Here is a 57,671-nt window from a genome sequence, read left to right on the forward strand (position 1 = left end):
AATCCCAAACATTCATGTTCATGACGAAGGTATCACCCACGGCTAATGACTTGAGCGACAAGCCGGATTCACCAACAAACGCATCATTAGTGTTTACCAACATTGAAGCGACGGAGAGGTAGTCTTCTTGGTTAGGATCGACACGGATTGAAACAGTGTCGCTTTCACCTGAAAGAATCAAACCATTGCCAGAAATGCCTTGATAAACATTGGCATCACTGTCGCTTAGTGCCAGCAATTGAGCATTGCTGCCACCTTCCGCTAAGTATTCAAGATCGACAGAAGCACTTTGCCCGATTTCAAACAGATTGAAGCTGTTATTGTGAGTCAACACTGCGAGTGGCGACATTGGTTGATTGGGGGTGAGGTTCGTAACACTCACATCATAGCGATAGTAATCGTCGTCATCGTCCGGACAACCTGCTAACACAGCTACTGATGCAGCGATAAACAAAATTCTAGCTTTCATATATCCCCCTTACTTCACAACAATAGTGATGGTTGCAACAGGGTTTAACCAACGATGGCTGCTGCTATCGAGGTCACTGATTCCGCCCGCAACATCACTATCACCAATGTTACCCGGATGAATATGAACTTTGGCGTTAGACACCGCGGTTTCGACTCCCGCACCACCAGCACCAAAGGTGATGAATGGAGGGTTAGGCATACTGCCTGCCAGTTCATCATTTGCTTCAGTACCCGCGTCATAACCGTTGAGCGTCGCTTTGTAGGTGCCAGCTTGGGTTGGGATCTTCCAGCTGTCTAAACCCACAAAACCATCATTAGTCGGTAATAGCATTGCGCCTAGCGACAGGTAAGCTAAGTTGCCAGTATCAATATCAAATGTCGTTGCAACACCTGGATCAAGAATACCTGTCGCAGGGTCCTCTACCACTACACCACCCGCATTAGCAATTAAGCTAGATAGGCCTGAAATAGCGCCGCCTTCTGCCATAGCTTCTAATTCCGCAGAAGCGGCTTCACCCGTTCGAAACATGTATAAGCTTGAATCGTGGGCTGCTGCCAAGATAGGCGTAAAGTAGATCCCTTTCGTTGCGTTGGTGACAGTTACCTCAAGCTCTGCAGCCTGAACCTGAGCCGTTCCGAAGGCCAACAGAGCCGAGCTGATCACCAAGCTGATTTGAGTACGTTTGTTCATTTTGATTCCATCCTTTATCGAGTCCTATCGTTGCCAGAAAAACGAATAACAACGATATACTCGTTACATCTTCCAGCCACGAACTGTGGTGTTGTTGACTCTAAGAATGGCGATCAAATCTATCAGCAACTTCCTTGAATTCTCATAAAAGTCTCACAAATTTATTATTACCCAGAAAATTAGGCATAAGAAGCTGATATTTAAATAGAACTCTCATTCTAGAAGAGAGAGGTATAGAAGAATTCATGGATGAATAATAGCGCTAACCAAACGTAAAAAGGCCCAATCGATATATCGACTGGGCCTTTCATCTGATGGGCAAAGTTATCTCAGGAAAGCTCTATTCGCCTTCAACTGAGCTAACACCACCTACTTAGAATGCGTAGTTTGCGTCAACAAGTTCGCTTACTTCAACTTTGCTTACTTCTGTGCGAGCTTCAAGCCATTGTGCAACTTGCAGTTGCTCAGCTTCTGTCACTGAACGGTAGCGCTCAATAGAACATAAGAAACCTTCGAATAGCTCTAAACCACCGCCACCAAAGCACAGGCCGATGTTGTCGATAAAATCGATAAATTCATCGATGAACACATCGTATTGGTCAAAATCAGCAATCGAAGTCGTGCAGCTTACTTCAAAACCTAGAATAGCGAATTCACCTAGGTATAACTTCTTGCGTAGGCGGCGATTTTTGTTTTCGATTTTATCTAATTTCATAACTGTCTCTCTTTTCGTTTGATAAAGCATTTATACACAGTTCCTTGCTGATCCCCAAGAGTTTTGTATTACACGAAACGCTTAATGGCAAAAGTCGTGTTACAGAAACAAAAACTTAATCAAAACCATAACAATCCGTCACTTAACTGCTTCACGATTAGTCACACATTGACCCAGGTTATTAACTTATTCGCTGATAGCCGGGTTACTCATGAACAACTAATAATAAATACAGCCAACAGGAAGCAGTAACAATGAGCAAGGAAACATTTAATAGCACTCGTTTCAACAAGAGCAAAAACAAACCCTTCGAAGAAGTCCTAGACGCTAACCTATCAAGAAGAAATGTATTGAAAGGCGGTTTAGGCATCAGTGCTATGACGGCCTTTGGTGCATTTGGGCTTTCTGGGTGCAACTCTTCTAGCCCAAACACTTCTGTAGGTAATGGTTCTGGCGTCTCAAATGCAGTACTGAATTTCGATTCGATCCCAGGCTCACTTACCGACGCAGTTTCCGTTCCACAAGGGTATGTTGCACAAGTTTTAGTTCCATGGGGAACGCCTCTAAACGCGCAAGGCAGTTCATGGAAGGACGACGGAAGTAATACAAGTACAGATCAACTCAACGCGCTTGGTATGCACCACGACGGCATGCACTTTTTCTCGTTAAACGACAGCGATACTGATGGCTTGCTGTGTATTAACCATGAGTATATAGACACCTCAGCACTGCACCCAAGTGGCCCAACAATTGTGGGTGGTGTTCGTACTATCACCGATGAAGTTCGTAAAGAAATTAACGCTCATGGTGTATCTGTCGTTCGAATTCAACTTGAAGACAATATGTGGAAGCTGGTCGATACTGATCCACTAAACCGCCGTTATACTGGTGCAACCGTAATGGATCTCTCAGGTCCTGTTGCGAACACGGAACTGACAGTAACGCGTTTCTCACAAGATGGCAGCCAAGCACGCGGTACATTAAACAATTGCGGTAACGGCTTTACTCCTTGGGGCACTTATCTAACGTGTGAAGAAAACTGGCCGGGGTACTTTGTGAATACTGGCGTTCGTACTGAAGAACAAGACCGTATTGGCATCGATGATAAAAATACACGTTACTTATGGGAAACTTTGGCAGGTAATGCAGAAGAACGTTTGGATGAATTTACTCGCTTTAACGTAGAGCCTACGGGCACAAGCTCAATCGACGATTACCGCAACGAAGCAAATGGTCACGGTTATATTGTTGAAATTGACCCATATACGCAAAATTCTCGTGCCAAAAAGCGTACTGCCCTAGGTCGTTTCCGTCATGAAGGTTGTACGTTTGGTCAGCTTAAAGCGGGGCAACCAGTAGTATTCTACTCTGGTCACGATTCTCGCTTTGAGTACTTATATAAGTTTGAATCAACAGCTAACTGGAACCCAGCAGATGCAAATCCGTCAAACCGCTTGGCAACCGGTGATAAATACATGGATGAAGGTACGCTGTACGTGGCTCGCTTCAACGAAGACAGCACTGGTACTTGGCTGCCGCTAACGTTAAAGAGTACAACTGCTTCTGGGGGTACGCTGGCGGACAACTTTAACTCGTTAGCAGAAATTATCCTAAACACGGCAGGTGCAGCCGACCTTGTTGGAGCCACTCCAATGGATCGTCCGGAGTGGTGTACAGTAGACCCATACACTGGTTCTGTATATCTAACGCTAACCAACAACACTTCTCGCACAGATGAAACAAACGCAGCAAACCCACGTTTGAACAACAAATTTGGTCATGTGATTCGCTGGGATGAGGGGGAAGACGCAACAGACTTTACTTGGGATATCTTTGTGTTCGGTTCGCCAGCCAATGGTGATGCGGACACGAACCGATCAAGCTTAACAGACATGAACCAATTCGCGAGCCCAGACGGTTTGGCGTTTGATGCTCGTGGCATCTTGTGGATTCAAACCGATAACGGTGCAGATGAAGTGACCGGCTACACCAATGATCAAATGCTAGCAGTAGTTCCATCAAAGCTAACGGATGAAAATGGCACTCAAGAAGTCATTAGTGCCGAGAACCAAGCACAACTCAAGCGCTTCTTTGTTGGTCCTAACGGTTGTGAAGTAACAGGCTTTACCATCAGCCCAGACTACAAGTCATTGTTTGTAAACATTCAGCACCCAGGCAACTGGCCATACAGCGCAGACGCAGCAGAAGAGACTCCGTCAGGAATTTCAGTTCGCCCAAGAGCATCTACGGTTGTGATTCGTCGTGAAGACGGCGGTGAAATCGCGGTTTAATACGACAATCTAGCTAAGATCAGCAACCTTACTGTTATCTAGTTTCTGTTCGCTAGCTAAGTAAAATTAAAAAGAGCGATAAGGCTAAATGCCCTATCGCTCTTTTTATATTCTATCCATTCTTTGATTCAACAAAGTACCTGCGGCTTCGTAAACGGCTCTTCACCCCAACGTACCTTCCGTCACCCTCGAGAAGGAGGAATGACTGAGTCGAGGAGCTGTACCCGTTATCGCTAACCAGAATTAACTCACGAACAACCACACACCAACGCCCATCATCAGCGTACCTGCGATACGGTTCATCAACTTGACGTTGTCGGCTTTACCCAACATATGTTTTAGGCTCTTACCACCTGTCGCGTACAAGGTCATGCAGACAAATTCAGAAACCAGAATAATAGACACTAGAATGAACAACTGAGGCGCTAAATCGACATTGCTATTAATGAAAGGAGGCAGTAATGAAATCATGAACGCCCAACCTTTCGGGTTAGCGATTGCCGTCACGAAACCTTGCACCACCAAATCCCAATCATTACTGACTTTGGTTGTTTGATTATCAGTACTGATCGCCAACTTGCCTCTTGAACGCCACATCTGAACACCCAAATAGAACAAGTAGCTTGCACCCACAAACTTAAAGACCGTAAATAGCCACGGGTAGTTAAGCATAATAGAAGCAATACCTAATACCGCGGCAATAGAAACTACAGCGACACCGGCCAGTTCACCAATCATCATCCATAATGTGCGCTTATACCCCACACTCATTCCTAGTGTCAAAGCCAAGGTCATACACATACCAGGCGTGATTGAAACAAAGAAGAACGTGGGAATAAAAGCCCAAAGTAGTGCGCTATCCATCTCATTACCTTACTGGCTTAGTGTTATCTGATAACTGAAGTTACCCAAAATTTAAGTACTGTCTGAGAGCGCTGATTATTGAATCAACACACATTAGAGTTCGCTGCTGAATTAGGTTTATTTATACCAAGAGCTTTTATAAACAGAACAGTGTTAAAACAAAAAGAGCCACATCACCGTGGCTCTTTTCAATCACCAACCGTAATTACTTACGACGGTTTTTAATTCGCTTCATCATAGTCAAACGACGTTCAGCGCTTGCTTGATCTTGAGGCTCTTCGCTCGCGTTGTTCCTGCGACCCTGACGGTTTTTGTAAGCCGATTTTGTGTTCAACTTCTCGATGTAAGCATCACGTTTCTTCGGTTCATAACCTGGTTGTTCGACACGGCGAATACGTTGTTGAATCAGTGTTTCAACTTGAACAACAGTCAACTCTTCTTCGCGGTTAACGAAAGAAATCGCATGACCTTGTTTACCAGCACGACCTGTACGGCCAATACGGTGAACGTAATCTTCCGCTAGGAAAGGCATGTCGTAGTTAATTACATGTGGTAAGTCTTCGATATCAAGACCACGGGCTGCAACGTCGGTTGCTACCATCACACGTGCTCTGCCTTCTTTGAAGTCATCCAAAGCACGACGACGAGCGCTTTGTGCTTTATCACCGTGACAAAGTACCGCTTTAATGCCGTCTAATTTAAGCTCTTTAACAACGTCATTCGCTGTTTCTTTGTAGTTCACGAACACAAGCACTTGGCGCCAGTTTTTACGGCCAATCAGCTCAGAAAGCAGTTCTGTTTTACGCTCTTGATCCACAGGGTAAACCACGTGACCAACAGTAGAAGCCGTTGAGTTTTCGCGCTCAACACTAATACGTTTTGGTTTACGTAGAATATCAACAGACAGTTGGTTTAACTGAGTAGAAGTCGTTGCCGAGAACATCATGATTTGCGGCGATGTTTCTACATCCAACATGATCTTACGAACGGCATTGATAAAGCCCATATCAAGGATACGGTCAGCTTCATCGAATACTAGGAATTCTAGGTTTGCGATAGATACGTTACCCGCTTCTAAGTGTTCTTCCAAACGGCCAGGTGTTGCAACCAAAATATCCACACCCAGTTCTAATTGACGAACTTGTGAAGACATTTTGTTACCACCGTAAACCGCTGAAACGCTTAGTTCAGTGTATTTAACGTAGTCTTTAATGTTTTGAGCGATCTGCGCAGCGAGCTCTCGAGTTGGAGCAAGAATAAGGCCGCGAGCCGTTCCTCTAGACGCCTTTTTACCGCTGTTCAAAAGGTGCTGAATAACAGGCAATGAAAATGCCGCTGTTTTACCCGTACCGGTTTGAGCAGTAGCAAAAATATCATGGCCTTTACGAGCCATTGGAATCGCCTTTTGTTGAATTGGAGTGAGTTTTTCATAACCACACTCAGTCAACGCTTTGACTAATTCAGGAGCAAAACCTTGAGAGGAAAATGACATTGTTACGGGTTCCTTAAGCAGACAGCCTACATTCTTATTTCAGCCGAGCACTATAAAGTAATTAGAGTGATTTATCTCACATTTATCGTGATATAACGCAAACTTTCTCATTTAATCTGGTGTTTACCCCACCTTCAACGAAGTAAACACCGAGATCATCAGTTCAAACAGTTAAAATGGCGCTATTTGATGCCACACAGCTTGAGTAGAATCTGCTCGAGATCGTCCCAAGGCATTAACTGCGAGTCGATCACTTCCAGTCTTGATTCAAAACCATCAAGGGAAATTTCATTCACTGACACCACTTGATTCGCCACGTTAAACGCATAGCAACCTTGGTCAGTATTCACCACGGCTTTTACACGCTCAGCCGTAAGATCCGACAGCATTGAAAACAGCGCATCAAAGTCGAACTTATGCTCTGCGCCGAATAGCCAACCGCAACTGAAATAGCCCTGACCTTTATTCTCTTTACGGATGAACGCTTCACCGGGAGGAAGTTGGAATTGAGGCTCTTGTTCAGCGTGATCGTGATGATGCGATTCAATATGAGAAGAAGCACTACCGTATACTCTTTCAATGTCCAACACTTCCAATGGCACTTCACCATCGTGAATTAGCTTATGGAAGACTTTTGCTGGAGTTTGATCCGTCACCCAATCATTGAACACATCGATGTCTTCAGAATGAACAAGGTCAACCTTAGTACCAAGAATCACATCTGCACTGTCCAGTTGATCATTGAAATTCTGATTCGACGTGTACTTTTCATTGGATAGGTTTCGTGGGTCAACCAAGCCAAGCGTCGCTTTTAAATCAACATAAGGTGTGTATTGCTCTGAAGTGAGTGTCGCAATAACCTGTTTAGGGTGACCAAGCCCAGTTGGCTCAATCAATAAACGGTCCGGCTTTTGGCGCAGTAAGGCATTAATACCTACCGACATAGGCACACCTGCAGTACAACACATGCAGCCACCCGGTACTTCTTTAATTAAAGCACCTTGGTCTGTCATTAATGCGCCATCAATGCCGATTTCGCCAAATTCATTAACCAGGACAGCCCAGTTTTCATTCTCAGGTTTATTTTTGAGCAGGTTCAAAATAGCTGTCGTTTTGCCAACACCCAAGAAACCCGTAATTATGTTTGTAGGAACTTTTTTGGTCATATCAGTTCTCCTTTTTAAGGGAGTATATACACAATCACGGAGAAATTGACCCCAATCGCTTGTTTATACGGAGAATGATTTAAGCCAGAAGTTGTATGAGTGTCACTAGAAAGGGGGGGAACGAAGAAAAATGAATGCTCCAGACGAACTAAAGGCGTACTTACTCAGTACGCCTCACCCTCGTTACTCAATCGTGAGTTCGCGAATCAGGAAGCCTTAAATATCGACCTGAACATTTAACGAGGAACTAAAACTTTGTTTCTGAATCCATCCAAATTGTGTGTAAAACCTCACGTCTCCTTGCGGTTTGTTATGTTGCTTTACGATTTAACTATGGTTCATTTTTAGGGATATTCAAGGTGCCATCTGAGAATCGATCAAAATTGTGACGGGGATTCCACTATTGCCCATATATTCCATTTATGTAACACGTACATTCCATAAATGAAATTCAACTTTTCATCTTTGCTGCTATAGGATATGCAGAGGACGCGTATAATTTATGACAACCCCGCCTTAACCCATTCAGGAGCCTTATCTCAATGACCAGAAGAGAGAAAATTAAGCAATCCTTATTAGCCAAAATGCCAAGGGATGCTATTAATCAATTTCTCTCAAGAGATAAGACACCCGCTTCCGTTCTCTTTCTTTCTTGTATCGTTGGCGTACTTGCTGGGGTTGTTGGCACCTATTTCGAAGTAGCCGTTCATTTCATTTCAGAAACTCGTACCGATTGGCTAAAAGATGAAATTACCAATTTTGTTCCTCTTTGGTTAGCCGCTTTCATTATCAGTGCTGCATTTGCCTTTATTGGGTATTTCCTTGTACATCGCTTTGCGCCAGAAGCCGCAGGTTCAGGTATTCCTGAAATTGAAGGGGCGATGGACGGTATGCGCCCTGTTCGATGGTGGAGAGTGCTACCAGTAAAGTTCTTTGGCGGTATGGGTGCGTTGGGCTCAGGTATGGTGCTAGGCCGTGAAGGGCCGACCGTTCAAATGGGCGGCAGTATCGGTCGTATGGTCACAGATATTTTTCGAGTTAAAGATGATGATACTCGACACTCACTGTTAGCTTCAGGTGCCGCTGGTGGTTTAGCCGCCGCATTCAATGCACCACTGGCTGGCATCATGTTTGTAGTCGAGGAGATGAGACCACAGTTTCGCTACTCCCTGATTTCAATCAAAGCCGTGATCATCTCTGCTATTTCAGCCAATATTGTTTTTCGCTCAATCAATGGCCAATCTGCTGTTATCACCATGCCCCAATATCAACCACCAGAACTGAACTCGCTTTGGCTGTTCTTGTTACTGGGTGTGTTGTTCGGCCTATTTGGTGTGATTTTCAATAAGCTGATTACGCTCTCACAAGACCTGTTTGTCGCAATACACAAAAATGATCGCAAACGCTACTTAATCACTGGCGCCCTGCTGGGTGGTTGCTTTGGCTTGTTGCTGCTTTATATACCGGAATTGACCGGCGGTGGTATTGGTATCATCCCTAACATCACTAACGGAGGTTACAGCGCAAACGTATTATTGCTGATCTTTCTAGGACGAGTCCTCACCACACTACTCTGTTTCGGTTCTGGCGCTCCCGGCGGTATCTTTGCGCCAATGCTCGCACTAGGTACGCTCTTTGGTTACGCCTTTGGGCTTATTGCCGCTGCATTCTTTCCTGAGCTGAATATTGAACCAGGTATGTTTGCAATTGCTGGTATGGGAGCTTTGTTTGCTGCGACTGTTCGAGCACCCATTACAGGCATATTATTGGTTATTGAAATGACCAATAACTACTATCTCATTCTACCGTTGATCATCACTTGCTTAGGGGCAGTTATCATTGCTCAAATGCTAGGCGGTCAGCCGATTTACAGTCAGTTGTTGAATCGTACGCTTAAGAACGAAAAGCTACGACAACAAGATCTTCCTCAGCAAGAGGAAGTACGTTAACTACTTTGAATGTATGGAATTCCTGTAGTACGTCTGTACGAAAAGTGAGTTAATTACAAATAACTCAAAAAAATAAAGCACACTTTCCTCGTGCTTAATGTCCCGATTCCGCATCAAAATCAAAAAAGCAAACGTTAAACTTGCTATCATCCACTCAAAATTATTTGAGTGCTCTTAACATCTATTGATGGCATAACTGAACTCTCTAGCTAGAGCAAACATTCAATAATTAACTCATACACCTTTAGTAACCCGCATTCTATAAATAATTAAGTTGGAGCAAGTCGTTGAATTGGAAAAGATTAACCCAAGTAAAAAATGTGCCGCCATCTCAGGCGTCTTTAGCACTTGGAGTAATTGGATTAGGACAGGCGTGGGCTTTATATGTACCAGGTATTGGTGAAATCACTCGCCCCTACCTCGCTTCGTTGGGCGCTCTATTATTACTTCCTGTTTTACTTCGCTATCTAACGAGTTTTAATACCTTCTTAAATGATATACGTCATCCGTTAAGTGGTAGCTTAATGGCGCCGATGAGCATGGCTTTATTGATTCTGTGTGACTATCTAGCCGAAATCTCTCCAGTCATTGCTTATCCAGTCTGGTTCTGCGCGTTATTGTTGCATTTTACCATGATGGTGTTGTTCTTTAGTTTCCAGATCATCAACTTCAAAATGTCGAACATTGTACCGAGTTGGTTTCTGTATCCGGTGGGGTTAATCAGCAGCTCCTTAGCAGGTACACAATTTGGGCACACCGTTTTTTCAGAAACACTTGCGGCCACTTGTATCGGTATCTATTTTCTCATGCTGCCAGTGGTGTTGTACCGCTTGGTATTCGAAGGAAACCTTCCTCGTCGAGCAAGGCCAACACTGGCCATTATGGCGGCTCCCGTAAACCTGTCTTTAGCCGCTTACTTAGTTAACTTCGACAACCCAGACCCGATTCTAACAGGCGCATTGGCGGGCATTGCTATCACCATGACGCTACTGATCTACTTGTGTTACATACGATTGATGCGTCTGAAATTCCAACCTTCGATTGCTGCCGTCACTTTCCCTTCCGTGATCAGCGCTATTGCCATGCATCGTCTAACTACGTTTTTCGGCGCGGAATACCCGCAATGGTATTGGCTGCACAAGTTTGGTTTCTTCGAGTTAACCATCGCAACCATCCTAGTGATTTGGGTTGCAGGTGGATACGTGAAAATGTACTGGCCTGAGTTTTTTGATACTGACTACATGTCTAAAAAGGTCAAACGTTCTTAGACCGAAGCTAGAAGAGCTTAGTTTGCTCGACCGAATTCTCCAATATTCGATATGTCAGACAGCAGAACCAAACAAAAAAAGGCCTCACAATGTGAGGCCTTTGAATAGGCAAGGTGTTAATAGTTCAGGCGAGTCTGGCGAGAGCTATTAGAAGTTAGCGTGAGGGCCAAATACTTCGTAGTGTACGCGTGAGCGATCTACTTTAAGTGCGTCTAGCTGCTCTACGATGTTCTTCATGAAGCCAACAGGTCCACAGATGTAGAAATCGCTCTCTTCAAAGCCTTTAGTATCAGAGATAGACGCTAGATCCATTTGGCCTTGATGCGTGTTTTCACATGCAGATACGTCTTTATTCATGTACCACGTTTTCGCTTCCCAACCTTTGTCAGCAACAATATCTTTAACACGAGTCGTGAAAGAGTGTTGGCCTACGTTTTCACAAGCGTGAAGGTAAAGAACCGGTTCGTTTTTCTGCTCGTTGTTCAAGAACTCAAGCATAGACTGCATTGGCGTTACACCAACACCTGCAGAGATGAGCGTTACTGGCTTGCTGCGCTCTTGATACATAAAGTCACCTGCTGGTGCGTATAGGCTAACTTCATCGCCGATAGCAACGGTATCGTGCATGTGGTTAGAAACAACACCTTGCGTTTCTTGACCTTGGCCTTCACGCTTCACAGAGATACGGTAGTATTTTCCGTTCGGCTTGTCTGACAGTGAATACTGACGAATTTCGCTGTATTGTGCGCCTTCAGGTTTCACTTCAATGCCGATGTATTGTCCCGGTGTGTAATCCAAAACCTCACCGCCATCTTTTGGCTGTAAGATGAAGCTTGTTACGAGTGCTGACTCTTCGATCTTGTCTGCGATTACGAATGCACGTGCTGCTTCCCAGCCACCAACAGCCTGCTTGCGCTGTAGATAAAGTTCAGCTTCACGGTCGATGAATACTTGCGCTAAGAATAGGTAAGCGGCAGTCCATGCTTCTTCCACTTCTGGAGTAAATGCCTCAGTAGCTAATTCACGTAGTGTTTCAATCAGGTGCAAACCAACAATTTGATAGTGCTCTGGTTGAATGTTAAAGCTTGTGTGTTTCTGTGCAATACGTTCAACCGCGGTGGTTAACGCTGCTAGGTTTTCAATGTTTTTAGCATAAGCCGCGATAGCTTCAAACAGTGCCACACCTTGGCGACCTGTTCTTTGGTGAGTCATATTGAAGATATCTTTCAATTCAGGGTTATGCGTGAACATACGTTGATAGAAGTGTTGAGTTAAAGCAGGGCCTGCGCTTTCTAAAAGAGGAATCGTCGATTTGATGATGTTGATATGTAGATTGTTTAGCATTGATTTACTCCGAACACTTAGTCTTATGACCGTTGATGTCAATTTGACTAGTTTTATTTAAAGGTGACTTTATACCAATTCTTTCTCAATGAGCTCTATGGCTACATTTTGTTATGAGAATCACGTGGGCTGATAAATGCTTATTAATTGATTCAAATCAACAATGAGTCAGTTATTCAGTCATATAGACAACACGTGATGGACACATTGCACAAACGGTGCCAACATGCGAAAGCTAGCTCTGCCTAGCATCCTTTCAAAAAATCATTTCGAAATTAAGTCAAAAAGACCTTTTTTTTGTGTCATAAAGACTCTACCATGTATAAAAATACAAACAGTATGAGCCCTTTATGCAAGATATCTCAGCATCCACTCTCATGGAAATGACCATTGGTTTAGCCAGCGGTGTGAACGATCAAGACCGTTTCAATCGCCTAATCGATGCCATTCGTAAAACAATCACGTGTGATTGTGTCGCGCTTTTAAGCCTTCAAGGTGACACGCTAGTACCTATCGCTATGCAAGGGCTCAGTCGAGATACATTCGGCCGTCGCTTTATCATTTCGGAACACCCACGTTTTGATGAAATCTGCGCATCACGTTCTCCTGTTCGTTTTGACTCTGACAGCTCACTGCCTGATCCTTTCGATGGCTTGCTGATCGACCATGATGGTGATTTGCCAATGCATGCTTGTATGGGGTTACCTTTGTTTTTTGGTGACAAGCTGTTAGGTGTTCTGACACTAGACAGCCTGAAACCCGATGTATTCGCAAATATCCCCGCCCGTAATCTAGAAGTACTCGCGGCCATTGCAGCTTCTACTATGCAAATGGCGATGACTTTCTCGCAGCTTGAGCATCAAGCAAAGCAATCGAAACAGTTATTAGAAGAGTTAAATGTAGAAGCGTGGGAACGCGACGGCGGCGAACTAATTGGTAAAAGCGATACTATGATGGCGCTTAAAAACGACATTGCAGTGGTTGCCCCTTCTGAATTTAATATCTTGATTCACGGTGATACTGGTGTGGGTAAAGAATTAGTGGCTCGTACACTGCACCATCAATCACAGCGTAAACGTAAGCCCTTAGTTTATGTAAACTGTGCTGCAATTCCTGAGAACTTAGTAGAGAGTGAACTGTTTGGTCACGTACGTGGCGCCTTTACTGGTGCAGACAAAAACCGTCTAGGTAAATTTGCATTAGCCGATGGTGGCACACTGTTTCTTGATGAAATCGGTGAACTCCCGTTAGCTGCACAAAGCAAGCTACTGCGTGCGCTACAAAACAATGAAATACAGCCAGTTGGTCAAGACAACATTCAAACCATTGATGTGCGCGTATTGGCGGCAACCAACCGTGATTTGAAAAAAGAAGTCGAAGATGGCAGATTCCGCGCCGATTTGTACCACAGACTCAGTGTTTACCCTATCGCAGTACCAGCACTTAAAGAACGCGGTGACGACATCAGTTTGCTAGCGGGGTTCTTCCTAGAGCAGGCACGTCGTAAGCTTGGTATTAACCAAGTTAAATTTCGTTCTGATGTGCTTGTTTTCCTGAACCGTTACGGTTGGCCAGGTAACGTACGTGAACTTGAACACGTGATCAGCCGCTCAGCACTTAAAGCACTCGCGCGTAGCACCAACAAGAACTTGGTAACCATTACTAAAGAAGATTGCGGCCCACTCGACCAAGATCAACCAATAGCGACCACACAAGTAAAAAACACGCCGTTATCGACGCCAACGATTGACCTTTCTTCAGGTTTACGGGGGGCGACGGATGATTTCCAACGCAGCATCATTACTGAAGTATTGGAAGATGCTAATTTTAACTGGGCACAAGCAGGGCGAATTCTAAAAACAGATAGAGCAAACCTAACCCGACTATCCAAACGTTTAGGGTTAAATGTGGCTAAGTCTCACACGATCGAACGGACAAAATAGATATTAGCGGTTTGTTGCGAGCATCTGACAAAACTTGTGTATATAATGCTGCAAATTGTAACGCTAATTTTAAATATGTAGAGAGAGTTATGAAGTTTATTCGTTGGTTTTTAGGTCGTGTCATCTTGCTATTGAATTTTGTTTTCAGCCCACGTGGTGTGAAACGTTCTCAAGATGAGCAAAGCAAAGTGAATGAGCAAGCAAAAACGCACACGTTATACCAATTCGAAGCGTGCCCATTTTGTGTAAAAGTACGCCGCGCGATGAAACGTCAATCGGTTCAGTTTGAACTTCGTGATGCAAAAAACAACGAACAGCACCGTTCAGAGCTTGAAGCTGGTGGCGGTCGTGTGAAAGTGCCTTGTCTACGTATTGAAAAAGACGGTAAAACTGAGTGGATGTACGAGTCTTCAGATATCGTTACTTACTTAGAGAAGCAGTTCGCTTAAGCAATCACGCTTAATGAAGTCAGATACAAAAAATCCCTCTACAGAGAGGGATTTTTTATGTCTGCGCTTTCAGCTAATCTCGTGAACCATTCGCTAAAAGGCTTTTTGCTTTTGCTTTTGCTTTTGCTTTTGCTTTTTAAGCTAAATCTTCTAACGACTATTTAGCAACAATCAACATGAGTTCTACGCGACGATTACACGCTTTACCTTGTGCAGAAGCATTGTTACAAGCCGGAACGTATTCACCAAAACCGCGAGTATAAATAGAGCGACTTGAAACGTAATGACTTTCCAATCGAGCTTTCACTTCTTTTGCGCGCTGCTCTGATAAAGGGTCATTAACACGATCACTACCAGTGTTGTCTGTGTGTCCTTCAATCACAACATCGATATCTTGGCGCTGAGAAAGGTAACTGCCTAGAGTATCCAACCACTGATTGTAAACTGGCTCAGGGAATGCGGAACCTGTTTTGAAGTTCACATGTTGCTCAAGTTTTACCATCACATGATTGCCAGGTAATACCTCAAAATCGATACGGTTTTGTCTTAGAAAAACTTCTAATGGGTCATTGGTCGAAACTCCGCGCCCATAATTAGTTGTAATAGTGGTATGTTGATGAGAGTTGTTTTGAATTGCGTAACCTCTATTACTCGCTACACGTGTTGTTTGAACCACACCCCATTCAGGGTGCATTAGATCGTAGTCCGTTTGTGGCGCAGTTTCTAGCATATCGTCACCTAACATACCCATTGGTAACGTCGTTTCACACCCAGCCAAAGCTATGCTTAACATTATCGCTAAATATCTCATTACTTCACCAACCACTCATGCAGATAAACCATTCACTAATGTCTATATCGGCACCTAGAGAAAAACTTTAGACAAAATGAAAGTACGTAATAAAAAAGTGCTTTTGATCACAGTTAACCGTCAACTAGCCTGCCATCACTCGGTTGTTCGAACTGTTTGCATTTATTTACCTTATAATTGTTTTCCAATTCCTACTAAATAGTTAGAATCTCACGACTTCTCAACGCTCGAGCAAACATTATGTTTAAACCATTTACTAAATTCATCACAGCAATTGCTGCAGTACTTATCATTGCGGGTTGCAGTGAAACAGACGAACCACAAAAAGGCGTTCAGTACGAAGCTCTTCCAACTGCTCTAACTGAATTTAATCTGTCTCCGATCACTGAAATCTTCTCTCTTAACTGTGGTCACTGCCGTCAAATGGAAAGTGCAATTCCAGAAATTGAGTCTCTAACCGATCAAACTATTGGCAAGATGCACGTAACGTTTAATGAAAGTGCTCAAATCAGCGCGATGATCTACTACACCGCGGTAATGCAGCTTGACGCAACACCTGATCACGCCTTCATGGACGATCTATTTGGTGCCGTTCAAATGGGTGCAGACGCAACGCCAGAACAACGCCAACAAGCTCTAGAAACCGCGTTTACTTCTCGCGGTCTGGTAAGCCCATACCAATTGAATAAAGAACAACAAGTTGCTCTTTTTGATTATGTTAAAAAGGCAGAAGAAATCTCAGTAAAAGGTCAAATCAATTCAGTACCAACGTTTATCATCAATGGTAAATACCAGGTACTGACAGCTGGTCATCAAGACGTTGCTGGCATTGCAAAAACGATTAACTACCTTTTGACTCAACCATAATCACGACCTTAGTCGATTGATTAGCGAACTCAGCATTAACTATAAATAGGTTTTACTATGTCTAAATTTATCATCCCGGTCATTGTCTTTCTTTTGGCGGGTTTCATGATTTATCGTACTTGGATGAATCATAAGTCTGGTGACGAAAACTTCGAGCAAGGCCAACAGTTCCTTGTTGATAACGGCACTAAAGAAGGTGTAATTACAACTGAAAGTGGTCTTCAATACCTTGTTCTTGAAGAAGGCACTGGCACTGAGCACCCAACAAAGAACAGCAAAGTAACCGTTCATTACCACGGTACACTTATCGACGGCACTGTTTTCGATAGCTCTGTTGAGCGTGGCGAGCCAATCTCATTTGCTCTTAAACAAGTGATTAAAGGCTGGCAAGAAGGGTTAACTTACATGGTTGAAGGCCAAAAAGTTCGCTTGTTTATCCCAAGCACATTGGCTTACGGAAAAGGCGGTTCAGGCCCTATTCCACCATCATCAGCTCTGATTTTTGATGTTGAGCTAATCGCTATCCAATAACCAAATTGCTCTCAAGCAACCAAGTTCATCAATTTAAGCCCCAACATGCGAACCATGTTAGGGCTTTTTTATATGTGAATGCTTGAGTGGTTGAATCCTATTTAACCACGACAAGATTATACCTTCAAAAGCTAACCTCTTCAGAAATGACACCCCAGAGAATAGAAAGAGCAAATAACACAATCGAAATCCAACGACTAGACGACTGGTCTAATTCAACTTATAGTAACGCCCATGAACGATAAAACGAATGACACACGCCTGCATGTTTTAGATGTTGGCTACCAATTAATAGTGAATAACGGCTTTACAGGCGTTGGCCTATCGCAATTGCTTAAAGAAGCGGACGTGCCGAAAGGGTCGTTTTACCACTACTTTAAATCGAAAGAGCAATTTGGCGAGGCTCTTATCCAACACTATTTTGATACTTACATCAGCAGAGTTGAAACTATTTTGGTTGATGGTGAAGGCAACCATTACCAGAGAATTATCAATTATTTCACTCGATGGTTACAGATTGAAAACGGTACCTGTAACGCTCATAAGTGCTTAGTGGTTAAGCTCAGCGCTGAAGTTTCTGATCTTTCTGATCCTATGCGCCAAGCCTTACTAAAAGGGGCTGAAAAAGTGACCTCTACGATACAACACTGTGTTGCTGGTGGTATTGAAGATGGCTCCATTAAGGTTGAAGACAGCCAAGAAACCGCTCAAAATCTATATTCTATGTGGTTGGGTGCAAGCTTATTGAGCAAACTAAGCCAGAATTCACACAGCTTAGAATCAGCTTTAAACCTAACCCAACAGATTTTAAAAGGTAAAAACTAACCACGTACTGTGCTTAGTCCTTACTAACGACAGATTACCCGCCCTTTTATCAATTTGATGACGGCGGGATTTTTAGACAACAAGACTAGACGACTGGTCTAATTCTAGATAAATACATTAAAATTAAGGACATCCAATGACTCAACAAGACAATCGCCGCATCGTATTGGCTTCTCGCCCAGTTGGCGCACCTACTCAAGATAACTTTCGATTAGAAACCGTAGCCACACCAACGATTCAAGATGGTGAAATGTTACTTCGCTCAGTTTATCTTTCTCTTGACCCTTACATGCGCGGTCGAATGAGCGATGCTAAATCTTACGCTGATCCAGTTGCGATTGACGAAGTGATGGTTGGTGCAACCGTGTGTCAGGTTGAAGAATCAAACAACAGTGATTTTGAAATCGGCGAATGGGTATTGGCCTATACAGGTTGGCAAGATTTTGGTGTATCTAACGGCGAAGGCTTAATCAAACTAGGCAAAGAACCCACTCACCCTTCTTATGCACTTGGCATTATGGGTATGCCTGGCTTTACGGCTTACATGGGCTTGCTTGATATCGGCCAACCTAAACAAGGCGACACTCTAGTCGTTGCGGCAGCAACAGGTGCAGTAGGCGCAACCGTTGGACAAATCGGCAAACTAAAAGGCTGTCGTGTTATCGGCGTTGCTGGTGGTCAAGAGAAGTGTCAGTACGCGAAAGACGTGCTTGGCTTTGACGAATGTATCGACCACAAAGCTGACGACTTCGCGGAGCAACTGGCTAAAGCATGTGACAACGGCATCGACGTTTATTTTGAAAACGTTGGCGGCAAGGTTTTCGATGCCGTAATGCCATTGCTTAACACCGGTGCTCGTATTCCTGTATGTGGCCTTATCTCTCAATACAATGCGACATCACTGCCTGAAGGCCCGGATCGCATGTCTAGCCTTATGGGTACGCTGCTGGTTAAGCGTATTAAGATGCAAGGCTTCATTATCTTTGATGACTACGCGCACCGTTACAACGAGTTTGCTGTGCAAATGACTGAATGGTTGTCTCAAGGAAAAATGCAATACCGTGAACACCTAATCGAAGGTCTAGACGAAGCACCACAAGCTTTCATGGGCTTATTAGAAGGCCAGAACTTCGGCAAACTTGTTATCAAAACTAACGAACCTAAATAACTCAATTAGCTGAAACAGTAAAATAGGCAGAATAATGATTACTTTACATCACCTAAACAAATCACGTTCGAAGCGTATCATCTGGTTATTGGAAGAGCTTGGTGTTGATTACCAAATCAAACCATACCAACGAGACAGTGTCACGTTTTTAGCACCACCAGAATTGAAGTCTGTTCACCCGTTGGGTAAATCTCCAGTCATTGAAGATGATGGTGTTGTGATCAGCGAATCTGGTGCTATCACTGAATACCTAATCGATAAATATGGTCAGGGTAAGTTCGCACCAACACGCGGCACAGCTGACTACGTAGAATATTCACAGTGGCTACATTTTGCTGAGAGTTCAGGTATTTTGCCGATGCTGCTTAAAATCTTTGTGATGAAAGACGGTTGCGAGACTAATTTCCTTGGCGGCTACGCTGACGATGAAAACCAAAAGATCTTAACTTACGTGAATAATGCACTTGAAGGTAAAACCTACTTAGTTGCAGACACACTTACAGGTGCTGATTTCATGATGTCGTTCATCGTAGAAATCGTTGGTAACTTTGGTGCAACTGCGCTTTACCCTAACATTGCTAAATACGGTAAGCTTTTGGCTGACCACCCAGCTTACCAAAAAGCAGAGCAAGTAGAGCTAGAACACTCGAACTGATCGAGTTTCAATCAAGCTCGTGCGCGCTAGGATAAGCACAAGCAACTAAATGAAGCCAAAGCCGATTTATCTTTCGCTTTGGCTTCTCATTTGCCTTCATTTCGACAACAATACCGAACTCTAACTGAACAGCCATAGAGTTTGATCTTCATGTCAGCAAACCTTGCTCAATACACACCACTGCACCTAACAAACAACAATACGAATGTAGACTTACCGCTACCGACTCGTTTTACGTTTCCGTACTACTACACACCACATCCAACGTGTGAGTTTGCCATGCAGCAACTTCAGCAGTCATTACTCGACTGCGGTGTGAATGAAACATCGCAAGGCAACCTCTATGCCGTGCTTCTTGTTCAGAATCCAACCACACAAGAGTTAGGCTACTTGTCTGCGTTTTCAGGCCTGCGGTTAGATCCGTCATTAGCCTCTCAGTTAGAAAATATCAGCTTTGTCCCATCAGCATTCGACTCAGAAAAGTTTCCATCTCAAAACCATGTAAACCTTGCTCACCAATCGCAACTAGCGGATGACATTGAAAAGTTACAACAGTCGCATAATCTAGACGTATTAGTGGCTGAACTTGAACAGTTAAAAGTCGAATCAGCGCAAGCTATAGAAGCCTTTCAGTTAACAATGGCCGCGAACAAAGCTCAGCGTAACGAACTCAGAGAGCAAGCCAATCAAGAAAAGGCATTGGGAAATCTAGAATCGGCAGCAAACCTACTCAAGCAATTAGGTAACCAAAGCAGTCAAGAAAAGCGAGACTTAAAAGCACTTCGCATCGAATGGAAGCAAAAGGTTGCAGAACGCCAATCGCAAGTTGATTCGATAGAAAGCGAACTGAAAAACCGTAAGCAAGAGTACCAAGCAATCTCAGCTGAATTGGAAGCGCAGCGTTTGTCTCACTATCGCTTTATCAACCAAGCTCTCGAATCAAAGAGCCTACTTGAATTGTTAAATGGCAAAGACGCACTTGAAGGCTCTGGCGACTGTTGCCTACCTAAACTGCTTAATTTTGCTTTTGAACACGGGTTTAAGCCATTAGCATTGTCTGAGTTTTGGTGGGGATTACCTCCGATGGCTGTTATCCGCCAACACGGAAACCTATACCCTGTTTGCCAAAGTAAAAGCTTCGAGATCCTCAGTCACCAACTGAATGGCATCGAATTAGAAGATAACCCGCTTATCGTGAACCCTGCAGTGGGTAAGTCGTTTGATATTGTTTATGAAGATGACGAGATCGTGGTGGTTAATAAACCCGAAGAGTTTCTCTCCGTTCCTGGCAAGTTTATCGAAGACTCGGTTTATACACGCATTAAAGCGCGTTACCCCAATGCGACAGGCCCTTTGATTATCCATAGGTTAGATATGTCGACGTCTGGATTGTTGATTTTGGCACTGACCGCAGAGTCCAATAAACACATCCAAAAACAATTCATAGATAGAACCGTAGAGAAGCGCTACACCGCTCTGCTCGATGGTAAAATTCACGGTGAATCTGGCGACATTAGCTTGCCTTTGCGCGGCGACATAACAGACAGACCAAGACAATTGGTTTGCCATGAACACGGCCGAAACACAGAAACCTATTGGGAAGCGATTGGTACCAGCAATGGTAAAACCAAGGTTCATCTGTATCCGAAAACAGGCCGAACCCATCAGTTGCGTGTGCATTGTTCTCATCCATTAGGGCTGGGTGTACCGATTCGTGGTGACGACTTATACGGCTACAAACGCGAGCGCTTGCACCTACACGCTGGTTACCTAAAGTTGATTCACCCAACAACCGGTGAATGGATGGAATTTGAAGTGCCTTCTGAGTTTTAACCCCTATCTTTAGCGTGGGGCTTTCGAGCCCTACTCTTCTCAAGTATCTTGCAAATTAGCTTTCAACCCTCGAACGAAAAACCAAAACACTAGTACCAGAAATCTAATACTAAAAGGCTTGAACACAACAAAGTGAACATCGCGGGAATACCGTCTTTCCAAGTATCAAAGCGTAAGTGGAAATAAAGCGCCCCTATCGACGTAGCCCCCAATATTGCACCACCCACCAATTGAGTTTGTTCTGATGACACACCACTCAAGGCTAAAATCAAAAGAACGGCCCCAGTAAACTCGACTAACCCAACAAGAAACATCACCATTCGATTCAAGCCATAGCTTTTGAAAAAACCAAGCTGGATTTCAAACACTTTACGCTGCCAAGCAACTATCTTGATTGAGCTTGCCAATAAAAAGAACGCCACTAGTAATACACTCACCACCGAAATCATATTGCCACCTTTCTTAAGAGTTATTAACGTCAGTGGGATTATTTAAGCATTCATAAATCGAACGATAAATGCTAATTTTATGATACTTAAGATTCCAACTTGGAATGTGTAAGTTTAGATAGCAGACATAAGGCAAGTACAATGGATAAAATTGAGTGTATTCGTATCTTCGTGGAAACTGCGCAGCTGAACAGCTTTACTGCTACTGCCAATAAACTCGACATGACACAAAGTGCCGTCAGTAAAAAGATTGCGTGGTTAGAAAATGATTTGGCAATGACGTTGTTTCAGCGAAACAGTCGCAAAATATCCCTAACCCATGCAGGCAAAGACTACCTCACTTATTGTGTCCGCTTCCTAGAAGAAATGTCTGCAATAGAAAGTCAGCTCAAGCGAGAAACCGAGTCTGTAGAAGGTGAATTGAAAATATCCGCGCCCAGCGCCTTTTCATCAATGTTACTTAGCGAGCAGCTCCAAGCGTTCATTGAGCAACATCCGGGTATCCGCATTAACCTTAGCGTCGACGACCGTATAATTAACCTCAATGAACATAATATTGATGTTGCGATTCGAGCGTCACAGCTCAAAGATTCTGGTTTAAAGGCTCGATTTCTATTCAATAACAACATTCAATATTTCGCATCACCAAACTACCTCCACAAGCACGGAATACCGGAACACCCACAAGAACTTAATAAGCACCATTGTCTAACTTATTCACTAATGAGCCCCGCTAACGAGTGGCGCTTTACGGGTAAAAACCGCCAATTCAGCAGTGTGAAAGTGAATCAAATCTTCACATCAGATAGCCCAGAAATGTTACTTAAAATGGCTAGACAAGGTTTAGGTGTGGTTGCTTTACCGGATTGGATGGGCAAAGAATTTGTAGAGAATGGGGAATTAACGCAGTTATTAGAAGATTGGAGCAATGACTACTTGCCTATGTATGCGGTGTACCATGCAAGTGAATATTTGCCCCAACGAATTCGGGTTTTTATCGATTTTCTTGCAGAGCATCTAAGCTCTACGAGCGATTAGCCCATCACATCGGTGCGTTGTTCTACACATTCGTATGAGCCCATTTCGAACTCACGACAGATCCAAGGTCGATTCTCGTAAATAGTACACATCAGTGTTTCTCTATCTACTGCAGAACACCAGCCATCGTCTAATCTCAGCATGGTTTCTCCGCCCCACTCGTCATAAGCAATATGCTCTTCAGGAACGCCTGTATCTGTGATGATCATAACCTCTAGACGACAACAGCATGCCTGGCAGTTGGCACATGTTACTTCAGGTTCGGTTACGTTCTTTATCTCTATGGTCATAAGTGATTACACTGCTAAATTTTGCGTATAGTAATCGAAACCGCCCGCTACGGCTAATAAAGAAAGCAGGTGACGGCGTTTTCATGGATCTAGAAATAACAATGGGCGCTGTGATTCACTCACAACACCCATTAGATTATTTTTTAGATCGGTAAATACTCTATTTAGAATAGGCTCGCGAAAAACAACTTAACGTAGTCCATTAGACGTTTGAATATCCCACCTTGTTCAACAGCCTCTAGCGCAATCAATGGCTGAGTTTGAACATCTTCACCATCTACCGTGTAATGAACCACACCTAGTGTTTGACCTTCTGTAATCGGCGCCTTCAACTCGGAATCAAGTTCAATCGATGCTGTTAGCTTTTTACTGTCTGACTTTGGAAGCGTAATAAACGTGTCTTCTGCAACACCCAGCTTCAATGTATCTTTGGCACCAAACCATACCTTCTCTTCAGCGACTTCATCTCCACCTTGATGTGGGTTTAGCGTGTCAAAGAAACGAAAGCCATAGCTTAATAACTGTTTACTGTCTGACTCACGGCTCTTAACGCTTGATGCGCCCATAACAACCGCGATAAGTCTCATCTCTCCTTGTGTCGCTGAACTCGCTAAACTGTAGCCAGCGCCAGAGGTATAGCCCGTTTTCATGCCATCAACCGTCAAGCTTCTATCACGCAGTAAGCCATTACGGTTGTGTTGTGTGATGCCGTTGTAACTAAACGAACGTTCGCTGTATAAGCCATAAACATCCGGTAAGTCACGAATAATGGCACGGCCTAGTAATGCAATATCGTAAGGCGTCGAATACAAATCGTCAGCGTCTAAACCGTGTGCGTTCGCAAAATGGGTGTTTTCTAGTTTCAGAGACGTAGCCCAAGAGTTCATCAGATCAACAAAAGCATCTTGTGAGCCCGCGACGTGTTCTGCAATCGCAACACTCGCGTCGTTACCTGATTGAATAATCAAGCCGCGGTAAAGGTCCATCATTGCTACATCGGTATTCACTTCGATGAACATTTTTGAAGAGTCAGGGAAGTTCTTCGCCCACGCGTTCTCGCTGATTCGTACCTGATCGTCAGCCGAGATATTGCCTCGTTTCATCTCTTGTCCAGCCACATAGCTGGTCATCAGTTTGGTCAAGCTTGCTGGGTTTAGCTTAGTGTGGGCGTTTTTTTCTACCAGCACATCACCAGAATTAAAATCAATTAACACATACCCTTTTGCGCCTAGGCTCGGTGGGCTTGGTACTATAGAAGGTGCTGCGATAGCTGCATTACTTACCATCGCTGCGTTACTTACAATGAATATACTTAATAGAGGGAGAGAGTATTTGGAAAACAGTTTCATTGAATCAAACCTAAGTTAACGTTTTGTGCAGTATAGACAAATGCTAGCAAAAGAAGCGCGAACTTTACGTTGCTTTACGTATTTGTACCGTTCGTTACAAATAAAAAAGTATAATCTGCGATTTGACCATTTTTTCAACAAGTAATATTGACCAGTTCAATGATTTTACCGCTCAGGCATACGTCTAAATAGCATCTCAACAAAACCCGCAATGCGCTGTTTGCTTTCATTTGGCTCTAAGTCAGCTTGGATACCAGACTGTGCTAACGCCTGCCATTGTACGATTTCAGAGTTAGGAACAAAAAAGGCAATATATAACGACCCTTTCTCTGCTAATTTGCCATCGCCATCATAAAACGGCACCCCCGTTGAAAGCTTAATAGCATCAAAAATCGAGTCATCATTAAGTACTGATTCTTCAGCTAATCCAAAGCCGACGACGACGTCACCAACACCATCTTGCTTCAACTGATAACCTTTCGTTGAAAGTTGTTGTTGAATCACATCGCGCACTAGATCAGTAACAACCGTCTTATCGTATTTTTGAGAAAGGTAAACCTTCTCAGATTCAGGATGCCACGAATATGTAACGACTCCATGCTTCATGAAATCAAAGTCACCACTAGTGACCACACCATAGTTGTGCGTTGTTGGTAATTCTTGTGTAGTACATGCAGCTAATCCCATCGCTAACAAAGCCAATAATGCTATTTTCAATATGTTTTTTGTTGCATAAATGGATCGTTTTATCATTCGGGGCTTCCTTACCTATATAAGAATAACTATCAATTCAACTTCCAACATAATTAGTAATTATGTTAATAGAAAGGTCATTAAACGTTTGCGTAATCGCTAACCTTCACTTCTGCCAATTTTGGGGGTTTAATCACAAAAACAGACTTGGTATAGTCTACCCCGTAAAACATAACCAGACCATTCGAGGCACGGAGCTTCCTCAATCATCTCATGAAGAGAAGAATTGGTACCGACAAAGTATCGGCAAATTTAAGAGGGTCAAACAATGGAATTCAATATGGTTGAAATTTTAGGTTACGCTGCGTCTATTATGGTCGCAATTTCATTAACAATGAAAGACATCGTTCGTCTGCGTGTCCTTAACTTTATTGGCTGTACTCTCTTTACAGCATACGGCGTTATGATTGACGCATGGCCAGTGGTCGCGACCAACGGTTTCATCGCTTGTGTAAACATCTACTTCCTTGCAAAAATGCAAAAGGAAAAAAAAACGGAAGCGATGAAAGCAGCGAAAGCTTAAATTAGCGATTAGCATTTCAAATATTTCTGAAAAAGCCCAAATAGAGCGTTCTATTTGGGCTTTTTTGTGTCTGTCGTTCTCAAGAGCATGATTTCCAATTTTCCAGCGTTTGAAGACATCGATTATTTCAACTGATCACATGTAAGCAACGCGATATTCGTTCTTTCGATACGTCTGGGTGTTGTTACGTCCCCTCTCTTTTGCTTGATAAAGCGCTTTGTCAGCTTTATCGATAGCCGTTTCAATATCGGTTAGCGCTCGAGCGTGACAACAGCCAGCACTGATTGTCACAGGTGATACCAAACCCTGCAGTTGCTCAACACTTCGTCTTAGTGCCTCAGACAATTCGAATAACTCACGCTCATCACAATCAAACGTCACCAAAATAAACTCTTCACCGCCATAGCGTGCAATCAAGCGACGACGATTAACAAATCTCTTGAGTGATTTTGCGACCTCACAGATAACCCTATCGCCTTGAGTATGACCGTATTGATCGTTCACCCGCTTGAAATGGTCAATATCAAGCAAAATGACACCGACATTTATTAGCGGATAAGGCGAACTTTGAGCAACGTTCAGTTTTAAGTGCTCGATAAAACTCCGCCGACTAGGAAGGCCAGTAAGGTAATCGAGGCTCGCAACATCTAAGATTTTAAGATGACGATGCCGCAGGTAAAGCACCAACACGACAATAATACTCAGCAAACTCACAACCAAAGCCATCAAACTAATGAATAGTAGGCTGTGATTTCGATTGAGCTCTTGCTCTAAGATACCTGCGGAAATAACCCAATTCAGATAGGGGTAAAACTTATAGAAGACGTTTTTGTTGGTCGTGCCATTATCACTGGAAACCGTGTAGCTAAAGTGACCTTCTGGCTGAGTTGCGATTCGATCAATAAGCAGTTCGGACGAGTAGCCTATTAAGGCTTTCAATGACTTGTGTTCATAATCAGGATGAAGTACTAAGTCACCCTGAAGATCAATAATGTACACATATCCGCTATCACCGAATGCGTACTTTCTCAGCTTATCTTTTAAGCCTTCAAGATCAACCAAATACATCAATTCTTCTTTGTAGGTCGTCGCGACCAAAGTATTGCCACTCGGTAACCTCATCGAATAGGCAACTTTTGCACGCCGACTTATCTCATGAGGATTCGCGTGAAAGTATTCGATCATACCGGAGTCGATACTGAGCTGCTTTTGGATATGAGTAAGATGCCCGCGCTTCTTGCCTTGCAAGAAAGGATGGTAGAGGTGAACGCCTTGCGGTGACATCAAATAGATATAACCTGATTGTCCAATGTGGAGTTCACTGGCGATCTGGCTTACCTGTTCGATTTCTTGTTCCGATGTGGCATGCCATACATGGGACGCAACGGTATCGGTAATTCCTTTAAGATATGTCTTTATCGCCTCATTAACAGTTGTGTCGACAATATCGTAACTCGCATTCACAATTGTTCGAAAAAATAGCTGGTTGGATTCCAACAATGACCTTTCAGTTCGATTAAATTGAAAGGCTGAAAGAATCATCGACACAATGGCGATCGCAATGGAAAAACTAAGAATGTATTTACGTCTGACTTTCAAGATTACCCCATAGATTTATAATTTTAGGTAACACTGTGACTTCTCTTATATACAGACTGTTTTATATCATGGTTTTATTTTTTACTGAACGAGTGTCGCTATTTTTAAGGGGTTCTATACGCAATCTGTGACTTATAGCAAAAACGCCGAACTGGATTCAGTTCGGCGTTTTAATTTTACATTGAAGTTAATTACTTAAATCACACTAAAACCCTAATAAATAGACTTAAAAGCATTCGTATTTACTGACTATCACTGCGATCTATTGTCTATAAATGGATTAGTGAGCATTAAATTAAGAACAAACCTGAGTCCAGCTACCATCGCTGCCCGGTTCAGAACTTGTCCACCAGTTTGCTTGGTAAATACTGCCGTTGTGCACCACTTGGTCACCTGTGTTTGCATGGTTTGGATTACCTGCCCAATCTTTCTGAGGTAAGTCTGGGTAAACCGCTAAACCAGCTGTGTCACATGTACCTGGGTTTGTGCCACCATCGCCAGGGTTACCGCCACCTGAACTGATATCACCTAATGTTAGGCCTGGTTGCTCAAAGCTAAATGCATAATCGACACCATTCACGCTTACTGCATAGTTAGCAGGGCCTGAGATTGGCAAGTAATACACCATATCTAGCTCATACACACCACCAGCAGGAAGTTCTTCCCATGTAGGTAAAGTAAACGCCACTCGGTGCATCGTTCCATCTAGTCCACCTATGTTATCCGCTCGAGTATGACCCGAAGCAATCACAGTTAAACCACCACCCGATTGATCTTTTGCGTTATCAGGTGCTGACACTGGGATATCGAATTGGAACTCGGTACCACCCGGAAGTGCTTGGCCTGTGTTGTTTGTAAACGTGATCTTAGGATTAATTGGGTAGTTCTGGTCACCGACTTTAAAGCCACCAACAGATACCATAATATCTAACGCTTCTGTCGGGATAGCGCCCGTCGCTACCTTGTTTCCGTATGGGGTCGCAGACTTAAACTTATCGTAGATAGCTTTCGTCATTGTGTTTCCCATGTGGAACTCACCGTTACCGCTATTACACGCTTGTTCTGTCGTATCGATAGACGTTCGGTTGCCACTTGCATCGAGTACATAACAGTTGTAATCCCCTGCCAGTTCCCAGAACATGATACCGCCGATCTCTTTGTCGATAACGTAGTCTGCTTTCACGTTGATAGAATCTTTATCTTCCGTTGAAAGGAATACGCCCTTCTCTGCGTTCCACAACCAAGGAGCAACCGCCACGCTGTCGTAGTTACGCGTGTAAGTTCCCGTTAGAGCATCAGATGGATCATTCACAGGATCAAGCTTGTAAGCCTCTGCATAAGAACCCCAAATGCCTTTCTCTAGGTTCTTCGCGTGCCACATAGGGTTAGAACCCGCGCCCATTTCGTTACCTTTTGGATCGGTATCGTGCCACATATTGTCGATACCAACTGCGCCATGGCCACAGTTGTTTTTCTCGCCTTCACCGGTACCTGCTGAACATTCAGCTTGGTTTGGAAGAGCAGCTCGGCCCCAAAGACCATTTTCGCCTCCGGTTACACCTTGCCAACCACGAGTGTAGTAAGGCACACCGATATTAATACGACCTGCTGGCATAGAACCACGGAAGTAATGGTAAGCCCAATCCGTGTTCAGATAACCGATACCACCGTAAGCCGCAGTGCCGTAAACGTTCCACTGTGCTAACTCTGAATCTTTACCCGTATCAAACAAGGCTGCGTTATGACCAACGTGATCGTTCCACGCACCGTGAAGGTCATAAGACATGATGTTCACGTAATCGAGATACTTAGTCACATCGAATGTTTCCATACCGCGCAACAGGTAACCAGAAGAAGGCGCCGCGATCGTTAACATGTAATGATTGCCATCTTGCGCAGACGCCGCATCAAGCTTCTCACGTAGCACTTTCATCAAGACTTGGTACGAAGCCCACAGGTATTGACGACGCGGCTCCATGAAGTCTTTGTCATACGGATTACCGGCACCCGCCATAGAGGTTGGGTATTCGTAATCGATATCTAGACCATCGAACTGGTACTTACGAAGCATTTCAACCGCGGAAGTGGCGAATGTTTCGATACCTTGATGGTTAATAGAACCGTCGGCGTTGGTCGTCATTGTGTAGAAACCACCATCAGCCACTCGGCTACCGTCAGTGGCGAAGTGACCACCGGTTTCAGCCCAACCACCGATTGAGATTAAAGTCTTAACATCGTGTTTTTTCTTAGCGGTCGCTAATGCACCGAAGTGACCTTTGAAGCCTAAGGTAGGATCAACTTCAACGCCCGGCCACTCTTTACCAACCGCTGCGTTGTTCGGATCGTTCACATCACCCACGTTTACTTTGCCATCTGAGCCAATGCTCACGAAAGCGTAGTTAATGTGTGTGAGTTGTTCCCAAGGGATGTCATTTACTAGGTAAGCAGCTTGTGGGTCGTCCCCTGCACGCCAGCTGGTGAAGTAACCAATGACACGACGTGGGTGATCCGCGCCCATTTTCTCACGGCCTTCATCATCGTAAATAGTACAGTAAGGTACATCGACACCTTGAGTTTGATACAAGCCATCAGGACGGCATGTGCTTACTGTTGGTACGCCATTCACCGTTAAAGAAGCCAGCGCTGAATCTGTCGTTGCGCCTTGATTGTCAGTCGCTTTTGCGTAAACCGCTAAAGAACCCGCTTGAGTGGTTGTGTAATCGAGCGTGTAAGGGCTTGTCGCCGCTGTACCAATAAGAGCGCCTGCTACATAGAAATCAACTTTATCAACAATACCATCACTGTCTGTTGCCGTTGCTGTCAGTGTAACGACACTACCAACATCGACCGAAGCTGCTGAAAGAGCAACCGAAACAGTCGGCGCTTCATTACCTGGTTGTGCTGAATCAACAGAAACAGAAACCGCACTGGCAACACTCGCTGCGCCTTCATTGTCCGTTGCAACAACTGAAACCTGATGGTTACCAGACGTTGCAGCCCACGTTGCTTCAAATGGCGCCGCTGTAGCAACCGCTACCGAAGAACCATCAACAAAGAATTCTACTGAAGCAACACTGCCATCAGCGTCCAGTGCTGTTGCGCTTAATACGACATTGTCGCCTTCAACAATCACATCTGATGCTGTTGGCGTTGTTAATGAAGCCGTTGGTGCTTCGTTTGGTGTACCACCACCGCCATTACCACTACACACATCGACTTTCTTCCATTGTGCGTAATCACCTTCAAATTGGCTTGGGTTGTTATTTTGATTCCAGTAGTTTGCTGAGTACGCGCTGCCGTCATGTGAAACCTGATCACCACCGGTATATACAGTGGCAGAGTCCCACGTTTCTAACGTTGAGCAATCCACAGCCGCATAGCTATTGAACGCCATTAAGCATGACGCGGTGAGAGTACTGAGTGTAAAAACCTTCTTGGCCACTCTTCCTTGGTTTAGGTGCATGTTAGCTATCCCTTAAGTTGTTGTTTCAAGATGTTTAATTTAAATGGAACTTTACTCACCACTTAAATCTCTTCGCAAAACAACTGTAGGTAACAACGCAAATTTAACACCTAAAATATTCTCTATTTATAAAATGACTCGCATTAATTTGTTTATAGCATGCAATGAGTCGACACTTATTTTGCACCAACAACTAATATTAATTTATTTCGGAAAGCTAAAAAATAATGTCTCAAAAATCAGAAATGTGACTCAGCGTTGGGAAAAAATTCGTATCAAAACTAACCAAAAAGTAGAGATTTACAGTCGATTTGGCTTTCTTTTTGGAATTCGCCCACCTTTTGATAACAAATGTGTTAGTATCTGCGGCTTTTTTGACGAACCTCACACTTCTATGCAAGTGTGGGAGAAATACATAGGCTTGAAAGAGCCAAATATAGCGAAGAAATAATGTCCAACTTGACGCAAGTCGCCAACGAAAACATCAACGCAGAAGCTACTTCTATCGATTTCAATAAAGCTCAATCTTTGGGTGAAAAACTGGAACTCGGAAACCCAGTATTTTGGCTTAGTGGGAGTTTTTTAACCCTCTTTGTCGTCCTTGCTTTCACCAACACCTCCGTGTTGTCCGAACTTGTAAACATCGGCTTTAGTTACTCAACTAAGTGGTTCGGTGCTTTCTGGCAAGTCCTACTACTACTCAATTTCATTATCGGCTTAGTGCTTGCACTAGGACGCACAGGCCACGTTCGTTTAGGAACGCTTGCTCTCCCTGAAATGACCACCTTTAAATGGATGTCTATCGTCCTATGTACGCTGCTAGCTGGCGGTGGTGTGTTCTGGGCAGCCGCAGAGCCTATTGCTCACTTTGTTTCAGCTCCACCACTTTATGGTAACGCTGATCCTCAAGCGATGGCGTTCAACGCCCTATCACAATCTTTCATGCACTGGGGCTTCCTTGCCTGGGCAATCTTAGGTGGTTTGTCTTCCATCGTGTTAATGCACCTGCATTACGACAAAGGTCTTCCTCTTAAGCCACGCACGCTGCTTTACCCAGTACTTGGCGACAAAGCAATCAATAGCTGGATTGGTAACGTAGTCGACGCGTGCAGCATCGTCGCTGTAGCCGCAGGTACTATCGGCCCTATCGGTTTCCTTGGACTGCAAATCAGCTACGCGTTGAGCGAACTGTTTGGTATTTCCGACAGCTTTGCAACTCAAAGTGTGGTTATCGTTTTCGCTATCGCAATGTACACACTGTCTGCATTGAGTGGCGTGAACAAGGGTATCCAACTGGTTAGCCGTTACAACATCATCTTATCAGTGTGCCTAATCGGCTACATTCTGCTAGTAGGCCCAACAAGCTTCATCATTGATGGCTACCTACAAGGTATGGGCGAAATGGTGGATAACTTCATCCCAATGGCACTATACCGCCAAGATACAGCGTGGCTAGGTGGCTGGACCGTATTCTTCTGGGGTTGGTTCTTAGGCTATGGTCCGATGATGGCGATCTTTATTGCTCGTATCTCACGTGGCCGTACCATTCGCCAAATGATCGTTTCTATCAGCATCGTAGCACCGCTAGTAACATGTTTTTGGTTCAGCATCGTTGGTGGTAGTGGTCTAGCGTTTGAATTAGAGAACCCAGGCGTAATTTCTAGCGCGTTCGAAGGCTTTAACCTTCCTGCTGTGCTACTGGCAATTACCGCTCAACTGCCGTTCCCTACTTTGATTGCGATTCTGTTCCTTATCCTGACGACCACGTTCATCGTGACAACAGGTGACTCGATGACTTACACCATCAGTGTGGTAATGACAGGCACTACAGAGCCAAACGCAGCCGTACGTACCTTCTGGGGTATCATCATGGGTGCAGTAGCCATTGCTCTTATCTCAATGGGTTCTGGCGGCATCTCCGCTCTACAGTCATTCATTGTAATCACTGCGGTTCCTGTATCGTTCATCTTGCTGCCATGCTTATGGCACGCACCGAAAATCGCGAAACAGATGGCCAGAGATCAAGGTCTCGCTTAATGCCTAATCCGATTTAGTTTCGGGTAGCGTATAAAATTAAAAAGCCACTCAAGTGATTCACCTGAGTGGCTTTGTTTTATCTGTTCGTTACTTGTATCGACGAAACTTATTTCTACCGATAGTTCGGCTTATTGAAACTTTTCACCCGCAGCAACCATAAACGACATCTCAACCAATAGCTCAGGGTTAGCCAGTTCAGCTTTCACACATGCACGGCTTGGCGCACAGCCTTCAGGGAACCACGAGTCCCACACTTCATTCAGTGCATCAAAGTTTGCGAAATCTGTTAGATAAATCGTCACCGACAATACGCGAGATTTGTCACTGTCTACCAAACTCATCATTTCTTCAGCTTGATCAAAAATTTGCTGAACCTGACTCTTAATTCCTGCCGTTGTATCCGTCTCTGGTACCTCAACAAAACTTGCGATGCCATTAAATACAGTTACATCTGACCAACGTTTGGTCGGGTTAATTCTATGGATTTTCACGGTCAATTCTCTTCTTATAATTAGGGATTTACGTCAACGTAATCTAATCCAAATCGTGAATATTGAAAACAAAAATTGGAAGGCTCGCTGTACCTTTTGAACAGCACTATCGCCTACACATTGCTTCGGTTCTCAACATCACCAGTATTTAAGTTCATATCGAGACAATAAGTCTCTAGATAAATATATTAATTATTGTTCTCAATGCGAAATTTAATCTGAGCTCCTGCGGTCATATTCAGGGATTTTATTAAATGGAGTACTTTTATGCATGTTCAAACCTATGATTTAAAACAGAGTAATGTCGGATACAACCTAGGCGTGGTTGGCGTAGCATTAGTGCTCGCTTGGATTGGTATTTATAAGTTTACGCCAACCGAAGCGATGCTCATTGAACCGCTAATCGCAAATCATCCTGCAATGAACTGGCTTTACAATCTGTTCTCAGTACAAGCTGTGTCTAACATGGTGGGTGGCGCGGAGATCATTGTCGCGATTGGACTGATCGTTGGATTTAAGAAACCAACAATTGCTTTCTATTCAGGCATTGCTGCAGCGGCCATCTTTGTTGTGACACTCAGCTTCCTAATTACAACGCCAAATGCTTGGAAAGTATCGGATGGCATCTTAGTCACTAACTTCTTCCTAGTGAAAGATATTCTATTTTTGGCGATCGCGATTAGCGTAATCGAAGGTAACAAACCTCAGAAGTAACCGTAAATCTATAAGTGGCCGAAACTAGAAGTAACCTTAAACCTGAAAATAAAAAGGCTCGAAGCTGGCTAGAAGGACGCTGCCAGCTTCTAATGTATAAGGCGATAATCGATTAGGTCGTCTATTCCGAATACAGTTATCACGCACTAATGGATTAGATGTTTCTACTCAACTTTTACTCTCAACTCTTCGCACGCTAAGCCATCCAAAAAGCCAATAATAATGTCATTCGTACTTTGCTTGGCGAGATTAGAGCCATAATCACTTAAATCCATATGTTTAGAGTCTGGAATCTCAACAACACAACTACCATATTGCTTTTGCTCTGATTCAGTCGGCAGTACACCCTCTTTGGTAGGGTATTCAGTTGCTCGGATAGAAAGCACTCGGATACTTTCACTTTTAGGTAAAGTGACTCGTTTATGGTCGAGCGTAATTAGTTGAGAAACATAATTTTTATTTTCGTTACTCAACCATGTAGAAATATCGCCACCGTTCGAATGCCCGACTAAGGTTAACTTATCAAAATCATAAGCAGGGAAACGACTCGCTAGCTCATATTGAAGTACATTGAGAGTCTGTGCCCCTCGCGTCCAATTTTCAATTCGTGTTTTATACAAATCACCAGTCTTCGATAGAGGAGGATCACTTGGTAGTTCGTGATCGACATAAATGGTCATGTAACCCCTATCGTTCAGCATTTCTCCAACAAAGCTATATTTAGTGAATGGAACTCGATTACCGGCACTAATAAAAGCCACGTCACACTGTTCTTTCGTTGTGCAACTATCAGAATCCTGCGGTAAAACAACCTCTAGAGGTATAGAGCGATCTCTTGTTGAATCAACAATGACCATTGACTGCGCTGTCGCAGACAGAGATAAGGCACCTAAGCAAACACCTATTAAATACTTCATATCACCTCGAACTCATAAGAATGCAGCCATAAAGACAATAGAAACTATGCCTTTAATCTTCAAAACTGCCCTGCCAAATTTGCGGCTAGTATTACCCATACAAATTCACATCACAAGTTGCCACCGGTGAGCATTTAGATAATAAAGTCTAAATAAAATAACAAGTTAAGATACTAATTAACTTCGTAGAGTAAATGTAACCTATAACAAAAACTCGAACTCTTGAGATGCCTTGGTTGGCAACATCTCGATGACTTCATACTTAGCGATATTTTCTCGATGAAAGGGATCCTCGGTCAAAATCATGTCTAACTGTTCCCTGTTACTAAGCGTGGATAAAATAACACCACCAGTTCGAGGGTTCTTACGACCCGACAACTGAAAGTGTCCGAGTTCATACTGCTTGTTTAAAAACTCAACATGCTCTGGAATGAAGCGATCTACTTCCTTCAAAGGCACTTGGTATTCGAGAGAAACAATAAACATGATATTTCCTTACTGTAGGTTAATATTAAGAGTGTTCAGTTACATAGATAACGCCCTACGATAATAATGAGCATCTTGATCCTTCCCTTCGAACACGGAGTAACTTTCAACGCGTTCAACTAAGTCAAAACCGGCCTTGGATAAGATTTTATTTGACCCAACATTACCCACTAACGCATAGGCATCAACATATTTAAGGGATGAGTGCTCGGCCAAGTAGATAAGTAACTTCCTCACCGCGTTAGACGCAATGCCTTTTGAAGCAAAGGGTCGACCTACTCGATAACCTAGCTCCCCACTTCCAGCGTTCTGGTCGATATCACGAACATTGATTCGCCCACAAATAGTGCCATTAGCGTCTTTGATCAACATAGGAATCATCTCGCCATTGTCATACTCTGTTAGAAAGCTAGTGACTTGCTCGACAACACCCGTATTAGAATAGAAACGGTCTTCCCGAGCTGGGACAAATTGCTCAAACCACTCTCTATTTTCAACTTCAAACTCCAATAAAGCACTGGCATCGCTTGGGTGAAGTAAGTGTAAAAATACATCCATAATCAATACTCTGTCGCTTATCTAAAAAGCCGCACCTTATGATTCATGCAGCTCAGCTTGTCTTATGAATCTAAGGTAAGTCTCTTAACTTCTTAGCAGGGTTGCCAGCATAGATACCTTTCTCGGTGATGTCTTTTGTCACCACACTGCCCGCGCCGATTACCACCCCTTCGCAAACACTGACAGACAACACTGTCGCATTAGAACCGATGGTAACGTTATTTGCGATAACAGTTCGCCCCCAACTGTCTGGGTTTGGATCTGGCTTGCCATCTTTAAACAAGTCATTCGCGAACATCACACCATGCCCTACAAAGCAGTCACTTCCGATCGTCACATACTCACAAATAAAGGTATGAGACTGAATCTTACTTCTGTCACCGATAACCGAGTTCTTTTGAATCTCAACAAAAGGGCCAACGAACACATCATCTTTAAGCTCACAGCCATAAACGTTGCTTGGTTCGATGATCGTGACATTCTCGCCACAGGTAATGTCAGTAATCTGTACCTTTAACACTCTTGGACTGGCCATACTTCCTCTCGACATTAGCGTCACAATTCAACCTAAGCGATTGTGCCGTAGCCATTTAAGCACAAGCAAGTTGGAGTAGAGAGAGTTGGCGGTGGATCAAACATTCCACGAGTCTGTTTACTAAAACAACCCAACCAGCAAAACTGACAATAACACTCCACTGATAAAACTTGGGGCATGAAATGGGCGAGCTTTAGATTTTACGTACTCTTTCTGAAGATCTTCTTGATAAGTTTTAACAGCGAGTTCTTTTACGTAGTTATTTTGCATAATAAGCTCCTTCTTAATCAGTAAGAGAAGCTTAAGACTTGAAGTTAGGTTGAGGTAAAGTGAAAATTCAAATTAATTGAACACTTTATTTCGCAAGACCTTCTAACGTTCATTAGTCTAGAAGTTTAAGTGACAGATAAGAAGACTAGAGCTGAGATCGGTACACACACAACTCACGATCTTCGCCATGAATTTTGCGTATCTGTTTCTCGACGAATTCGACGCCGAGCTTGCAGATAACTGACTCTGAGCGTTTATTTTCAGACAAGTGCATCACTTCCAGCCCTGTTAATCCCAAATGAGCTTTACTATGTTCCACTAGCGCAGAAGAAGCTTCATACGCGATACCCTGTCCCCAAAACGGAACACCAAGCCAATAGCCAAGAATACCAACGCCATCGACTAAACTAGGAAAGCTAACCGCACCAATGATCTCATCGTTACCTTTAAGAGTTATCGCATAAATCACACCCTTTCCTTCATTAAAGAAAGACTCGTGCGTGTTAATCCATTCGATCGCCATATTGGTTTTGTATGGATGAGGGATCGCTGCCGTCATATCCGCAATCACTTTCTCACCCGCTAGTTCAGCGACGCGCTTGCTATCACTCAACCTAAATGGCCTTAAGATTAATCGTTCTGTGATAATGTTCTGCTGCATAACCTTTCCCTCACCTATCGCCTTATAACGACTATTCAATAATGACTCTGAAGACATCGTTATTCACACCGCCAACATCCACTAACTCTCCGGGCTTCATAATAAGCGAAGTATTTAATTGTCGAGTTGAGCGTGGTTCTTTCTTTTCTCGAATCACTAACATATCGACTAAGTAACCAGAGTCTTGCTTTCGTATTGAACCCGAAAAAGTCACGCTTTCAACCCTATCAGCGAGCACGGAACTAAATGTTTTATCCTCTAAAACACCTGCCGAGATCGACGTATCGCCATAAAACAACGTGATACTTGTTGGGTTGGGTGCTAGCTCTTGATTAGATGAACAACCCATCAAAGCTAGGCACAACAGTAAAATAATTCGAAATTGCATAAACTGGTTTTCTTTCTCTCGTTAAACGCTTTTTGTAAAAATACCATGACGATGATCTAACTCACCGCGTCTGTAAACTCAGCTTTGAATGACTTGTTGTGTAAGTTATCAGCCTCTGCAGACTGGATGGTTCTAGAGATAAGCTCTTCGAAGAGCTCCAGCTGCCCTGCAGGGATGAGCTGATTTTGTATCGCCCTACGTTTGTTAGAATCAAATAACCGCTCGGCCACCCAACCGATTAAGTAGACCAGAGAAAGGCACCCACCAGCTGTAGCAATGTTGCCTTCGATGACTAGAGGTAGATCTTGAACATCTCCACCCATCGCTTCTAATGTTGGTTTTGCATGCGGATTTGTCGTTAGCCTCTTGCCTTTAAGTAAACCGAGTTCGTGCAACACAAAAGATCCAGCGCAAATCGACCCGATTAACTGCTCGCTCGGATCCAACTGTAATGAGTTCATGAACTCTGGTTCTCTCAATGCAGCCGGAATACCACGATAACCACTTGTGATCAGCACAACGTCTTGCTGCGCAACTTCACTCAAATGACCATCGGTTTTCACGGTCATACCCAAATGTGAGCGATGCTCGAGCTTGGTTCCGAGAACCTTAACCTCCCAAGAGTCTGTCGTTCTTCCTAGTAAGTCATACATCAAGAAGAAGTCTACATCGGTGAAGTCATCAAATAATACGATTCCGACTTTGTACATAATACATACCCTTGTTGATTACTCTCGAAAGTTGAGAGGAATTAATAGTGATGCGATTGATAGAAAGGTGATATTAACCACCACGCACTTTAGGTCAATCAAAAATATGTGCAAAATTGCACAATATGAAGTGCTGCATGTTTAAGAACCTAAACTGCTGATAGGAAGCACTAAACCGCTCGTGGTGGTGTATTGAAGTGCCGTTTCGTTTACATTCACGGCTGAATTGCGGCGGACTGGAATTGCTAACTCGGCACGCAGCGTCGATTATTCGCTGGCCTTCTAACTGAATCAGCTCTAATTCCGGGTTAGGAACTAGAGCTGAAATATCAACGCTGTTATCGATGTGTGGAACTAAGTTTAAGCAACCACGTCTTGTGGTGGCGTACCTTCGCAGTTAGAAACGACGGCATCAATTTGAATTAGAGCATTCATAGGGATCTCTGAAACCCCAACCACCGTTCTTGCCGGTAAATCAGCGTTAAAGAATGTGGTGTAAACCTCGTTCACCGCCTCAATATCTGAAACATCTTTAAGCTGAATATTGATCTTCACGGTATCGTCCATGCTATGGTCAACACTTTCAATTATCGCCTTAATATTTTTTAAACATTGTTCCGCTTGTTCTTTTACCCCACCAGAAACAATTTCATTTGTTTTCGGGTCTAAAGGTAATTGGCCTGAAATATGATTATAGTGAGAGAAAGCAACGGTGTGCGAATAAGGCATAAATGGTGCAGCAACAGTATTATTAGCTTCAATAACCAACAAACGAGTGTCTTCAGGCAATTGCGGCGGTGTACCGTCGCCATGTGAAACGGATGTATCAATTTGAATTAAAGCGCCCATTGGTAGTTCAGCGGCATTAACAACCGTTCGCGCTGGTACATAACTTGGGAAGAACTTAGCGCAAACTTCATTTACCTTTTCAGCATCTTCAACATTTTTAAGGTAGATAGTGGTTTTAACCACATCATTCATGACATGACCGATACTCTCTAGAATCGTCTTAATGTTTACTAAACATTGTGTCGTTTGCTCTGTGATACCACCTGAAACCAACTCACCTGTATTTACATCGATAGGCAATTGAGCCGAAAGGTTGTTGTAGTGAGAAAAAGCCGCTGTCTGCGTCGATACAACACTCTGAGGTGCATTATCTGTATTTCTTGATACCTTAACTAGTGCGCAAGGTGCTTGTGGTTTAGTGCCTTCGCCGTTAGAAATCAGAGCATCCATTTGCACTAGCGCGTCGTTGTTTGGCAGCGCAGCTACACCCACAACGGTACGTGTAGGCAGGCTGTTGTTAAAGAAGCTTTTGTAAACTTCATCGATAGCATCAATATCAGAAATATTCTTAACGAAAACATTAATCTTCACCACATCATCCATAACATGGTCGATGCTCTCAACAATGGCTTTAATATTATTTAAGCATTGTTCTGCTTGGTCTTTAATATTACCGATTACGACTTCACCTGTTTTAGGGTCAACAGGTAATTGAGCTGAAAAGTTATTATAATGAGAAAAAGCGACCGTTTGTGTAGATACAGAATTAATTGGTGCGTTTTCAGTATTTCTTGAAATTTTAATGATATCGCTACTCATCGGAGTGATCCTTTTAATAATATAGGAATACGTATTTATATTTAACAATCGTATTGGAAAGAATGATTAAAGTAGCGCCATGTTAAGTGAATTATTTTAGGGTGAACGTGATATCCATCAGACTCTCAGTTGACTATAAATCAGCAAGTTACAGAATAATTAGTCATCAAACGACTAATTATCCGTCATACTAGGCTTTATCAACTGCTAAATTCTCTTTAATTTCAAGTCTATTCAATAATCCTGAATACTCTCTCTGAGAATACGGTGAGTAATTACCGAATTTTAGATAATATTTGATAGGTTGTTCACACTAAAACTTCGTTATTAGCTGAATTAGTTAATTTTTCCCTATACCCGTGCATAAACTTTTAGGCTATTTAATTAATTATTTTATCGGACTCATCACACATAAAACCGGTTAATAATATATTCGACAATCCAATACCAACAAACTGACAATACCTATAATTAGATACATTTACTCATATATTTAAACAAGTGTGAGGTTGAATAGTGTCTACGTGATGAAGATGGCATCAAAAAGAACGATCGACGCCATAGACATTTGTTGGTTGTACTACTCAACACCAAATGGTTTAGTCGAAGACTGCATATAATTCATTGAATCGATGAACCGCTGTGCCTTTTCTAAGCTTCTCGTATAAAAACGCTTAGTAACACGTTTCTCATCATTTTTTAACTGGATGATAAACCAGTCCCTTTTGCTATAGAGTTCTAAAGCAGATATCGAATTGAAATAATACCTTGAATTTATGTCTGATAACTTTACGTTTGCAGATAAGACCACCAAATTTGAAGCGTCACTATAATTGCCAACTGCCACAACTTTAGAATTATAACCTTCAGATAAACCTAAATAAGAATTGGTAACAACAAGGCCTTCAGGTCTAAACTTTGTTGGCTGCTCCATCACAACCTGCTCAATCACATTCGCAGCAACCTTTTTGTTTACCACATCTAAAGGTGAATAAGGCACCTGCTTAGCAGCACACCCTGTTAACAATAAAACTATAAATATAAAGCATTTTTTCATTTACAAACGACCTATTTTTGTAGCAATTTTCTCGTGGTTTTTATATCGCAGTACAGCTAAAAGCATTAGAAAGAAAGTTTCTATATTGGAGTGAAGGTTTCTATCTAGTTTCTCAAGACCATTTGATAGTATTCTGTTCGGTCTATAAATAACAGTGATTTAGATTGTATTTCTCTTAGTAAACAAGAAAGAGCAGAAAGAATCGACACAACATTAATGCCGCACGTTTCGGGACATAAATATTGAGTAAAGACTAAACCGCTCTTGGAGTAGTATTGAAGTGGCGCTTAAATTCGCGGCTGAATTGAGATGGACTGGAGTAGCCGACTCGGCGTGCAGCATCGCTAATTCGTAGACCTTCTAGTTGAATCAGTTCTTTGGCTTTGTTAAGCCTGACCTTCTTCAAATATTGAAGCGGTGATTCAAAAGTGACATTACGAAACGCATTGTGGAAGGCAGACACACTCATGTTGGCTTCGTCGGCAAGCGATTGAACAGTAATAGTTTGGTCGTACTCTTCATGCACTTTAGATAGTGCTTTAGCGACACGTGCGTAATGGCCGTCATGATGAGCCAAATCAAACAGCACTCGCCCTTCTGAACCGGTTAAGGCACGGTAGACAATTTCGCTGACCATGGCATCACCCAATATGTTGGCTTCGATGTCGCAATGCAGCATTTTCACCAATCGAGTAAAACTTTCTAGCATTTGCTCTTCCATCGGCGTGGACTCTAAGCCGCTCGAATTTTGTTTATGTTTATTGCAGTAACTTTCAAGGAAGCCTTGGTCTTCAAGCTTTTTAACCAAACTGTGTAAGCGCTGAGAATCAATATTAATCGATAAACCAAGCAGCGGTTCACCATCAATAGGTAACGCTTCACATTCCAGCGGCATCGGCACACCCACTACAAGGTAGTCGCCAGCAGCATAGGTGACAGGCCTGTCGCCAATAGTAATGTTCTTTTTCCCTTGCCCTAACATGATAATGCCGGAGTGATAGGTAAAATGCTGACGTTGATTTCCCTCACTACTTCTATACAGCCAAACGTCATCGATCTCGGTCTGTCTTATCCCTTCAAGATCATCCCAGCCTTTATATTCAACGTAGGATTTCAATAAGCGAGCGATTGTTTGCATAGGTGGTGATATTCCATTCAAAGGAGGAAGCATAATTGCACAAAACCCCAAGAAGAATAGCAAGATTGTAGAAATAGGCAATTAATTTGGAGAAACTGAGCTTCACCACCCTACTTTCCTGTACTAATATGCAAATATAGAAATTGAGCAATAACCCAAAATAATAAATTGAGCTTTACACAAGGAATCAAGAATGCAATTCACTTATGTTAACCCTACTGTTATTCACTTCGGTCAAGGTCAAATAAACGCTATCAGCCAAGCGGTTGATACTTCAAAGAAAGTACTTGTCATCTACGGCGGCGGTTCAATCAAAAGCAACGGTGTTTACGACCAAGTAGTCGCATCACTTAAAGATCACGCTTGGATTGAGTTCGCTGGCGTTGAAGCTAACCCAACAAAAGAAACATTAGACAAAGCAGTCGCTCTCGCTAAAGAAGAAAACGTAGAGTTCATTATCGCTGTTGGCGGTGGTTCAGTAATCGACGGTTCTAAGTACGTTGCTGCAGCGGCTAAATACGACGGCGACGGTTGGGATATCCTAGCGGGTAAACACCAAGTAACAGAAGCAACACCAATTGGTGCGGTACTGACACTTCCTGCGACAGGTTCTGAATCTAACATGGGTGCGGTAATCACTCGTAAAGAGACTCAAGAAAAACTGGCGTTCATGAACCCTGCGGTACAACCTAAGTTCGCGGTTATGGACCCAGACGTAATGAAGTCTCTTCCAGAGCGTCAATTGATCAACGGTTTGGTTGATGCATGGGTTCACGTATGTGAGCAATACATCACAATGCCAACAGACGCGATGGTTCAAGACGGTTACGCTGAAACACTGCTTAAGAACCTACTTGTACTGGGTAAGCAATACGACGAGCGTGACAACGACGCATGGCGTGCAAACCTAATGTGGACGGCAAACCAAGCGCTTAACGGCCTGATTGGTACTGGCGTTCCTCAAGATTGGGCAACACATATGATTGGCCACGAATTCACTGCACTATGGCACGTAGACCACGCACGTTCTCTTGCGATTGTTCAACCTTCACTACTTCGTAATCAAATCGAAGCGAAGCGTGGCAAGCTAGAGCAAATGGGTCGTAACGTATTTGGCCTAGAAGCGGGTGCCGATTTAGCAGAGCGCACTATTGCTGCAATCGAAGCGTTCTATCACAGCCTAGATGTACCAACTCAGTTCAACGGTTATGAAACAAACAAAGCAGCAGCCGTCGATAAAGTTGTCGCTCAACTTGAATCTCACGGTTACCTAGAGCTCGGCGAGAACAAAGCAATCACACCTGCGAAAACACGCGAAATCTTAGAGTCTGCGATTCAATAAGAATCGCTGAAACTTAAAGAAAGCTAGGGTAAGAACAAAACAAAGTTAATGTAGTCTGAGTGATAAGTCGCAAGCCAACATTTGTGGCATCACACTAAACTAAATTCCTTATTCTTTCGTATATCAAAAGCAGCGTTCGTTTGGGCGCTGCTTTTTATTTGCCCTACAAGATGCTATTAAATTCTCATAAGTTCTTAATTTTATGTGCAATCACATTTCTATATTGTTAAGGTAAACCAGTCTCTTTACTAGGTATGAACAACGATTTGAACAATCTCAAGGAAATGGTTAAGTTTAAGTCACTTAACAAGTGGTATGGTGATTTTCATGCCCTAAAGGATATCGATTTAAATATCGAACAAGGAGAAATAGTAGTGATTTGCGGGCCATCTGGTTCCGGAAAATCAACCTTGATCCGTTGTATCAATCAGTTAGAACCCTTCGAAAGCGGCGAGCTTTCCGTGCTAGAACAAACGCTTCCGTGCAAGTTCAATACACCGGGTCAAGTTGGAATGGTGTTCCAACACTTCCATTTATTCCCTCATCTTACTGTGCTTGAAAACCTCACTTTGTCTCCAATTCGTACACTGAAAAAAAGCAAAGAAGAAGCAGAGAAAACGGCAATGCATTATCTTGAGTGTGTACACATTGCTGAACAAGCAAATAAGTATCCTGCTCAGCTCTCTGGCGGCCAACAACAACGCGTCGCGATTGCTCGTTCCCTTTGCATGAAGCCTGAATTATTACTGTTTGATGAGCCTACGTCTGCCCTTGATCCAGAGATGATCAATGAGGTGCTCGATGTCATGGTGGAGCTAGCTAGTGAAGGTATAACCATGGTGTGTGTGACACACGAAATGGGCTTTGCCAAACGTGTAGCTGACCGTGTGATTTTTATGGATGAAGGACAAATCGTGGAATCCAATACTCCAAAGTGTTTATTCGAGAGCCCACAACATGAACGTACTCAAGCGTTCCTAAATCAGATTCTTACCTACTGATGCTGCTTAAAATAGTTAAACCGGCCCTATCTGCATTATTACAAATTGTTGTACTTGCGGCTGCTGTTGTCTGGATCCTAGACTCTGGCGCTCAAGCCATGGGATACAGTTGGCAATGGGATCGAGTACCTGACTACATCGCGTTTTATGAAGACGGTGAATGGTGGCCGGCAGAACTGATGGAAGGGTTACTGGTTACCATCAATATCTCTTTGATTTCTTTGATCGCCACGCTTTTTATTGGCTTAACCACGGCCCTATTACGAAATTCCAATTCCGTAGTTGGCCGCACCTTAGCCACCAGTTATGTTGAGCTGATCCGAAATACGCCGTTATTGGTACAAATTTATTTGCTCTATTTTGTGTTTGGCCCCGTATTAGGGCTCGATCGTTTTAGCACTGCCGTGTTGGCCCTGGCACTTTTTCAAGGTGCTTATACTGCCGAGATATTTCGTGCAGGTCTGAATGGTATTGCAAAAGGACAATTTGAAGCTGCTCAATCTTTGGGCTTATCAAAGACCTATACTTATTGGGATGTGATTCTTCCTCAGGTGGTGCAACGCACGTTGCCTCCTTTGACGAATGAAGTGATCTCTCTTATTAAAAACTCTTCGATTGTAAGTGTCATGGCTATTTTTGACCTAACAACCGAAGCCAGAAACATTGTTTCTGAAACCGCGATGCCATTTGAGATCTGGTTCTCTGTGGCGATCATCTATCTTGCTCTTACACTTTCACTTTCTGCCGTTGCTGCTTGGCTTGAGCATAAGCTCGGAGCTAACTGGCGAACACAATAAGGATTTATCAGCATGAAGCTATTTAAAACCGCAATTACAGCTTTACTTGCGCTTGCCGTAAGTTTGCCTGCACTTGCTTCTGAAACACCTAACCTAGACAAGATCAACGATCGTGGTTCACTACGCGTTGGTATGTCGACATTTGTTCCTTGGGCAATGCGTAACAAACAAGGCGATTTGGTTGGTTTTGAAATTGACGTGGCAAAACGCCTAGCCGAAGATTCAGGCTGGAAAGTTGAGTTTGTACCTACGGCATGGGACGGTATTATCCCTTCCCTATTGTCAAACAAGTTTGATGTGATCATCGGTGGTATGTCTATCACTGAAGCACGCGCTAAGAGCGTATTGTTCACCGAACCATACTCTCACTCAGGTGTTCAACTGGCTGCAAACAAAGAGCTGGCGGAAGGTTTTACTCAGATCTCTGATTTTGATTCTCGCCGTGTAAAAATTGCAGCACGTCGTGGAGCATTCACGGTTCAAGTCGCTCGTGAAACCTTCCCTAAGGCGAAAGTTCTACAGTTCGATGACGATGCTCAAGCATTCCAAGAAGTGTTGAACGGCAACGCACACGCGGTTATTGCGTCTAGCCCGAAACCAGAACACGAAACGATCAAAAATGCAGACACGTTATTCATTCCATTTGAAGAACGTCTATCAAAAGGTAACGAGGCGTTTGCTGTTCGCCTAGGTGAAACAGACAAAACTGAATTCTTTAACGAGTGGATTAAAGCACGTACTGAAGACGGTTGGTTAAAAGAGCGCTATGAATACTGGTTCTCTACACTAGATTGGCAAGATCAAATCGCTCAAGGTCAATAATTACTGAGTGATATGCCGTCATGAGCTCGAAATACGGTAGTGTTCTGTTGTCAGGGTTAACCTTTGAACGATAACAGACACTACCTTTTCTCTCGAAACACAAGATCTTCTAAACAAAGCAATACACCTTTTATATTGTCCGAAACAGGAATGACGTGAGTAGTACTAACGCATTAGCAACGCCCAAACCCAACCTTTACACGAAGCCTTGGTATCAACGCCTCAATCTATTAGATGGTGTGTTGTTTGCCATCATTTGTGCATTCGCAGGTTGGCTTTATTATCGTTCTGCTGTCGGCATTAACTATCAATGGCGATGGGAAGATGCATTCACGCTGATCTTCATTCCACCTTCTCAAGGTAGCATCCCTTACTTTTTCCAAGGCTTGGTCGCAACCCTGCGTTTGAGTTTATGGAGCATGATATTAGCACTCTCTTTAGGTACTCTATTAGGCGTAGCCAGACATTCCAAGGTCGCTTTTTTCAAAACACCAGCACTAATTTTCATCCAGTTAGTTCGTAATATTCCGCCGCTGGTATTTGTATTTATTTTTTACTTCTTTGTCTCTAACCAGCTGATCCCATTGCTTGGCTTAGAAAACATTTTGCGTGAACACAATGGTGATATTAACCCACTGCAAGCGTTCCTTTTCGGGCCTGCAAACCTTTGGGAGAACTTAGCCTCCGGTGTTATCTGTATTGGCTTGCTCTCTTCCGCTTATATTGCTGAAGTCATTCGAGCTGGGTTAGAAAGTATTCCAAAAGGCCAATGGGAAGCGGCTGATTCATTGGGTTTGTCTGCCCTATCTAAATATCGATTTGTGGTTGGCCCGCAAGTATTAACAGCAATAACGCCGCCCTTAGCTGGTCAGGCTATCTCTCTAGTTAAAGACACCTCGATCGTGTCGCTGATTTCTATTCAAGAAATGACGTTTGTCGGCACTGAAATGGCAAATTCATCCGGTTTGATCTTTGAGATATGGCTGATTGTAGGCGCGATCTATTTCGCTTTATGTTTCACTCTGTCACGTATTTTCAAGGTAATAGAGCTGCGTTCGAGTGTTTACCTTAACCGCTAACAGCTTAGTGAATTGGTTGGTTAATACACTACCTAATTGATATCATTCATCAACTTAACCTGATTGGTTTAACTCATTGACCAGTCAGGTTTAATTCATTCGACAGTCTCTCCCGAAACACTGCAAATTCCTCATTTAAACACTATACTTTGTGTATCGAATTGCGTTATTTTTTTCAAGGGCGTCACTCAATATGGACAATCATAAAGAAAGAGCTTTTTGCGCCGTAGTTGGCGCATTGGTGGGAGATGCCGCTTCCATGGGGTTACATTGGCTGTATGATCAAAAGAGGATCATACAGGTTGCTGGTTTTGAGCCAGAATTTCGTTCACCCAATCAATTCGATTATCAAGACAAAGGTTACTTTGCCCATCAAGGAAAAACCGCTGGTGACCAATCACAATATGGAGCCCAGCTTTTAGCGATGGTCGACAGCTTAGTCGAAAACCAAAAATACGATGAAGCGAGTTATATCCAGCATTTCCGTTTCTGGTTTGATTTTGGTGGCAGCTGGAATGGTTACATCGACAAAGCGACACGTGTGAGCTTGTTGAATATCCATCAATTAGAACTAACTAACGCATCAATTACCGCATGCGGCGCAGACGACACTCAATTACCTGCCGTTTCTAAGATCATCCCGTTAGTCGCATGTACTTATACCTCTCACACTTTGCCTGCCATGGTTGAGAGTGCGGTGCGAGTCACCAACAACAACGACAAAGCTGTAGAGTGGGCACATGCCATCACCCTATTAGTCCAAGCCGCTATCCAAGGCAATTCGCCATTGCAGTCGGTTGAAATGGTGCGACAAACTTGCAGCAAATTTATCCACGACCAAATCGATGAAGCACTAGCTGAACCTGAACTATCAATAACAGAAGCCGCCACAAAGTTTGGGTTACACTGTGAACTCAGTGCTGCCTTTCCATTGCTTATTCGAATCATTGCGGGTGCTCAGAGCTTTAAACAAGGTATTCGCGACAATATTTTGTGTGGTGGTGACAGTTGCGGACGTGCCATCGTTATCGGAGCGGTATTAGCTGCCTGTTTCTACGAAGAAGATGGCGCGATTCCAACTGAATGGCTCAGTCAGGTAAACCTTAAAGGTGGTGTATTGTCTCTGCCGATTGAATAACGTGTTGCAACTACTGTTCCCAGTGACCAATAGCCAATAGAAACAAGAAAACGAAAAACGGAAAAATCACCTCTCGATACTTTGTCCGAGAGGCGATTTTATTTGCGGCAATGTCTTTAAGCTAAAATTAGAGAGCTAAATGAGAAAGCAGTCTGATTCACTGCAGCCGTTAGCTTATCGTTCCAACCGGATCTACGATCCCAAACCTTTCTAAAACTGATACGCGGCTGAAAGCTTGTAGTTACGACCTGGTTCATAGTCATCAAGGGTGAAACCTCTAGCGGTACCAGAACGAGATGCGTGTGAGGTGTATTGTTCGTCAAAAACGTTATCTATACCAAAGGTAACGGACAACCCATCCACATTTGAAGGCACCCACTGCGCGTACAGGTTATGAACATCGTAACCTTCTTTGATTGGTTGACCATCGAATACATTGTCTTCGTCTTTAACAAGCATCGAGTTCCAACCGAAGATCGTTTCAAGGACTTCAGACTGATAATCCAATGTTAGCGTGATGCTGTCCCCCATATCAATACTGCGACCATTTCCACCCGCGACAGCACCACCTGTATCTTTGTTCTTAGTATCTGAACGCGCATAAGATAGTTTGCTATTAAACATTTCATAGCCGTAAGACATACTTGCTTCGAAGCCTGTTATCTCGACATCGCCGAGGTTGTAAATCAGATAGCTTTGACTAGCACCTTGGTATTCTTCTGTAATGTAATCATCGATATTTGTTCGGAACACGGTTAGGTTGGCGCCAATAAAATGATTATCCAAGCGTTTGTCGAAGCGGAGACCACCTTGTGTGTTTTGCCCTGTCTCAGCTTTTATATCATCGGCTAAGTAAGCGACGTCTTGGTAGGCAATGAAGGTCTCCATTAGCTCAGGGCCTTTAAATAATGAACGTGTGCTGGCGAATAATGTCCAGTCCTTCGTAATATCCCACTGCGTCGCCAAAGACCAAGTCACGTCATCAAAATCATCATTACCTGTTTCCGCTTTACGTTGGTAATCATCAAAGCGAAGTCCTGCTGTGATTGAGAAAACTTGGGTCAAGTAGAACTGGTCTTCAACAAAAAGTGCGGTGGAAATTGCTGACTCGTCCATAAACTTACTGCTGCCATAATAACTGCTAGATGACTTATCCATATAATCAAAGCCATATGTTGCGATATTATCAAACGACATAAGGCGATAGTCTGATTGGAACTTAGCATTCAGGCCAAAGTTTTGGTTTTTAGCCGTATTCTTAGACAAACGATTAGAAGGCCAACGAGGAGCCATCACAGATTCGTCTCGCTTAATCTCAGTTTCTGTATTGTACAGAGTAACGTTACCTTGATGACTTTCGCCACGGAGCTCATAGCTAGCCGTTATCGTGTCACGGTCGTAATCGGTAGGAATGAGAATGTCATTAGACAAGCCTTCATTCGCACCGCCAGACATATCTGGACGTGGACTGTAATCACCGCTATCACGATATAAGTCATAAGAGAGTTCAAAGCGGTGTAGGTCATTCGGTTCAAAACCAATCTTACCGAGAATGTTGTACACATCCCCTTCTGAACCAAAGGTTTCATTGCCGTCGCCGTCTTCGAAGTCATCTCGACTCATGTAATGGCTATAGAGCATGGCATCGACCTTATCCGACAATAAGCCATATACAGTTAATGAACCTTGCTGGCTTGCATTCGTGGCATAGCCACCATAAACACGAGCGCCAAAAGTTTCGTCGTAACGAAGTAGGTCTCTCGCATCTTTGGTTTCAAACAGAACGGAACCGCCTAATCCATTTTGCGTCACAGAGTTGTTACCCACTTGGATATCGGCCGACTTCAAGATGTCTGGGTTAAGAGTCAGGTTGCCGATATGGTGGAACATATTAGCGTGCTGAGAAGCACCATCTAGTCGAATATCTAAATCCGTCTCACTTAATCCGCGAATAGTAATTCGTTGGTTCACCGAGTGCGTCCCCCCAACATCAACACCAGGGATCTCACGTAATAAATCAGACATGTGATCGGCTTGCTTTAGAGACATGTCATCGGCAATGATCGATTCAGTGTTGCTCGATACCTTCGTTCCCCACACCACGACCTCATCAAAGTGCGATGTGTTTTCTTGTGCAATAACGGTGCTGCTAAACGCACTGACAATTGCAATACAGAGAGCTGAAAGCTTAATTGTTGAGTTGACTGGGCTTTCCATAAATTCGATCCTAGATGTAAATGATAATAATTCTCAAATATGATAAGGTCGTAATCTATAAATGCACAGGTGATTTGCTTATGCAGAAACGCATAGGTGTTATGAGGAACGGTCAAATGAGTGAAGTAACATCAAAGCGAACTAAACTCGCTGAAACAGTTGACGTGAAAACAGAAGTATTGACCAAAAAACCTGTATTACCAAACAAGACTGAACTAAGAAAGAAAACAGCGTTGACTCAAAGAATCGCATTGACCAAAAAGTTAGAGCAGACTGAAAATCAAATCATCGTGACACAAGGTCAAGCCAAGCAAACTTCTCTAGCTGAAGGAAAGTTCCTTTCTTATCAATATAATGGCCACATTTTTGTGCATGGCGGTCGCTGTATTGAATTAGTCGACAGTAATATTGTATCGACAGCCCACTCTGCAATCCTGATTACTATTCTTCTGGAGGGAAAACTGACCTTTAGTTATGACGATCTAGAGTTCGATCTTGATGCCAGCGATGGGCCACGAGGTGTGGTAGTTAACCTTGCGAAGCCAGCTAACTTTAGGCGTTCGTTGATACAAGGGAATAAAATTAACAAGATCAATATCTTGATAAAGCCACAATGGGTCGAGCCGCGTATCAGTGATCACTGTTCTAGCAAATCATTCCTTGATTCACACAAGGCGTTTTACGACTTACAAATCAATGCTGACATCGTTCAACTAACAAGATCACTAACTAGCCAAGCAACACCAATCAACTTTCAAGACAAGCTAGTCGTCGAAACTCTGACCCAGCAATTGCTTTCTCAAACGCTATCGCAGATGCCAATTCAATGTTGCCAACAATGTATTTCTGAAGATGTTAATGTCAGCTCATTAAACACTAGTTCAAATAGCACTTTGAGGAGTTTAGATTTAAGCGAAAACACTGATGAGATCACCACCTCAAAAGGGTTTGATACTAAGATAGAAGACATAATCAGCTACATTGAAATCAATTTGGATCAGCCGCTCAGTCTTGAAAGCATCGCGAATAAGTTCTCGATGAGTATTTCCAACCTTCAGCGTCGCTTTAAGCAATCATACAACCTAACAATCAACGGCTATATCCGCTACCGACGCCTAGATATTGCGCGCCAACATTTAGAACGAGGATTGGTTTCAATAACCGAAGCCGCCTATGAAGCGGGTTATCAGCACCCTTCCAATTTCACCAGCGCTTTTAAGAAAGCCTTTGGTGTGCCGCCGCAAGATATATATAAACTTAACAGCTAATTTATAAGACCATCGAGTTCTAAACTTTGGAAGTCCTAAGTTACAATCAACCACCTTAGTGAGGTTATCGCCAAGGTGCTTTCTCAATTAACTGTCAGGAAAAATTAACTATGGCAGCAATAAAAACGGCCATAGTGGTCACTCAACTAGCCTTCAAAATCACTGACTTCCCATTTGCTGCTCACTTCGTTCGTCAACAGTTCCTGAAAAGGTTCGACATCTTTCTGTTCCCATAAGTCAACTTGTACATTGAAAAAGCGGTCTTTTCGTTGAGTCGCATAAACATAAAGTGGAGAGACCGTTACCGCGTTCTCCTTAATGGTGTGCTCAATACCTAAATCAACGCTAAGAAACGATTTACCACCATTAGCAACAAGGCCGCGACGCATATTGCATCGGAACTGCGTTAAAATGTAATTTCCCGGTTTGATACCATCAAATAGTGCGTATTTAGAGTCTTCATATACAAACATGCGTAGGGTTTGTGGTTCAGAACCAACCAAGTTACCATCAATTTTTTCTTTTAAATCAAATACGAAGGTTTCACATGGGTATGTCGAATCGTGCTTAGAGATAATCGTTGCAATAGCGAGTGCACCATTTCCCTGCGGTTCTGACAATGTGTCTATCGCTGTATTTGGAAGTGTTTTACAACCAGAAATCCCGATAGCCAATGCAGCAACTAAAAAATGTTTCATATAAAGCCTTTATTATTGTTAATGAAATCATGCGCAGACACTATCATTAAAAACTAAGACTCCAACCACAAATTTATAAAAGAGTGATATTGTTAACATTGTTTTATTTATCAATAACTAACATCAGCATCCTACACCTTGATTTGCCCAATATAGTCACTATTAGGGAAGAGCTCTTCCAGCTGTTCATTGTTAATTGAGAGGTGTTGGTTGAGTACACCTTTAATGACACCTCTCATGTCTATGGTTGGTTTTAGATCTCGCCCTTGATACAGATTCTGTTGGCTCAACCCTGGCCAGTTTGCGATAACTCGGCCTCCCGAACTCGACATTTTTGAGACTTTGTTAGCCATCGCGCCACCAGCAACAAGCATGACATTTCCCGTGCCATGATCGGTGCCTTTTGTTCCGTTTTCTCTAACCGTTCGGCCAAACTCACTGGCCGCGATGACCACCGTGTTATTCCAGCGTGAGCCTAACGAGTCCTTAAGTGCTGCCAACCCAGCATCCAGAGTCTTAAGTTGGTTGCTCAACCTGCCATTTACGCTTCCTTGATTAGCATGAGTATCCCAACCTCCAAGCTCTAGCGCTGCGATGTTTGGTCCGTTATCTGCTGATAAAATATCGCCGGTTTTGCCCATCAATGACTTAAACTGTTTGCCAACACCTTGATCACCGACCAACGCATCTATCTTCATGACACTTTCAAAATTGGCAGACAACATTTGGTCACTTTGGAAAAGCTCCTCAAGCAACTCGGTTTGTTTATCGCGTGTTTTTAAGCGGTTTGGATACCAACTTGCCACGGTCGATTCGCCCTGCATGATGAGTGGTAAGCCCGAATCAATCGCGATGCCATCGTATTTTTCTGAGCTCAAACTGAGCAATCGGTTAAGCCAACCTTCCGTATTAAAAGGATCGGAAGTACCGTTTTCTAATATCTTCTGTCCATCAAAATGTGAACGTTCGCGGTAAGCGGTTGAACACGCATGAACGAAGCTGAGTTCATTGCTTTCATACCACTGATGACATTGCTTAAGAGACGGATGCAACCCAAAGAAGCTATCTAACTTCAATAGCTGATTAGGCTTTAAGCCAATATTCGGTCTTAGACCTGCATAATCAGGATCAGCATAAGGCACCACAACATTTAAACCGTCCATGGCGCCACGCAGTGATATCCAAATAAAGATATTGTCTGAGCGCGTTTTGGCGAAACTTGGAAATGGCAACATCGCGCTGACACCAACGGCTGCGGCAATGCCCATGAACTGGCGGCGATTAATACTTTGTAGGCCGTGATTGTGTAGCTCATGACTCTGCGACTTAATATTCTGCGAACCGTTTGTCTTTTTCATACCCACTCCTAACGATATTGAAACTGTGGGCTTAACCACAACAGGGAAAGTTGCATTGCAGCACTGTCGGCTTTGCTCAAAACAATTTGAGTATGCTCATCAATCGCATCGCCATATAAAGCTGCGACCACGTTATCTACTACTGCCTTTGGTTTTGTACCAGATGCCCTAGCCGATTTTATCGCGATTGAGGCGAGCCTATTAGCGACTTGCATACGTTGAGTCAATGCCGAAGGGCTATTGTAATCTCTGTCTTGATCCGACCATCCTGCCGGTGAACCCGGTTTAAAAGGTGGTTGGCCTAATGTGTTAAGAGTATTCAGTGCTTGCTTATCGTTAAGTGGAATGTCAGCACTGCGAAGCACGGCAAATAGCCACTCTTTAGGTGGTCTGAACCGATTGGGCTTGGGTTCGTTTGCCTCGATGCTCCCCAATAACAAGCGATAAACAGGCAGTAAATCACCCTCACCTTTTAAATATGTCGCGACCATTTGTTCTGAGAGTTCTTCAGGCGTATCACCAATAAAATGCTGGCAAAGCTTGTGGACCAAATGCTGAGCTGTGTCTTTGTGAGTCGCTAAGGTTTGTAAACACGACTCCCCTTGCGAGACACCATGTTGGGAGTAGGATTTTCCAAGTAAGGTGATACTGCCTGGCTCGTGGAGGTTATTAGCAAATCGAAAACCGACGTTTGGAGATTGGAATTTAATACCCCATCCCGAAATCGCTTTTGATAATGCAATCACGTCTTGTTGGGTATAGGAACCATCAACGCCTAGGGTATGGAGTTCTAGAATTTCACGAGCGAGGTTTTCATTAAGCCCTTTGTCACGGCGCTTACCGACTTTTGAATTCGGCCCGATAGAGAGTTGGTTATCCAGATAAAGAAGCATGGCCGGATGCTTTGAAGAAGCCATCAACATATCACCAAAGTTTCCGTTCCAATGCTTACGAATTGCATCATTTTCTATGCTTGCGGCTAAGGGCATCAACTTTCGATTATCGACCGAGATGGCGAAGTGATTACTCCAAAACTGAATAATACGTTCTTGAAACCCATATGGAGTTTCGACACTTTGTAGATGGCGAGCTTGGGCTTGTTGTCGGTAATGAGTGCGAAGAAAAGACTGTGCCTCTTTCTTCATAACTTGCATCTTTTGCTCATCACCCTTGGCTTTCTTTCGCTGTTCACGATTCTCACCGACGGTTATCAGGATAGATTCAGTGGTCGGTAAAGCTTGAATAGCTTGGTGAACGAATGGCTTTTTATCCAACTGTTCTAAAGGCGAATAATAGGCTGTTTGAGCTAACCTCGGTCCAAAACCAAACCTTTGTTCACCCACGATTTTTGAAGTCGGGTAATAATTCACTGCACACTCCCTTATGCTTAATCTGTTCTAAGTGTAATCGCTTAGTCATCAAGCATAGGGAGCTTTACGTGGTTTTACGTTAGATGGGTGTCAGGTGCCTATCAAGTTACAGACACGGTGTGATCATTTTGAATGAATGTCTATTTACGCCACATATATACAAACTGGTCGTTTTGCGAGGTGATTTCAAAGCCAAATCTTAAGTACAGCTCTCCAACTCGATTACCTTGCAGATAACACAACTCAACTGGCTTACTGAGCTTATCTGCGTGAGCTAAACAATCGGTGAGAACCTTACTACCAACACCCTTGCCATGATATTCAGGCAGCAAAAAGAATCGGCAAAAGTAGAAGTGACTGCCTTTATTTTGAAGCAGTACACTACCAATTGTTTTGCCTTGATATTCTATGATTTTAGGCCTTTCTTCTGCCCACTCTTTGGCGTGTATATCTCGTTGAACTTGTTCATCCCAGCCAAAAACAGCTTTGATTGGCTCAAATTCAGCCGCCTTTTTTAGCTCGAACAGAAATTCATAATCTGATGACTGAGCGGGTCTTGTCGAATACTTCAAAATACCTCCAACAATAATCGATGAACTATAACCAAAGAAACCACCATCAATGGTGGCTTCTATTTAATAAAATCTCACTAACGGAAAGTAAGCGAACATAAGCAAGTGCCATGCTTTAGTGTTCATTTTGGGTCTAGCTGATAACGCAAAACCTCTTGCTGATCTTGCTCTGAGTAAAAGGTATTTAAGAACTGCCCACCGCACTTCTCAATCACTTTTTGCGAAGCAATATTGTTGCAGTCACAGGTAATAATAGCACTTTCTACAAGTACATAACGCTGAACCCAAGACAACATATGACTTGCGATACCTTGCCCTCTAGCTTGTGGCAAAGTCTCGTAGCCGATGTGCCCGATAACGTTATGAATGTATTCACTGGTGCCGTGACGAACTCTTACTACACCAAGGATTTGACCAGAGTCGATACAAAAATACGTAGAAGCAGGCGTCCACCCTTCTGGCAGGCACTCACCTTTTGAATAAGCGACTCGCCTTTTTAAATACGCATCACTACTGTCTGAAACACCTGTGTAAATATCTAACCCATCCTCAGAGCAAGCATTCACATAGTGATGAAAGGCACTTGAGTGTGAAATATCAGCTTTGACCATGTCCATATAGTTTCGATTCCTAGTTACTGCTCTTTCGGGTTTAGCTATCAAGCCTAAGCTAAGTGCATGGTGTATTCTTGATGCACTGTATGTTCATCAACTTGTTCACTCACAATAGAAAATCCTTGGGACAAGTAGAACTGAATCGTCGCTTGGTTTTCTTTATATACATTTAAAGACAAGTTCGGACATTCAAGCTTCGCGTGTTGGATAAGTTGCTTACCAATACCACTGCCTTGATGTTCTGTACTGACAAAGATCGCCGCTAAGATCCCTTCATAAAGCGAATAAAAGCCACGAACCTCACCGTCTACTTGATACACGTAAGTTGTTGATGCCGGAATATATAGGTCGCGCATATTAGCTACTTGCGACTCCCAAAACTCAGGAGCCACAAAATCATGGGCCTTTATCGAGGCGGTTAACCAAATATCTAAAACGGCTTCAATATCAGTTGGGATGTACTCTCTAATCATCTTAATTCTCAGGCAATTAATGTTGTTTAAACTGCGAACCAGTATGCCAAGAAGCGACGTAAATTCATTGAAGATTTACGACAATGTCCCAGTCAGAATTATTGAACGGCAATGATAGACCAATACCATTGGCCTCTATTGTTTCTTAACGTATTTAGCTGTCACAAGCATTTCACCGCCACCATCAAGCTTACAGTCTAGTTGGTGATCTTTGCCTTCATTGATGCGTCTGATTACCGCTTTCGTGCCGATTTTTAGTACAGAAGAACTGCCTTTAATTTTTAGGTCTTTAATGAAGGTAACTTTATCGCCACTTTCCAATACAACGCCATTCACGTCCTTAACACGCGCGGCTTCTCTTTCTAAACGCTCTTCTTCTGGGTTCCACTCATAAGCACACTCAGGGCAGATTAGGTTGTTTTGGTCTGGGTAGACGTATTCAGATTGGCATTGAGGACAAGGAGGTAAAGACATACGTTAATACTTCATTTAAATAGAATTTGCGTCCATTTTAATGACTCTTGTTGGGCTTAGCGAGCACAAATCTAACCATTT

General features: G+C 43.2%; 57 protein-coding genes (1 of these 57 only partly in view). 23 read left to right on the plus strand and 34 right to left on the minus strand.

Annotated features, from left to right (window positions below):
* The 3 genes from AACW75_RS06425 to AACW75_RS06435 all read right to left on the minus strand — a co-directional run.
* Nucleotides 1-469, minus strand: partial view of a spondin domain-containing protein gene (locus tag AACW75_RS06425; RefSeq protein WP_145570757.1) — the 5' portion only. 212 nt of this gene lie to the left of the window's left edge; only the first 469 of its 681 coding nucleotides appear in the window; its start codon is at nt 467-469; its stop codon lies beyond the left edge, outside the window.
* A gap of 9 nt (nt 470-478) precedes the next feature.
* On the minus strand, nt 479-1,162 hold the full coding sequence (locus AACW75_RS06430) for a spondin domain-containing protein (protein WP_145570755.1): 684 nt from the start codon (nt 1,160-1,162) through the stop codon (nt 479-481).
* Nucleotides 1,163-1,535: 373 nt separating this feature from the next.
* Entirely contained in the window at nt 1,536-1,877 is a 342-nt protein-coding gene (locus tag AACW75_RS06435) for a YggL 50S ribosome-binding family protein (protein WP_135455155.1), read from the minus strand.
* Nucleotides 1,878-2,131: 254 nt separating this feature from the next.
* On the opposite strand from AACW75_RS06435, the gene AACW75_RS06440 reads away from it, so the two are divergent.
* Entirely contained in the window at nt 2,132-4,168 is a 2,037-nt protein-coding gene (locus AACW75_RS06440) for a PhoX family protein (protein WP_145570754.1), read from the plus strand.
* 243 nt (nt 4,169-4,411) lie between these two features.
* Here AACW75_RS06440 and AACW75_RS06445 read toward each other — a convergent pair whose 3' ends face one another.
* The 3 genes from AACW75_RS06445 to AACW75_RS06455 all read right to left on the minus strand — a co-directional run bounded on the left by AACW75_RS06445 (nt 4,412) and on the right by AACW75_RS06455 (nt 7,690).
* Nucleotides 4,412-5,032 (minus strand): LysE family translocator, encoded by a 621-nt coding sequence (locus AACW75_RS06445; protein ID WP_017076073.1) that lies wholly within the window; start codon nt 5,030-5,032, stop codon nt 4,412-4,414.
* 205 nt (nt 5,033-5,237) lie between these two features.
* Nucleotides 5,238-6,524: a DEAD/DEAH box helicase gene (locus tag AACW75_RS06450; protein ID WP_145570752.1), complete on the minus strand. Its 1,287-nt coding sequence runs from the start codon at nt 6,522-6,524 to the stop codon at nt 5,238-5,240.
* Between the two features lie 182 nt (nt 6,525-6,706).
* The gene (locus tag AACW75_RS06455) at nt 6,707-7,690 is read right to left on the minus strand and encodes a CobW family GTP-binding protein (RefSeq protein ID WP_145570750.1); all 984 of its coding nucleotides are present in this window, start codon (nt 7,688-7,690) and stop codon (nt 6,707-6,709) included.
* A 542-nt stretch (nt 7,691-8,232) separates the two neighbouring features.
* Between AACW75_RS06455 and clcA the strand changes: the two genes are divergently transcribed.
* Both clcA and AACW75_RS06465 read left to right on the plus strand, forming a co-directional pair.
* Complete coding sequence (gene clcA / locus AACW75_RS06460) at nt 8,233-9,639, plus strand: H(+)/Cl(-) exchange transporter ClcA (protein ID WP_017076076.1); 1,407 nt, start codon at nt 8,233-8,235, stop codon at nt 9,637-9,639.
* Between the two features lie 287 nt (nt 9,640-9,926).
* Nucleotides 9,927-10,907, plus strand: a complete 981-nt coding sequence (locus tag AACW75_RS06465; protein WP_186437193.1) for a TDT family transporter — start codon at nt 9,927-9,929, stop codon at nt 10,905-10,907.
* Between the two features lie 147 nt (nt 10,908-11,054).
* Here AACW75_RS06465 and hmpA read toward each other — a convergent pair whose 3' ends face one another.
* Nucleotides 11,055-12,251, minus strand: coding sequence for an NO-inducible flavohemoprotein (gene hmpA / locus AACW75_RS06470; RefSeq protein ID WP_145570748.1), 1,197 nt, complete (start codon nt 12,249-12,251; stop codon nt 11,055-11,057).
* Between the two features lie 350 nt (nt 12,252-12,601).
* On the opposite strand from hmpA, the gene norR reads away from it, so the two are divergent.
* Together norR and AACW75_RS06480 are read left to right on the plus strand one after the other, a co-directional pair.
* The gene (norR, locus tag AACW75_RS06475; RefSeq protein ID WP_145570746.1) at nt 12,602-14,194 is read left to right on the plus strand and encodes a nitric oxide reductase transcriptional regulator NorR; all 1,593 of its coding nucleotides are present in this window, start codon (nt 12,602-12,604) and stop codon (nt 14,192-14,194) included.
* Between the two features lie 89 nt (nt 14,195-14,283).
* Complete coding sequence (locus AACW75_RS06480) at nt 14,284-14,643, plus strand: glutaredoxin family protein (protein ID WP_029225193.1); 360 nt, start codon at nt 14,284-14,286, stop codon at nt 14,641-14,643.
* Nucleotides 14,644-14,800: 157 nt separating this feature from the next.
* Here the strand turns inward: AACW75_RS06480 and AACW75_RS06485 are convergent, their stop codons facing one another.
* Nucleotides 14,801-15,436, minus strand: a complete 636-nt coding sequence (locus AACW75_RS06485) for an OmpA family protein (protein ID WP_237297692.1) — start codon at nt 15,434-15,436, stop codon at nt 14,801-14,803.
* A 258-nt stretch (nt 15,437-15,694) separates the two neighbouring features.
* Between AACW75_RS06485 and AACW75_RS06490 the strand changes: the two genes are divergently transcribed.
* The 6 genes from AACW75_RS06490 (at nt 15,695) to AACW75_RS06515 (ending at nt 21,333) form a co-directional block, all read left to right on the plus strand.
* The gene (locus tag AACW75_RS06490; protein WP_065206232.1) at nt 15,695-16,321 is read left to right on the plus strand and encodes a thioredoxin domain-containing protein; all 627 of its coding nucleotides are present in this window, start codon (nt 15,695-15,697) and stop codon (nt 16,319-16,321) included.
* 57 nt (nt 16,322-16,378) lie between these two features.
* Nucleotides 16,379-16,852 carry an FKBP-type peptidyl-prolyl cis-trans isomerase gene (locus AACW75_RS06495; protein WP_017076083.1) on the plus strand — a complete coding sequence of 158 codons (474 nt, stop codon included), beginning with the start codon at nt 16,379-16,381 and terminating at the stop codon, nt 16,850-16,852.
* Between the two features lie 234 nt (nt 16,853-17,086).
* Entirely contained in the window at nt 17,087-17,677 is a 591-nt protein-coding gene (locus AACW75_RS06500) for a TetR/AcrR family transcriptional regulator (protein ID WP_145570742.1), read from the plus strand.
* 136 nt (nt 17,678-17,813) lie between these two features.
* Nucleotides 17,814-18,845, plus strand: a complete 1,032-nt coding sequence (locus AACW75_RS06505) for an NADP-dependent oxidoreductase (protein ID WP_145570740.1) — start codon at nt 17,814-17,816, stop codon at nt 18,843-18,845.
* Between the two features lie 34 nt (nt 18,846-18,879).
* Complete coding sequence (locus tag AACW75_RS06510) at nt 18,880-19,500, plus strand: glutathione S-transferase family protein (protein ID WP_145570738.1); 621 nt, start codon at nt 18,880-18,882, stop codon at nt 19,498-19,500.
* 150 nt (nt 19,501-19,650) lie between these two features.
* A complete protein-coding gene (locus tag AACW75_RS06515; RefSeq protein ID WP_145570736.1) occupies nt 19,651-21,333 on the plus strand; it encodes an RluA family pseudouridine synthase in 1,683 nt (560 codons plus the stop codon).
* Nucleotides 21,334-21,422: 89 nt separating this feature from the next.
* Here AACW75_RS06515 and AACW75_RS06520 read toward each other — a convergent pair whose 3' ends face one another.
* Nucleotides 21,423-21,782 carry a DoxX family protein gene (locus AACW75_RS06520; protein ID WP_237297688.1) on the minus strand — a complete coding sequence of 120 codons (360 nt, stop codon included), beginning with the start codon at nt 21,780-21,782 and terminating at the stop codon, nt 21,423-21,425.
* 141 nt (nt 21,783-21,923) lie between these two features.
* On the opposite strand from AACW75_RS06520, the gene AACW75_RS06525 reads away from it, so the two are divergent.
* Entirely contained in the window at nt 21,924-22,820 is an 897-nt protein-coding gene (locus AACW75_RS06525; RefSeq protein ID WP_237297689.1) for a LysR family transcriptional regulator, read from the plus strand.
* Here AACW75_RS06525 and AACW75_RS06530 read toward each other — a convergent pair.
* From AACW75_RS06530 to AACW75_RS06540, 3 genes are all read right to left on the minus strand, one after another.
* On the minus strand, nt 22,817-23,110 hold the full coding sequence (locus AACW75_RS06530) for a YkgJ family cysteine cluster protein (protein ID WP_017076090.1): 294 nt from the start codon (nt 23,108-23,110) through the stop codon (nt 22,817-22,819). The genes AACW75_RS06525 and AACW75_RS06530 overlap by 4 nt on opposite strands.
* A gap of 164 nt (nt 23,111-23,274) precedes the next feature.
* Nucleotides 23,275-24,459, minus strand: a complete 1,185-nt coding sequence (locus AACW75_RS06535; protein WP_017076091.1) for a D-alanyl-D-alanine carboxypeptidase family protein — start codon at nt 24,457-24,459, stop codon at nt 23,275-23,277.
* A 165-nt stretch (nt 24,460-24,624) separates the two neighbouring features.
* Nucleotides 24,625-25,212 carry a DUF4136 domain-containing protein gene (locus tag AACW75_RS06540; RefSeq protein ID WP_102553555.1) on the minus strand — a complete coding sequence of 196 codons (588 nt, stop codon included), beginning with the start codon at nt 25,210-25,212 and terminating at the stop codon, nt 24,625-24,627.
* A 268-nt stretch (nt 25,213-25,480) separates the two neighbouring features.
* On the opposite strand from AACW75_RS06540, the gene AACW75_RS06545 reads away from it, so the two are divergent.
* On the plus strand, nt 25,481-25,735 hold the full coding sequence (locus AACW75_RS06545) for a YgjV family protein (protein ID WP_010430226.1): 255 nt from the start codon (nt 25,481-25,483) through the stop codon (nt 25,733-25,735).
* 135 nt (nt 25,736-25,870) lie between these two features.
* On the opposite strand, the gene AACW75_RS06550 is transcribed toward AACW75_RS06545, so the two are convergent.
* Nucleotides 25,871-27,334, minus strand: a complete 1,464-nt coding sequence (locus tag AACW75_RS06550) for a sensor domain-containing diguanylate cyclase (protein ID WP_237297690.1) — start codon at nt 27,332-27,334, stop codon at nt 25,871-25,873.
* A gap of 295 nt (nt 27,335-27,629) precedes the next feature.
* Nucleotides 27,630-30,797, minus strand: coding sequence for a chitinase C-terminal domain-containing protein (locus AACW75_RS06555; protein WP_237297691.1), 3,168 nt, complete (start codon nt 30,795-30,797; stop codon nt 27,630-27,632).
* 43 nt (nt 30,798-30,840) lie between these two features.
* On the opposite strand from AACW75_RS06555, the gene AACW75_RS06560 reads away from it, so the two are divergent.
* Both AACW75_RS06560 and AACW75_RS06565 read left to right on the plus strand, forming a co-directional pair.
* Nucleotides 30,841-31,248, plus strand: a complete 408-nt coding sequence (locus AACW75_RS06560; protein ID WP_076646847.1) for a hypothetical protein — start codon at nt 30,841-30,843, stop codon at nt 31,246-31,248.
* Nucleotides 31,248-32,834: a BCCT family transporter gene (locus tag AACW75_RS06565; RefSeq protein ID WP_004731433.1), complete on the plus strand. Its 1,587-nt coding sequence runs from the start codon at nt 31,248-31,250 to the stop codon at nt 32,832-32,834. The genes AACW75_RS06560 and AACW75_RS06565 overlap by 1 nt, the downstream gene beginning before the upstream one ends.
* Nucleotides 32,835-32,962: 128 nt before the next feature.
* Here the strand turns inward: AACW75_RS06565 and AACW75_RS06570 are convergent, their stop codons facing one another.
* Complete coding sequence (locus tag AACW75_RS06570) at nt 32,963-33,325, minus strand: RidA family protein (protein WP_050646205.1); 363 nt, start codon at nt 33,323-33,325, stop codon at nt 32,963-32,965.
* A gap of 267 nt (nt 33,326-33,592) precedes the next feature.
* Here AACW75_RS06570 and AACW75_RS06575 point away from each other — a divergent pair, with 267 nt between their 5' ends.
* Nucleotides 33,593-34,039 carry a DUF417 family protein gene (locus AACW75_RS06575; RefSeq protein WP_145570726.1) on the plus strand — a complete coding sequence of 149 codons (447 nt, stop codon included), beginning with the start codon at nt 33,593-33,595 and terminating at the stop codon, nt 34,037-34,039.
* A gap of 164 nt (nt 34,040-34,203) precedes the next feature.
* On the opposite strand, the gene AACW75_RS06580 is transcribed toward AACW75_RS06575, so the two are convergent.
* The 11 genes from AACW75_RS06580 to AACW75_RS06635 form a co-directional block, all read right to left on the minus strand.
* The gene (locus tag AACW75_RS06580; RefSeq protein WP_108161371.1) at nt 34,204-34,956 is read right to left on the minus strand and encodes an alpha/beta hydrolase; all 753 of its coding nucleotides are present in this window, start codon (nt 34,954-34,956) and stop codon (nt 34,204-34,206) included.
* A 201-nt stretch (nt 34,957-35,157) separates the two neighbouring features.
* Nucleotides 35,158-35,442, minus strand: a complete 285-nt coding sequence (locus tag AACW75_RS06585; protein WP_004731442.1) for a YciI family protein — start codon at nt 35,440-35,442, stop codon at nt 35,158-35,160.
* 39 nt (nt 35,443-35,481) lie between these two features.
* Nucleotides 35,482-36,000 carry a GNAT family N-acetyltransferase gene (locus tag AACW75_RS06590; RefSeq protein WP_145570724.1) on the minus strand — a complete coding sequence of 173 codons (519 nt, stop codon included), beginning with the start codon at nt 35,998-36,000 and terminating at the stop codon, nt 35,482-35,484.
* Nucleotides 36,001-36,070: 70 nt separating this feature from the next.
* Nucleotides 36,071-36,535 (minus strand): acyltransferase, encoded by a 465-nt coding sequence (locus AACW75_RS06595; protein ID WP_102495033.1) that lies wholly within the window; start codon nt 36,533-36,535, stop codon nt 36,071-36,073.
* Nucleotides 36,536-36,655: 120 nt separating this feature from the next.
* Nucleotides 36,656-36,805: a hypothetical protein gene (locus AACW75_RS06600; protein ID WP_004731446.1), complete on the minus strand. Its 150-nt coding sequence runs from the start codon at nt 36,803-36,805 to the stop codon at nt 36,656-36,658.
* Between the two features lie 145 nt (nt 36,806-36,950).
* On the minus strand, nt 36,951-37,466 hold the full coding sequence (locus AACW75_RS06605; protein ID WP_017081515.1) for a GNAT family N-acetyltransferase: 516 nt from the start codon (nt 37,464-37,466) through the stop codon (nt 36,951-36,953).
* A 31-nt stretch (nt 37,467-37,497) separates the two neighbouring features.
* The gene (locus AACW75_RS06610) at nt 37,498-37,854 is read right to left on the minus strand and encodes a hypothetical protein (protein ID WP_102454548.1); all 357 of its coding nucleotides are present in this window, start codon (nt 37,852-37,854) and stop codon (nt 37,498-37,500) included.
* 56 nt (nt 37,855-37,910) lie between these two features.
* Entirely contained in the window at nt 37,911-38,564 is a 654-nt protein-coding gene (locus tag AACW75_RS06615) for a DJ-1/PfpI family protein (RefSeq protein ID WP_017093709.1), read from the minus strand.
* A gap of 360 nt (nt 38,565-38,924) precedes the next feature.
* Nucleotides 38,925-40,172 carry a RidA family protein gene (locus AACW75_RS06625; protein WP_102454549.1) on the minus strand — a complete coding sequence of 416 codons (1,248 nt, stop codon included), beginning with the start codon at nt 40,170-40,172 and terminating at the stop codon, nt 38,925-38,927.
* A gap of 580 nt (nt 40,173-40,752) precedes the next feature.
* Nucleotides 40,753-41,229 carry a hypothetical protein gene (locus tag AACW75_RS06630; RefSeq protein WP_017082065.1) on the minus strand — a complete coding sequence of 159 codons (477 nt, stop codon included), beginning with the start codon at nt 41,227-41,229 and terminating at the stop codon, nt 40,753-40,755.
* A gap of 253 nt (nt 41,230-41,482) precedes the next feature.
* Nucleotides 41,483-42,367: an AraC family transcriptional regulator gene (locus tag AACW75_RS06635; RefSeq protein WP_145570722.1), complete on the minus strand. Its 885-nt coding sequence runs from the start codon at nt 42,365-42,367 to the stop codon at nt 41,483-41,485.
* Between the two features lie 193 nt (nt 42,368-42,560).
* Between AACW75_RS06635 and AACW75_RS06640 the strand changes: the two genes are divergently transcribed.
* The 6 genes from AACW75_RS06640 to AACW75_RS06665 all read left to right on the plus strand — a co-directional run bounded on the left by AACW75_RS06640 (nt 42,561) and on the right by AACW75_RS06665 (nt 48,546).
* Nucleotides 42,561-43,709 (plus strand): iron-containing alcohol dehydrogenase, encoded by a 1,149-nt coding sequence (locus AACW75_RS06640; RefSeq protein ID WP_145570720.1) that lies wholly within the window; start codon nt 42,561-42,563, stop codon nt 43,707-43,709.
* Nucleotides 43,710-43,963: 254 nt separating this feature from the next.
* On the plus strand, nt 43,964-44,710 hold the full coding sequence (locus AACW75_RS06645) for an amino acid ABC transporter ATP-binding protein (RefSeq protein ID WP_145570719.1): 747 nt from the start codon (nt 43,964-43,966) through the stop codon (nt 44,708-44,710).
* On the plus strand, nt 44,710-45,507 hold the full coding sequence (locus AACW75_RS06650) for an amino acid ABC transporter permease (protein WP_145565625.1): 798 nt from the start codon (nt 44,710-44,712) through the stop codon (nt 45,505-45,507). The genes AACW75_RS06645 and AACW75_RS06650 overlap by 1 nt, the downstream gene beginning before the upstream one ends.
* 12 nt (nt 45,508-45,519) lie before the next feature.
* Nucleotides 45,520-46,329 (plus strand): transporter substrate-binding domain-containing protein, encoded by an 810-nt coding sequence (locus AACW75_RS06655; protein ID WP_017076111.1) that lies wholly within the window; start codon nt 45,520-45,522, stop codon nt 46,327-46,329.
* Between the two features lie 155 nt (nt 46,330-46,484).
* Complete coding sequence (locus tag AACW75_RS06660) at nt 46,485-47,408, plus strand: amino acid ABC transporter permease (protein WP_017076112.1); 924 nt, start codon at nt 46,485-46,487, stop codon at nt 47,406-47,408.
* Nucleotides 47,409-47,601: 193 nt separating this feature from the next.
* Nucleotides 47,602-48,546: an ADP-ribosylglycohydrolase family protein gene (locus tag AACW75_RS06665; RefSeq protein WP_145570717.1), complete on the plus strand. Its 945-nt coding sequence runs from the start codon at nt 47,602-47,604 to the stop codon at nt 48,544-48,546.
* A 210-nt stretch (nt 48,547-48,756) separates the two neighbouring features.
* Here AACW75_RS06665 and AACW75_RS06670 read toward each other — a convergent pair whose 3' ends face one another.
* Entirely contained in the window at nt 48,757-50,763 is a 2,007-nt protein-coding gene (locus tag AACW75_RS06670; protein ID WP_145570715.1) for a TonB-dependent siderophore receptor, read from the minus strand.
* A gap of 20 nt (nt 50,764-50,783) precedes the next feature.
* Here AACW75_RS06670 and AACW75_RS06675 point away from each other — a divergent pair, with 20 nt between their 5' ends.
* Nucleotides 50,784-52,031, plus strand: a complete 1,248-nt coding sequence (locus AACW75_RS06675; protein WP_145570713.1) for a helix-turn-helix transcriptional regulator — start codon at nt 50,784-50,786, stop codon at nt 52,029-52,031.
* A 146-nt stretch (nt 52,032-52,177) separates the two neighbouring features.
* Here the strand turns inward: AACW75_RS06675 and AACW75_RS06680 are convergent, their stop codons facing one another.
* The 7 genes from AACW75_RS06680 to AACW75_RS06710 all read right to left on the minus strand — a co-directional run bounded on the left by AACW75_RS06680 (nt 52,178) and on the right by AACW75_RS06710 (nt 57,590).
* Nucleotides 52,178-52,729, minus strand: a complete 552-nt coding sequence (locus AACW75_RS06680) for a hypothetical protein (RefSeq protein ID WP_145565622.1) — start codon at nt 52,727-52,729, stop codon at nt 52,178-52,180.
* 131 nt (nt 52,730-52,860) lie between these two features.
* Complete coding sequence (locus tag AACW75_RS06685) at nt 52,861-54,087, minus strand: DUF1501 domain-containing protein (protein WP_186437192.1); 1,227 nt, start codon at nt 54,085-54,087, stop codon at nt 52,861-52,863.
* Nucleotides 54,088-54,095: 8 nt separating this feature from the next.
* Nucleotides 54,096-55,457 carry a DUF1800 domain-containing protein gene (locus AACW75_RS06690; protein WP_145570711.1) on the minus strand — a complete coding sequence of 454 codons (1,362 nt, stop codon included), beginning with the start codon at nt 55,455-55,457 and terminating at the stop codon, nt 54,096-54,098.
* Between the two features lie 140 nt (nt 55,458-55,597).
* Nucleotides 55,598-56,029, minus strand: coding sequence for a GNAT family N-acetyltransferase (locus AACW75_RS06695; RefSeq protein ID WP_145570709.1), 432 nt, complete (start codon nt 56,027-56,029; stop codon nt 55,598-55,600).
* A 122-nt stretch (nt 56,030-56,151) separates the two neighbouring features.
* Entirely contained in the window at nt 56,152-56,646 is a 495-nt protein-coding gene (locus AACW75_RS06700) for a GNAT family N-acetyltransferase (RefSeq protein WP_145570707.1), read from the minus strand.
* Nucleotides 56,647-56,693: 47 nt separating this feature from the next.
* The gene (locus AACW75_RS06705) at nt 56,694-57,116 is read right to left on the minus strand and encodes an N-acetyltransferase (RefSeq protein WP_145570705.1); all 423 of its coding nucleotides are present in this window, start codon (nt 57,114-57,116) and stop codon (nt 56,694-56,696) included.
* Between the two features lie 135 nt (nt 57,117-57,251).
* Nucleotides 57,252-57,590, minus strand: a complete 339-nt coding sequence (locus AACW75_RS06710) for a zinc ribbon domain-containing protein YjdM (RefSeq protein WP_004731484.1) — start codon at nt 57,588-57,590, stop codon at nt 57,252-57,254.
* Nucleotides 57,591-57,671: the final 81 nt, after the last annotated feature.

The organism is Vibrio sp. L3-7 (assembly GCF_963898195.1).
Classification (GTDB): Bacteria; Pseudomonadota; Gammaproteobacteria; order Enterobacterales; family Vibrionaceae; genus Vibrio; species Vibrio echinoideorum.

What these genes read in the sequence shown, in the direction of transcription:
- AACW75_RS06560 (WP_076646847.1), top strand. Translation starts at nt 30,841, where the DNA reads ATGGAACTTTACTCACCACTTAAATCTCTTCGCAAAACAACTGTAGGT.
- AACW75_RS06510 (WP_145570738.1), top strand. Translation starts at nt 18,880, where the DNA reads ATGATTACTTTACATCACCTAAACAAATCACGTTCGAAGCGTATCATC.
- AACW75_RS06645 (WP_145570719.1), top strand. Translation starts at nt 43,964, where the DNA reads ATGAACAACGATTTGAACAATCTCAAGGAAATGGTTAAGTTTAAGTCA.
- AACW75_RS06515 (WP_145570736.1), top strand. Translation starts at nt 19,651, where the DNA reads ATGTCAGCAAACCTTGCTCAATACACACCACTGCACCTAACAAACAAC.
- AACW75_RS06455 (WP_145570750.1), bottom strand. Translation starts at nt 7,690, where the DNA reads ATGACCAAAAAAGTTCCTACAAACATAATTACGGGTTTCTTGGGTGTT.
- AACW75_RS06450 (WP_145570752.1), bottom strand. Translation starts at nt 6,524, where the DNA reads ATGTCATTTTCCTCTCAAGGTTTTGCTCCTGAATTAGTCAAAGCGTTG.
- AACW75_RS06575 (WP_145570726.1), top strand. Translation starts at nt 33,593, where the DNA reads ATGCATGTTCAAACCTATGATTTAAAACAGAGTAATGTCGGATACAAC.
- AACW75_RS06615 (WP_017093709.1), bottom strand. Translation starts at nt 38,564, where the DNA reads ATGTACAAAGTCGGAATCGTATTATTTGATGACTTCACCGATGTAGAC.
- AACW75_RS06635 (WP_145570722.1), bottom strand. Translation starts at nt 42,367, where the DNA reads ATGCAAACAATCGCTCGCTTATTGAAATCCTACGTTGAATATAAAGGC.
- AACW75_RS06625 (WP_102454549.1), bottom strand. Translation starts at nt 40,172, where the DNA reads ATGAGTAGCGATATCATTAAAATTTCAAGAAATACTGAAAACGCACCA.
- AACW75_RS06430 (WP_145570755.1), bottom strand. Translation starts at nt 1,162, where the DNA reads ATGAACAAACGTACTCAAATCAGCTTGGTGATCAGCTCGGCTCTGTTG.
- AACW75_RS06505 (WP_145570740.1), top strand. Translation starts at nt 17,814, where the DNA reads ATGACTCAACAAGACAATCGCCGCATCGTATTGGCTTCTCGCCCAGTT.
- AACW75_RS06605 (WP_017081515.1), bottom strand. Translation starts at nt 37,466, where the DNA reads ATGCAGCAGAACATTATCACAGAACGATTAATCTTAAGGCCATTTAGG.
- AACW75_RS06565 (WP_004731433.1), top strand. Translation starts at nt 31,248, where the DNA reads ATGTCCAACTTGACGCAAGTCGCCAACGAAAACATCAACGCAGAAGCT.
- AACW75_RS06530 (WP_017076090.1), bottom strand. Translation starts at nt 23,110, where the DNA reads ATGACCATAGAGATAAAGAACGTAACCGAACCTGAAGTAACATGTGCC.
- clcA (WP_017076076.1), top strand. Translation starts at nt 8,233, where the DNA reads ATGACCAGAAGAGAGAAAATTAAGCAATCCTTATTAGCCAAAATGCCA.
- AACW75_RS06500 (WP_145570742.1), top strand. Translation starts at nt 17,087, where the DNA reads ATGAACGATAAAACGAATGACACACGCCTGCATGTTTTAGATGTTGGC.
- AACW75_RS06610 (WP_102454548.1), bottom strand. Translation starts at nt 37,854, where the DNA reads ATGCAATTTCGAATTATTTTACTGTTGTGCCTAGCTTTGATGGGTTGT.
- AACW75_RS06700 (WP_145570707.1), bottom strand. Translation starts at nt 56,646, where the DNA reads ATGGACATGGTCAAAGCTGATATTTCACACTCAAGTGCCTTTCATCAC.
- AACW75_RS06485 (WP_237297692.1), bottom strand. Translation starts at nt 15,436, where the DNA reads ATGTTAAGCATAGCTTTGGCTGGGTGTGAAACGACGTTACCAATGGGT.
- AACW75_RS06585 (WP_004731442.1), bottom strand. Translation starts at nt 35,442, where the DNA reads ATGTTTATTGTTTCTCTCGAATACCAAGTGCCTTTGAAGGAAGTAGAT.
- AACW75_RS06440 (WP_145570754.1), top strand. Translation starts at nt 2,132, where the DNA reads ATGAGCAAGGAAACATTTAATAGCACTCGTTTCAACAAGAGCAAAAAC.
- AACW75_RS06525 (WP_237297689.1), top strand. Translation starts at nt 21,924, where the DNA reads ATGGATAAAATTGAGTGTATTCGTATCTTCGTGGAAACTGCGCAGCTG.
- AACW75_RS06710 (WP_004731484.1), bottom strand. Translation starts at nt 57,590, where the DNA reads ATGTCTTTACCTCCTTGTCCTCAATGCCAATCTGAATACGTCTACCCA.
- AACW75_RS06640 (WP_145570720.1), top strand. Translation starts at nt 42,561, where the DNA reads ATGCAATTCACTTATGTTAACCCTACTGTTATTCACTTCGGTCAAGGT.
- AACW75_RS06480 (WP_029225193.1), top strand. Translation starts at nt 14,284, where the DNA reads ATGAAGTTTATTCGTTGGTTTTTAGGTCGTGTCATCTTGCTATTGAAT.
- AACW75_RS06555 (WP_237297691.1), bottom strand. Translation starts at nt 30,797, where the DNA reads ATGCACCTAAACCAAGGAAGAGTGGCCAAGAAGGTTTTTACACTCAGT.
- AACW75_RS06490 (WP_065206232.1), top strand. Translation starts at nt 15,695, where the DNA reads ATGTTTAAACCATTTACTAAATTCATCACAGCAATTGCTGCAGTACTT.
- AACW75_RS06540 (WP_102553555.1), bottom strand. Translation starts at nt 25,212, where the DNA reads ATGATAAAACGATCCATTTATGCAACAAAAAACATATTGAAAATAGCA.
- AACW75_RS06650 (WP_145565625.1), top strand. Translation starts at nt 44,710, where the DNA reads ATGCTGCTTAAAATAGTTAAACCGGCCCTATCTGCATTATTACAAATT.
- norR (WP_145570746.1), top strand. Translation starts at nt 12,602, where the DNA reads ATGCAAGATATCTCAGCATCCACTCTCATGGAAATGACCATTGGTTTA.
- AACW75_RS06590 (WP_145570724.1), bottom strand. Translation starts at nt 36,000, where the DNA reads ATGGATGTATTTTTACACTTACTTCACCCAAGCGATGCCAGTGCTTTA.
- AACW75_RS06685 (WP_186437192.1), bottom strand. Translation starts at nt 54,087, where the DNA reads ATGAAAAAGACAAACGGTTCGCAGAATATTAAGTCGCAGAGTCATGAG.
- hmpA (WP_145570748.1), bottom strand. Translation starts at nt 12,251, where the DNA reads ATGCTAAACAATCTACATATCAACATCATCAAATCGACGATTCCTCTT.
- AACW75_RS06680 (WP_145565622.1), bottom strand. Translation starts at nt 52,729, where the DNA reads ATGAAACATTTTTTAGTTGCTGCATTGGCTATCGGGATTTCTGGTTGT.
- AACW75_RS06545 (WP_010430226.1), top strand. Translation starts at nt 25,481, where the DNA reads ATGGAATTCAATATGGTTGAAATTTTAGGTTACGCTGCGTCTATTATG.
- AACW75_RS06495 (WP_017076083.1), top strand. Translation starts at nt 16,379, where the DNA reads ATGTCTAAATTTATCATCCCGGTCATTGTCTTTCTTTTGGCGGGTTTC.
- AACW75_RS06535 (WP_017076091.1), bottom strand. Translation starts at nt 24,459, where the DNA reads ATGAAACTGTTTTCCAAATACTCTCTCCCTCTATTAAGTATATTCATT.
- AACW75_RS06670 (WP_145570715.1), bottom strand. Translation starts at nt 50,763, where the DNA reads ATGGAAAGCCCAGTCAACTCAACAATTAAGCTTTCAGCTCTCTGTATT.
- AACW75_RS06630 (WP_017082065.1), bottom strand. Translation starts at nt 41,229, where the DNA reads ATGAAAAAATGCTTTATATTTATAGTTTTATTGTTAACAGGGTGTGCT.
- AACW75_RS06445 (WP_017076073.1), bottom strand. Translation starts at nt 5,032, where the DNA reads ATGGATAGCGCACTACTTTGGGCTTTTATTCCCACGTTCTTCTTTGTT.
- AACW75_RS06655 (WP_017076111.1), top strand. Translation starts at nt 45,520, where the DNA reads ATGAAGCTATTTAAAACCGCAATTACAGCTTTACTTGCGCTTGCCGTA.
- AACW75_RS06595 (WP_102495033.1), bottom strand. Translation starts at nt 36,535, where the DNA reads ATGGCCAGTCCAAGAGTGTTAAAGGTACAGATTACTGACATTACCTGT.
- AACW75_RS06665 (WP_145570717.1), top strand. Translation starts at nt 47,602, where the DNA reads ATGGACAATCATAAAGAAAGAGCTTTTTGCGCCGTAGTTGGCGCATTG.
- AACW75_RS06580 (WP_108161371.1), bottom strand. Translation starts at nt 34,956, where the DNA reads ATGAAGTATTTAATAGGTGTTTGCTTAGGTGCCTTATCTCTGTCTGCG.
- AACW75_RS06520 (WP_237297688.1), bottom strand. Translation starts at nt 21,782, where the DNA reads ATGATTTCGGTGGTGAGTGTATTACTAGTGGCGTTCTTTTTATTGGCA.
- AACW75_RS06600 (WP_004731446.1), bottom strand. Translation starts at nt 36,805, where the DNA reads ATGCAAAATAACTACGTAAAAGAACTCGCTGTTAAAACTTATCAAGAA.
- AACW75_RS06675 (WP_145570713.1), top strand. Translation starts at nt 50,784, where the DNA reads ATGATAATAATTCTCAAATATGATAAGGTCGTAATCTATAAATGCACA.
- AACW75_RS06705 (WP_145570705.1), bottom strand. Translation starts at nt 57,116, where the DNA reads ATGATTAGAGAGTACATCCCAACTGATATTGAAGCCGTTTTAGATATT.
- AACW75_RS06435 (WP_135455155.1), bottom strand. Translation starts at nt 1,877, where the DNA reads ATGAAATTAGATAAAATCGAAAACAAAAATCGCCGCCTACGCAAGAAG.